Source organism: Rossellomorea sp. YZS02 (assembly GCF_033963925.1).
Classification (GTDB): Bacteria; Bacillota; Bacilli; order Bacillales; family Bacillaceae_B; genus Rossellomorea.
The window spans coordinates 57,672-115,342 of record NZ_JAXBLY010000017.1 but is presented as its reverse complement, the minus strand read 5'-3'; the positions used below and the strand labels follow the sequence as shown (position 1 = coordinate 115,342).

The 57,671-nt window shown below is 45.1% G+C and carries 54 protein-coding genes and 1 other annotated feature (2 of these 55 cut by a window edge); of the genes, 12 read left to right on the top strand and 42 right to left on the bottom strand.

Annotated features, from left to right (window positions below):
- From SLH55_RS16790 to SLH55_RS16655, 28 genes are all read right to left on the bottom strand, one after another.
- Nucleotides 1-363: the 5' portion of a flavin reductase family protein gene (locus tag SLH55_RS16790; RefSeq protein ID WP_320324063.1), read on the bottom strand. It extends 249 nt beyond the left edge of the window; only the first 363 of its 612 coding nucleotides appear in the window; it begins with the start codon at nucleotides 361-363; its stop codon lies beyond the left edge, outside the window.
- Complete coding sequence (gene hisC, locus SLH55_RS16785; protein ID WP_219167946.1) at nucleotides 364-1,473, bottom strand: histidinol-phosphate transaminase; 1,110 nt, start codon at nucleotides 1,471-1,473, stop codon at nucleotides 364-366.
- Nucleotides 1,474-1,657: 184 nt separating this feature from the next.
- Nucleotides 1,658-2,773, bottom strand: a complete 1,116-nt coding sequence (hppD, locus tag SLH55_RS16780; protein ID WP_219167947.1) for a 4-hydroxyphenylpyruvate dioxygenase — start codon at nucleotides 2,771-2,773, stop codon at nucleotides 1,658-1,660.
- A 119-nt stretch (nucleotides 2,774-2,892) separates the two neighbouring features.
- Nucleotides 2,893-4,320, bottom strand: coding sequence for a dihydrolipoyl dehydrogenase (gene lpdA, locus SLH55_RS16775; RefSeq protein WP_320324062.1), 1,428 nt, complete (start codon nucleotides 4,318-4,320; stop codon nucleotides 2,893-2,895).
- Nucleotides 4,321-5,505 carry a dihydrolipoamide acetyltransferase family protein gene (locus SLH55_RS16770; protein WP_320324061.1) on the bottom strand — a complete coding sequence of 395 codons (1,185 nt, stop codon included), beginning with the start codon at nucleotides 5,503-5,505 and terminating at the stop codon, nucleotides 4,321-4,323. It lies immediately after the preceding gene.
- 15 nt (nucleotides 5,506-5,520) lie between these two features.
- Nucleotides 5,521-6,516 (bottom strand): alpha-ketoacid dehydrogenase subunit beta, encoded by a 996-nt coding sequence (locus SLH55_RS16765; protein ID WP_320324060.1) that lies wholly within the window; start codon nucleotides 6,514-6,516, stop codon nucleotides 5,521-5,523.
- Nucleotide 6,517: 1 nt separating this feature from the next.
- Nucleotides 6,518-7,582 carry a pyruvate dehydrogenase (acetyl-transferring) E1 component subunit alpha gene (pdhA, locus tag SLH55_RS16760; RefSeq protein ID WP_320324059.1) on the bottom strand — a complete coding sequence of 355 codons (1,065 nt, stop codon included), beginning with the start codon at nucleotides 7,580-7,582 and terminating at the stop codon, nucleotides 6,518-6,520.
- 264 nt (nucleotides 7,583-7,846) lie between these two features.
- Entirely contained in the window at nucleotides 7,847-8,953 is a 1,107-nt protein-coding gene (locus SLH55_RS16755) for a Leu/Phe/Val dehydrogenase (protein ID WP_219168062.1), read from the bottom strand.
- 106 nt (nucleotides 8,954-9,059) lie between these two features.
- Nucleotides 9,060-9,455, bottom strand: coding sequence for a thioesterase family protein (locus SLH55_RS16750; protein ID WP_320324058.1), 396 nt, complete (start codon nucleotides 9,453-9,455; stop codon nucleotides 9,060-9,062).
- 499 nt (nucleotides 9,456-9,954) lie between these two features.
- Nucleotides 9,955-10,749, bottom strand: coding sequence for an ABC transporter ATP-binding protein (locus SLH55_RS16745; protein ID WP_320324057.1), 795 nt, complete (start codon nucleotides 10,747-10,749; stop codon nucleotides 9,955-9,957).
- On the bottom strand, nucleotides 10,724-11,752 hold the full coding sequence (locus SLH55_RS16740) for an ABC transporter permease (protein ID WP_219167953.1): 1,029 nt from the start codon (nucleotides 11,750-11,752) through the stop codon (nucleotides 10,724-10,726). The genes SLH55_RS16745 and SLH55_RS16740 overlap by 26 nt, the downstream gene beginning before the upstream one ends.
- Nucleotides 11,753-11,768: 16 nt before the next feature.
- Nucleotides 11,769-12,740, bottom strand: coding sequence for an ABC transporter substrate-binding protein (locus tag SLH55_RS16735; RefSeq protein WP_320324069.1), 972 nt, complete (start codon nucleotides 12,738-12,740; stop codon nucleotides 11,769-11,771).
- Between the two features lie 507 nt (nucleotides 12,741-13,247).
- On the bottom strand, nucleotides 13,248-14,204 hold the full coding sequence (locus tag SLH55_RS16730; protein ID WP_320324056.1) for a nitronate monooxygenase: 957 nt from the start codon (nucleotides 14,202-14,204) through the stop codon (nucleotides 13,248-13,250).
- A 646-nt stretch (nucleotides 14,205-14,850) separates the two neighbouring features.
- Nucleotides 14,851-15,726 (bottom strand): phenylacetic acid degradation operon negative regulatory protein PaaX, encoded by an 876-nt coding sequence (gene paaX / locus SLH55_RS16725; RefSeq protein WP_320324055.1) that lies wholly within the window; start codon nucleotides 15,724-15,726, stop codon nucleotides 14,851-14,853.
- Nucleotides 15,727-15,880: 154 nt separating this feature from the next.
- The gene (locus SLH55_RS16720) at nucleotides 15,881-16,102 is read right to left on the bottom strand and encodes a hypothetical protein (RefSeq protein WP_219167958.1); all 222 of its coding nucleotides are present in this window, start codon (nucleotides 16,100-16,102) and stop codon (nucleotides 15,881-15,883) included.
- Between the two features lie 74 nt (nucleotides 16,103-16,176).
- Nucleotides 16,177-17,382, bottom strand: a complete 1,206-nt coding sequence (locus SLH55_RS16715; protein ID WP_219167959.1) for a thiolase family protein — start codon at nucleotides 17,380-17,382, stop codon at nucleotides 16,177-16,179.
- On the bottom strand, nucleotides 17,379-18,254 hold the full coding sequence (locus SLH55_RS16710) for a 3-hydroxyacyl-CoA dehydrogenase (RefSeq protein WP_320324054.1): 876 nt from the start codon (nucleotides 18,252-18,254) through the stop codon (nucleotides 17,379-17,381). Before SLH55_RS16710 ends, SLH55_RS16715 begins: the two co-directional genes overlap by 4 nt.
- 70 nt (nucleotides 18,255-18,324) lie before the next feature.
- Nucleotides 18,325-19,842, bottom strand: a complete 1,518-nt coding sequence (locus SLH55_RS16705; RefSeq protein ID WP_320324053.1) for an aldehyde dehydrogenase family protein — start codon at nucleotides 19,840-19,842, stop codon at nucleotides 18,325-18,327.
- Nucleotides 19,843-19,866: 24 nt separating this feature from the next.
- On the bottom strand, nucleotides 19,867-20,640 hold the full coding sequence (locus tag SLH55_RS16700) for an enoyl-CoA hydratase-related protein (RefSeq protein WP_320324052.1): 774 nt from the start codon (nucleotides 20,638-20,640) through the stop codon (nucleotides 19,867-19,869).
- 12 nt (nucleotides 20,641-20,652) lie between these two features.
- The gene (locus tag SLH55_RS16695; protein ID WP_320324051.1) at nucleotides 20,653-21,432 is read right to left on the bottom strand and encodes an enoyl-CoA hydratase/isomerase family protein; all 780 of its coding nucleotides are present in this window, start codon (nucleotides 21,430-21,432) and stop codon (nucleotides 20,653-20,655) included.
- Nucleotides 21,425-21,733 (bottom strand): EthD family reductase, encoded by a 309-nt coding sequence (locus SLH55_RS16690; protein WP_034760972.1) that lies wholly within the window; start codon nucleotides 21,731-21,733, stop codon nucleotides 21,425-21,427. Before SLH55_RS16690 ends, SLH55_RS16695 begins: the two co-directional genes overlap by 8 nt.
- A gap of 40 nt (nucleotides 21,734-21,773) precedes the next feature.
- Nucleotides 21,774-22,253 (bottom strand): 1,2-phenylacetyl-CoA epoxidase subunit PaaD, encoded by a 480-nt coding sequence (paaD, locus tag SLH55_RS16685; RefSeq protein ID WP_320324050.1) that lies wholly within the window; start codon nucleotides 22,251-22,253, stop codon nucleotides 21,774-21,776.
- Between the two features lie 13 nt (nucleotides 22,254-22,266).
- Nucleotides 22,267-23,109, bottom strand: coding sequence for a 1,2-phenylacetyl-CoA epoxidase subunit PaaC (paaC, locus tag SLH55_RS16680; RefSeq protein ID WP_413787107.1), 843 nt, complete (start codon nucleotides 23,107-23,109; stop codon nucleotides 22,267-22,269).
- Nucleotides 23,082-23,438: a 1,2-phenylacetyl-CoA epoxidase subunit PaaB gene (gene paaB / locus SLH55_RS16675; protein WP_206852320.1), complete on the bottom strand. Its 357-nt coding sequence runs from the start codon at nucleotides 23,436-23,438 to the stop codon at nucleotides 23,082-23,084. The genes paaC and paaB overlap by 28 nt, the downstream gene beginning before the upstream one ends.
- A 16-nt stretch (nucleotides 23,439-23,454) precedes the next feature.
- Nucleotides 23,455-24,423 carry a 1,2-phenylacetyl-CoA epoxidase subunit PaaA gene (gene paaA, locus SLH55_RS16670; protein ID WP_219167966.1) on the bottom strand — a complete coding sequence of 323 codons (969 nt, stop codon included), beginning with the start codon at nucleotides 24,421-24,423 and terminating at the stop codon, nucleotides 23,455-23,457.
- A 73-nt stretch (nucleotides 24,424-24,496) separates the two neighbouring features.
- Nucleotides 24,497-25,822, bottom strand: coding sequence for a phenylacetate--CoA ligase family protein (locus SLH55_RS16665; protein ID WP_413787106.1), 1,326 nt, complete (start codon nucleotides 25,820-25,822; stop codon nucleotides 24,497-24,499).
- A gap of 313 nt (nucleotides 25,823-26,135) precedes the next feature.
- Nucleotides 26,136-27,734: an MDR family MFS transporter gene (locus SLH55_RS16660; protein ID WP_320324049.1), complete on the bottom strand. Its 1,599-nt coding sequence runs from the start codon at nucleotides 27,732-27,734 to the stop codon at nucleotides 26,136-26,138.
- 13 nt (nucleotides 27,735-27,747) lie between these two features.
- On the bottom strand, nucleotides 27,748-28,203 hold the full coding sequence (locus tag SLH55_RS16655; protein WP_320324048.1) for a MarR family transcriptional regulator: 456 nt from the start codon (nucleotides 28,201-28,203) through the stop codon (nucleotides 27,748-27,750).
- Nucleotides 28,204-28,452: 249 nt separating this feature from the next.
- Between SLH55_RS16655 and SLH55_RS16650 the strand changes: the two genes are divergently transcribed.
- Complete coding sequence (locus SLH55_RS16650) at nucleotides 28,453-29,295, top strand: YitT family protein (protein WP_320324047.1); 843 nt, start codon at nucleotides 28,453-28,455, stop codon at nucleotides 29,293-29,295.
- Nucleotides 29,296-29,406: 111 nt separating this feature from the next.
- On the top strand, nucleotides 29,407-30,090 hold the full coding sequence (locus SLH55_RS16645; protein WP_320324046.1) for a GntR family transcriptional regulator: 684 nt from the start codon (nucleotides 29,407-29,409) through the stop codon (nucleotides 30,088-30,090).
- A 469-nt stretch (nucleotides 30,091-30,559) separates the two neighbouring features.
- On the opposite strand, the gene SLH55_RS16640 is transcribed toward SLH55_RS16645, so the two are convergent.
- Nucleotides 30,560-32,116: an ABC-F family ATP-binding cassette domain-containing protein gene (locus SLH55_RS16640; protein WP_320324045.1), complete on the bottom strand. Its 1,557-nt coding sequence runs from the start codon at nucleotides 32,114-32,116 to the stop codon at nucleotides 30,560-30,562.
- 94 nt (nucleotides 32,117-32,210) lie between these two features.
- Entirely contained in the window at nucleotides 32,211-33,326 is a 1,116-nt protein-coding gene (locus tag SLH55_RS16635; protein ID WP_320324044.1) for an FAD-binding oxidoreductase, read from the bottom strand.
- A 294-nt stretch (nucleotides 33,327-33,620) separates the two neighbouring features.
- Nucleotides 33,621-33,830 (top strand) — a binding site (T-box leader).
- 70 nt (nucleotides 33,831-33,900) lie between these two features.
- Here SLH55_RS16635 and SLH55_RS16630 point away from each other — a divergent pair.
- On the top strand, nucleotides 33,901-35,244 hold the full coding sequence (locus SLH55_RS16630) for a sodium-dependent transporter (RefSeq protein ID WP_219167973.1): 1,344 nt from the start codon (nucleotides 33,901-33,903) through the stop codon (nucleotides 35,242-35,244).
- 53 nt (nucleotides 35,245-35,297) lie between these two features.
- Here SLH55_RS16630 and SLH55_RS16625 read toward each other — a convergent pair whose 3' ends face one another.
- A complete protein-coding gene (locus SLH55_RS16625) occupies nucleotides 35,298-35,816 on the bottom strand; it encodes a superoxide dismutase family protein (protein WP_219167974.1) in 519 nt (172 codons plus the stop codon).
- A 368-nt stretch (nucleotides 35,817-36,184) separates the two neighbouring features.
- Between SLH55_RS16625 and SLH55_RS16620 the strand changes: the two genes are divergently transcribed.
- Complete coding sequence (locus tag SLH55_RS16620; protein WP_219167975.1) at nucleotides 36,185-37,147, top strand: S8 family peptidase; 963 nt, start codon at nucleotides 36,185-36,187, stop codon at nucleotides 37,145-37,147.
- A gap of 230 nt (nucleotides 37,148-37,377) precedes the next feature.
- Here the strand turns inward: SLH55_RS16620 and SLH55_RS16615 are convergent, their stop codons facing one another.
- Complete coding sequence (locus SLH55_RS16615; RefSeq protein ID WP_206852339.1) at nucleotides 37,378-37,617, bottom strand: YkuS family protein; 240 nt, start codon at nucleotides 37,615-37,617, stop codon at nucleotides 37,378-37,380.
- Nucleotides 37,618-37,678: 61 nt separating this feature from the next.
- Nucleotides 37,679-37,834, bottom strand: a complete 156-nt coding sequence (locus tag SLH55_RS16610; protein WP_219167976.1) for a hypothetical protein — start codon at nucleotides 37,832-37,834, stop codon at nucleotides 37,679-37,681.
- Nucleotides 37,835-37,982: 148 nt separating this feature from the next.
- On the opposite strand from SLH55_RS16610, the gene SLH55_RS16605 reads away from it, so the two are divergent.
- Nucleotides 37,983-38,420 carry a ferritin-like domain-containing protein gene (locus SLH55_RS16605; RefSeq protein WP_219167977.1) on the top strand — a complete coding sequence of 146 codons (438 nt, stop codon included), beginning with the start codon at nucleotides 37,983-37,985 and terminating at the stop codon, nucleotides 38,418-38,420.
- Between the two features lie 32 nt (nucleotides 38,421-38,452).
- On the opposite strand, the gene SLH55_RS16600 is transcribed toward SLH55_RS16605, so the two are convergent.
- A complete protein-coding gene (locus SLH55_RS16600) occupies nucleotides 38,453-40,726 on the bottom strand; it encodes an ATP-dependent DNA helicase (protein ID WP_320324043.1) in 2,274 nt (757 codons plus the stop codon).
- A gap of 100 nt (nucleotides 40,727-40,826) precedes the next feature.
- Between SLH55_RS16600 and SLH55_RS16595 the strand changes: the two genes are divergently transcribed.
- The gene (locus SLH55_RS16595; RefSeq protein ID WP_320324042.1) at nucleotides 40,827-41,426 is read left to right on the top strand and encodes a hypothetical protein; all 600 of its coding nucleotides are present in this window, start codon (nucleotides 40,827-40,829) and stop codon (nucleotides 41,424-41,426) included.
- A gap of 37 nt (nucleotides 41,427-41,463) precedes the next feature.
- Here the strand turns inward: SLH55_RS16595 and SLH55_RS16590 are convergent, their stop codons facing one another.
- Together SLH55_RS16590 and SLH55_RS16585 are read right to left on the bottom strand one after the other, a co-directional pair.
- Complete coding sequence (locus tag SLH55_RS16590; protein ID WP_320324041.1) at nucleotides 41,464-42,774, bottom strand: ATP-binding protein; 1,311 nt, start codon at nucleotides 42,772-42,774, stop codon at nucleotides 41,464-41,466.
- Between the two features lie 144 nt (nucleotides 42,775-42,918).
- Entirely contained in the window at nucleotides 42,919-43,968 is a 1,050-nt protein-coding gene (locus SLH55_RS16585; protein WP_320324040.1) for a hypothetical protein, read from the bottom strand.
- Between the two features lie 225 nt (nucleotides 43,969-44,193).
- Here SLH55_RS16585 and SLH55_RS16580 point away from each other — a divergent pair, with 225 nt between their 5' ends.
- The 3 genes from SLH55_RS16580 to SLH55_RS16570 all read left to right on the top strand — a co-directional run bounded on the left by SLH55_RS16580 (nucleotide 44,194) and on the right by SLH55_RS16570 (nucleotide 46,826).
- Nucleotides 44,194-45,141, top strand: coding sequence for a glycerophosphodiester phosphodiesterase (locus SLH55_RS16580; protein ID WP_320324039.1), 948 nt, complete (start codon nucleotides 44,194-44,196; stop codon nucleotides 45,139-45,141).
- Nucleotides 45,142-45,306: 165 nt separating this feature from the next.
- A complete protein-coding gene (locus SLH55_RS16575; protein ID WP_219167983.1) occupies nucleotides 45,307-45,633 on the top strand; it encodes a cyclic-phosphate processing receiver domain-containing protein in 327 nt (108 codons plus the stop codon).
- Nucleotides 45,634-45,752: 119 nt separating this feature from the next.
- A complete protein-coding gene (locus tag SLH55_RS16570; protein WP_219167984.1) occupies nucleotides 45,753-46,826 on the top strand; it encodes an aromatic acid exporter family protein in 1,074 nt (357 codons plus the stop codon).
- Between the two features lie 370 nt (nucleotides 46,827-47,196).
- On the opposite strand, the gene SLH55_RS16565 is transcribed toward SLH55_RS16570, so the two are convergent.
- Nucleotides 47,197-48,357: an acyl-CoA dehydrogenase family protein gene (locus tag SLH55_RS16565; protein ID WP_413787105.1), complete on the bottom strand. Its 1,161-nt coding sequence runs from the start codon at nucleotides 48,355-48,357 to the stop codon at nucleotides 47,197-47,199.
- A 181-nt stretch (nucleotides 48,358-48,538) separates the two neighbouring features.
- Here SLH55_RS16565 and SLH55_RS16560 point away from each other — a divergent pair, with 181 nt between their 5' ends.
- Nucleotides 48,539-49,015 (top strand): hypothetical protein, encoded by a 477-nt coding sequence (locus tag SLH55_RS16560; RefSeq protein WP_257475042.1) that lies wholly within the window; start codon nucleotides 48,539-48,541, stop codon nucleotides 49,013-49,015.
- An 88-nt stretch (nucleotides 49,016-49,103) separates the two neighbouring features.
- Here the strand turns inward: SLH55_RS16560 and SLH55_RS16555 are convergent, their stop codons facing one another.
- Nucleotides 49,104-50,513 carry an alanine/glycine:cation symporter family protein gene (locus SLH55_RS16555; protein WP_413787110.1) on the bottom strand — a complete coding sequence of 470 codons (1,410 nt, stop codon included), beginning with the start codon at nucleotides 50,511-50,513 and terminating at the stop codon, nucleotides 49,104-49,106.
- 227 nt (nucleotides 50,514-50,740) lie between these two features.
- Between SLH55_RS16555 and SLH55_RS16550 the strand changes: the two genes are divergently transcribed.
- Nucleotides 50,741-50,989, top strand: a complete 249-nt coding sequence (locus SLH55_RS16550) for an alpha/beta-type small acid-soluble spore protein (protein ID WP_320324037.1) — start codon at nucleotides 50,741-50,743, stop codon at nucleotides 50,987-50,989.
- Nucleotides 50,990-51,016: 27 nt separating this feature from the next.
- Here the strand turns inward: SLH55_RS16550 and SLH55_RS16545 are convergent, their stop codons facing one another.
- The gene (locus SLH55_RS16545) at nucleotides 51,017-51,670 is read right to left on the bottom strand and encodes a uracil-DNA glycosylase (RefSeq protein ID WP_219167987.1); all 654 of its coding nucleotides are present in this window, start codon (nucleotides 51,668-51,670) and stop codon (nucleotides 51,017-51,019) included.
- A gap of 124 nt (nucleotides 51,671-51,794) precedes the next feature.
- Between SLH55_RS16545 and SLH55_RS16540 the strand changes: the two genes are divergently transcribed.
- Nucleotides 51,795-52,217, top strand: a complete 423-nt coding sequence (locus SLH55_RS16540; protein ID WP_320324036.1) for a pyridoxamine 5'-phosphate oxidase family protein — start codon at nucleotides 51,795-51,797, stop codon at nucleotides 52,215-52,217.
- A gap of 449 nt (nucleotides 52,218-52,666) precedes the next feature.
- Here SLH55_RS16540 and SLH55_RS16535 read toward each other — a convergent pair whose 3' ends face one another.
- The 3 genes from SLH55_RS16535 to SLH55_RS16525 all read right to left on the bottom strand — a co-directional run.
- Nucleotides 52,667-54,448 carry an ABC transporter ATP-binding protein gene (locus SLH55_RS16535; protein WP_320324035.1) on the bottom strand — a complete coding sequence of 594 codons (1,782 nt, stop codon included), beginning with the start codon at nucleotides 54,446-54,448 and terminating at the stop codon, nucleotides 52,667-52,669.
- Entirely contained in the window at nucleotides 54,441-56,198 is a 1,758-nt protein-coding gene (locus SLH55_RS16530) for an ABC transporter ATP-binding protein (RefSeq protein WP_413787104.1), read from the bottom strand. The genes SLH55_RS16535 and SLH55_RS16530 overlap by 8 nt, the downstream gene beginning before the upstream one ends.
- 126 nt (nucleotides 56,199-56,324) lie before the next feature.
- Nucleotides 56,325-57,671: the 3' portion of a beta-propeller domain-containing protein gene (locus SLH55_RS16525; RefSeq protein WP_320324034.1), read on the bottom strand. It continues 825 nt past the right edge of the window; 1,347 of the gene's 2,172 nt are visible here — the last part of the coding sequence; its start codon lies off the right edge, out of view — the gene reads right to left on this strand; the stop codon is at nucleotides 56,325-56,327.

The following is a 57,671-nucleotide window of genomic DNA, read 5'->3' as shown; positions in this document are numbered from 1 at the left end:
CGTAATGGACTCTTTCTTCGTGAGCCCGACCTGTTCGAATTCATCAATGCCTCTATCGAACTCTATGGCACAGTTGTTCATTTCCTCTACAAACTCTTCACTGACGATATTGATGACAAACTCCTTCGTGCTTTCGATATTTTCAAGCGTATCCTTTTTGCTGCCATCCTTTCCCCTCCTCATGGGAGAGAAGCAGAGAAGCATAGGATCTGCACAGATAGCAGTGAAGAAGCTGTAAGGTGCAAGATTCGCATTCCCTTCTTTATCAAGGGACGATACAAAAGCGATCGGTCTTGGCAAAATCGATCCGATCATCAATTTATAGGCTGACTGCCATTCGAGTGTCTCTGGTTTGATATCCATTCAGTTCACCCCTTCATTTCGTAAAATGGCTTCCAGCGCATGGATGAACCGTTTATTATCCTCTTCTGTTCCGATTGTGACCCGAACCGTTGTCGGATACCCGAGAAGCGTTCCGGAACGGACGACGAGTCCCTTTTTCACCAGCTCATAGGAGACTGTGTCTCCATTCAATCCTGTATCGACCATGATAAAGTTTGATTGGGACGGGAAGTAGGAAATACCCATACGGTCAAATTCAGATTCCAAATATAGACGTCCCTGTTCATTCTTATGAGTACACTCTCTAATGAACGCTTGATCTTCGAGTGCGATGATCGCAGACTTCTGGGCTACCGTATTCACATTGAAGACATCCTTCACTTTACGTAGCTGTTCGGCTACTTCTTCATTCATGACACCGAATCCGACCCTTAGTCCTGCAAGGCCATATATTTTTGAAAATGTCCTCAGGACGATCAAATTTTCGAATGAGGCCAGAAGAGGCAAGGTTTCTAGGTAGTCATCAGTTGTGACGTATTCCATATAAGCTTCATCCACCACCACTAATATATGTGAAGGTACGCTTTCGATAAATTGCAGGAGCTCTTTTTTTCCAACAATCGTGCCAGTCGGGTTATTCGGGTTACACACAAAGATCAGCTTCGTATTGGAAGTGATATGGTCATGCATACTCTGTAAATCATGTGTTCCATTCACAAGAGGGACAATGACTGGTGTGCCTCCTTCCAACAACACATTGGTCTGATATCTCGGAAACGTAACATCAGCCATAATGGCTTCATCTCCAGGGCTTACATAAGCTCTCGTCAGCAGGCGGATCACTTCGTCAGATCCATTTCCAAATACGAGCTGTTCTTTCGGAACCCCTAAAAATGTGGAAACCTTATGACTAAGATCGACAGCTGCTCCGTCCGGATATAAAAATAGGTCGCTTCCGTTCTCTTTGAACCACTGCTTCACTTTTGGGGAGCAGCCATATATATTTTCATTCTCCGACAGCTTTCTGATCGAGCTTAAGTTATGCTCCTTCTGTAAATCCCCAAGTGTCTTTCCCAGCACATATGGAGCGATATGCGTGACCGCTTCTCTTGTTTTGAACTTTAACGTCATACATGGATCCCCGCTTTCCTCATGGATGAAGGGGGTCGACTCACGTGTTAGCTCATCTTCACGTTTTATGATCGTATATGTAATCTGTACGATCGTAAGCGTAGAAGCGGCTCTCCATGAGTTAACCCCCTGACCGGTCCTTTGACCCCCGTTATCTATTCTCTATCTATCTATTTTTTATTGTTTATAGATTTCCTCTGCGTTCCTGCTCGCGCTCGATGGATTCGAAAAGTGCTTTGAAGTTTCCTTCCCCGAATCCTCTTGCCCCTTTACGTTGAATCACTTCGATGAATAATGTAGGACGATCCACGATAGGCTTCGTGAAAATTTGAAGGAGGTATCCTTCGTCATCGCGGTCTACTAAAATATTCAATTCTTTGATTTTCGAAATCTCTTCATCGATTTCCCCGACACGCTCTGAAAGCATTTCGTAATAGGAATCAGGAGTGTTGAGGAACTCCACGCCATTTTCTTTCAAGATACCGACTGTTTTCACGATATCTTCCGTTAAGATCGCGATGTGCTGAACTCCCGGTCCACCGTAGAACTCAAGATATTCCTGAATTTGCGATTTGCGTTTTCCTTCAGCCGGCTCATTGATCGGGAATTTGATGCGGCCGCCATTATGCATAACCTTGGACATAAGCGCTGAGTATTCGGTTGTAATGTCTTCGTTTGTGAAATGACGCATTTCCTTGAAGCCCATCACTTTCTCGTAATACTCTACCCACTCTTCCATGCTTTCAACGTTTCCAACGACGTGATCGACAGCGATGATACCGGCATCTTCATGTTTAAGAGCTGAATCATATTTTTCAAATCCAGGCATGAAGATCCCTTTATAGTCTTTACGTTCCACCAGGGTATGAATCGTATCCCCATATGTACCAATGATGGCTTTTTTCACTTTTCCGTTATCATCTTCAAGGGTGGAAGGGGGCATGATTTCAATCGCACCGCGGGATACCGCACCCGTGTAAGCCTTTTCAACATCATCCACTACAAGGGCGATGTCTTTGATTCCGTCTCCGTGATGCTTCACGAATTGGGACACTCGGCTTCCTTCGTGCAGGCTGCCTGTAATCACCAAACGGACTTTGTTTTGTTGCAGTACATAGGATACTGTGTCACGATTCCCCGTTTCCAGTCCTGAGTAGGCAACCGTCTTAAAGCCGAATGCTGTACAGAAGAAATGAGCGGCCTGTTTCGCATTACCTGTATAATACTCTAAATAGTCCACATCTCTTACCGGGAATACATCTTCTACTTTCACCTGTTTTTTTGCTACATTTTCTTGCATCCTAATCCCTCCACTAAACGTTAGTATATTCTGAATATTATATTAAATAGTTTCACAGAACTTCTCAAGAGCGGCTAGTAAAGCTTAAACGCTTCTCTGTGATGAAGTCCGTCCCTCAATTACCTGGCAAGCTCTTTTTTTCGGGGAGGCATGTGCACGGCATCATCCTTTAACCCCTCGACTGCTTCAAGTAGACTTTCATTCATACTCGGGTGGGGATAGAGTGGAAAACGGTAGTCTTCATCCCGCGCTGCCATCTCAAGGCCAAGGACACCGGTAGTGATCAGCTCGACTGCTCCCATTCCCATCATATGAATACCAAGGACCACATCCGTTTCAATGTCTGACACGACTTTCACGAATCCATCCTTTTCTTCTGTGAGTTGTGCGTACCCATTTCCTCTGACTGGATTTTCACTCACGGTGACGGAATAGCCTTCCTTCCGTGCTTCCTCCTCGGTAAGTCCCGCGTACGCAATCGGAGGGCTCATCTGCACCACCGTCGGCACAAACTGCAGATCCACTTCCACCTTGAGGCCAGCCATCGCCTCAGCTGCAACCTTCCCCTGCTTGATCGCCTTCACTGCGAGGGACGGACCTTCCGTCGCATCCCCGATCGCCCAAATATGCGGAATGGAGGTCCGTCCCTCTCGATCTGTCCGGATATACCCCTGCTCTGTTATTTCCAATGGGAGGCGGTCGAGTCCAAGTTCGGATAGGTTTGGCCTTACTTGGCCGCTCATGACAAAGTGAGAGCCTTCGATTGAAATCGTTTCTCCGATTTCTTTTTCCAGCTCTACCATGAGGTGTCCGTCCCTCTCAATGACCGCTCGCAGCTGGGAATCCTTGATTACATTGATTTTCTGTTTTTTCAGCTGCCGGGACAGTTCTTTGGTGATGGCGGAGTCAAATGAAAACTCCCCATCCAATACAAGGGTGACACGGCTTCCCAGTATGGAGAATACAGAAGCAGTTTCCAGTGAAATATAATCGGCCCCATATATGATCAGTTCCTCTGGGATGTCCTTCAATTGAAAGATCTCTCTTTCCTTCAGGATCCGGTCAGAATCAAACTTGATTCCTTCTGGATAATAAAAATCACCGCCCGTTGCCACGATCGCCTCTTTGAAATTGAAGAGGGAAAACTCATGACCGTTTTCAACCCCGATACGGGATTCAGACAGGAAGGAAGCCGACCCTTTGACGACCTCAACCTTATTCGCTTTGCACAATGATTCCACACCTGTTCGCAGCTGGGATATTTTTTTATTTTTATAGTGTTGAAGGGTAGAGAGATTCGCCTCCACTTCTCCAAACTCCATCCCCATTTCTTTCAGGTGCTTCATTTTCTTAAATTCCTGGGCAAAATGCGTGAATACCTTTGAAGGGATACACCCTTTATTCAAGCAGGTCCCTCCAAGATCCTCCCGTTCGATCAATGTTACCTGTCTACCGAGGCGAGCTGCCCTGATGGCTGCGTGATAGCCCCCGGGACCTCCTCCGATAACGACAACATCTTTATCTTCCGTAATTTCTCCCACTACCATTTACATCAACTCCAGAAGCATGGATTGAGGGTGTTCAATCAGATCGCTTAATCGATTTGTAAACTTCACGGCTGTCCCGCCGTCTACCACTCTATGATCAAAGGACATGGATAGATTCATCATGGATCGGATGACAATTTCATCCTTTTCATTCACCATGGGACGCTTCTTCGTCTTATGAAACGCAAGCAGGGCAACTTCCGGCTCGTTAATGATCGGAGTCGCTCCTATCGATCCGTTCAACGGGCCTACATTACTCACCGTAAAGGTTCCGCCTTTGATTTCTTTCATCGTTAACTTGCCATCTTGAGCTTTGATGGTCAGGTCCTTCATTTCAGCGTGAATGTCCTTCATCGTCTTCCTTTCGACTTGCTTGATGACAGGAACGATCAATCCCTCTTCTGTGTCGACTGCAATCCCAATATTATGATGCGCTTGAAGCTCGACACACTCTTCCTCTTCATTGAGGCGGGCATTGAAGATCGGAAACTCTTTTAAACAAACAGAAATAGCTTTGATAAAATATGCTCCCATCGAGATGGAGCCACCACTTGCCTTCATCGTATCTTTCCAGGCTAGTAGATTCGTAACATCTATTTCTTCAAAATGGGTACAGTGCGGGATCGTTATGAGCGACTGCGACATTTTGGATGCGATTTGTTTGCGTCTGCCCCTGAATGGGATGGTATGCCCAGCAGATTCTACTGAAACTGGAGAGGCAGCCGTTTGTCGCTCTTCTGCCTGCCTTGGGGTTGTCGCGCTTTCGCCTTTCATATAAAGGAGAACATCCTCATCAACGATTCTTCCCCCGGCTCCTGACCCCTTCACTTCTTCGATGTTGACACCATTTTCCCTCGCTATTTTCCTTGTATAAGGGGAAGCAAGGATTCTTTTTTTCGTTACGATTTGAGTGGTTTCAGGAACAATCCGCCGGCTGCCAGTCGACACACCTTGTTCTTTCTCCATCCGCAGGACCGTCGACCCTACTGGGATCGTCTCCCCTTCATTCACCGTAAATTCCTTGATTACACCTGAAAATGGCGCAGGGATCTCCGCCGTCATTTTATCTGTTTGAACCTCCACAAGTGGTTGATCCGCTTTCACGATATCCCCCACTTTCACAAGAAAGTGATTGATATTGGCTTCGGTCATTCCTTCCCCAATATCATGAAGCTTGACTTCCATGGACTCCCTCCTTGTCTAATAACGTGCCACTTTTTCCACTGCAGCAAGCACACGTTTACTGTCAGGTAAATAGAAATCTTCAAATCCGAAATAAGGAACAGGCGTATCGAATCCCGTTACGCGCTCAGTCGGCGCTTTCTGATATAAAAAGGATGTGTCATTGATGATCGCAAGTACATCATTCCCGACTCCGCCTGTGGCATGGGCTTCATGGACAACCACTGTTCTTCCCGTCTTCTGGACAGAATTTGAGATGAGGTCCTTATCAAGGGGATAAAGTGTTCTAAGGTCAAGGACCTCACACGAGATACCTTTGTCCGCCGCTTCCCTGGCTGCATCCTCCGCTACCTTCACCATCGCACCCCAGGCAATGATCGTGACATCCTCCCCTTCTTTGACCACCTTGCCCTTCCCGATTTCAACGGTGTACTTCTCTTCCGGCACTTCTTCTTTAGACGACCGGTAGCACCTCATCGGCTCAAGGAAAAGGACGGGATCGGGATCTTCAATGGCGGCAATCAAGAGTCCCTTAGCGTCATATGGAGTTGCAGGACAAACCACTTTGATACCCGGCATATGGGTAAACAGTGCCTCTGTACTATCTGAATGGATTTCAGGTGCCCTTACACCAGCCCCATAGGGAGCCCTGATCACAAGCGGACAGCTAAAATGCCCAAGGGTACGGGCACGGATTCTGGAAGCATGAGTCATGATCTGCTCGTAAGCAGGATAAATGAACCCCAAGAACTGGACCTCCGCTACGGGACGAAAACCATTCAACCCCATCCCGATGGCCGCGCCGATAAACCCTGCTTCACTTAAAGGTGTATCAAGAACACGATCTTCACCGAATTCCTGCTGCAGTCCGTCAGTCGCCCGGAATACTCCACCATTCGTCCCAATATCCTCACCCATCAACAGAACATCTTCGTTTTCCTGAAGCATCACTCTCATTGCATCCGTTATGGCCTGGACCATCGTCAATGTCTTCATTTTCGTTAAGGTGCTCATTCTATTCACCTCTCAATTGCTCAAGGAGCTTTTCTTTTTGTTCCTGAATCGTCCACGTAGGAGTGGCAAACACATAATCGAAGATCACACCCGGGTCAGCCGCGGGATAGGCTTCCAACTCCTCAACGGCCAGGTCCACTTCCTTCGCATATTCCCTTTGAACACTATTCATCCATTCCTCGTCCAACCATCCTCTTTCTTTCATGAAGTGTGTTAAACGTTCAAGAGGATCGTTATCCTTGCGACGGCTCTCGCTTTCCTCTTGATCACGATATTTCGTCGGATCGTCGGCCGTCGTATGGGCCCCATACCTCCATGTCACAGACTCGATCAAGGTAGGTCCGTCCCCGTTTCTCGCTCTTTCCAACGCTTTCAATGTTTCAAAATAAACAGCAAAAACATCATTGCCGTCGATGCGTACACTTGGAATGTCATAGGCTAGTGCTTTCTGGGCAATGGTTTTCGTTTTCATTTGCTTATGAATGGGAACCGAGATGGCATATTGATTATTTTGATTAAAAAAGACGACGGGAGCCTCCCAAACGCTAGCCAGATTCAATCCTTCATGAAAGTCGCCTTCCGAAGTGGCGCCGTCACCAAAATACACAATTGCTGCATTTCGGGTACCCTTTCTTTTTTCAGCGTAAGCAGCCCCTACCGCATGGGGTAGCTGGGTGGCAATCGGGATCCCAGGAGTGAAGATGTTCTTCCCTTCAGGAGGCACGCATCCTTCATTTCGACCTTTCCAGAAAAGAAGAATATGAAGGAGGGAATGACCGAACGTCATGGTGGCCCCGTGATCTCGGTAGGACGGGAACAGCCAGTCTTTCTCTTGAAGGGCTAGTGCACTCCCCACCTGGGATGCCTCCTGTCCTTCATAGGGCGCGTACGTCCCGATGCGTCCCTGCCTTTGGAGACTTACCGCTTTGCGATCAAAGATGCGGATCCTGGTGAGATGCCGGTGAAAATTTCTGGCCAATTCTTCTGAAATGTCTTTTTCATACTCGCTTTGAATGAGTTGTCCTTGTCGATCCATGACCTGGACCAGTTGAAATTCCTCGATCATTTCATCACCTCTTGTGGTGCTTTATTGGTGGTGCGTGACATTCTTATTGAAAAATAACTGGAATTTAGCTTTTCCTGTGGCAATTTAGACGTAAAGTTGTATAGGTAATGCCAACAGAGCTCTTTAAGAATGAAAAATGCATTGCATTATTATGAATTGATTATTCCGTGGAGTAACTTGTGCCACTTTTAGAGTTTGTTGTGCCACTTTAACTGTTTGTTGTCCCAAATGGTGAACGTTCCCAGCATGTTAGTTTGCAAATTGTTATGTTCTAACCGACCACTTCGGCCGCTTCGCATGAGAGAAGAAGCTGTTCCTTCGCGTACGCGCGTGGATCCGGTCCTCGCAGAACCGATTGGCGGCTTCCACCGTGGTCATATGCTCATTCTCTGATTGCAGATAAATATTCTGAAGGCTGTTATAGATGGCGCTTGTCTTTTGCAGTACACGTTCTTTGTTCGGTTCGTATAATTCATCAGCTACCTGGATCAATCCTCCGGCATTTACAATGTAATCAGGAGCGTAGAGGATCCCTTTTTCATGAAGCTTCATCCCATGGGAGAGATCCAATAGCTGGTTATTGGCTGATCCCACTACTGCTTTCACTTTCAGCTGATCTACCGTGTGATCATTGATGATTCCACCGATGGCACAAGGAACGAAGACATCAGCATCGACAGAGTAGATCTCTTCACCTGATACGACCTTGAGGGCAGCTCCCATGCTCTTCGCTTTCGCAACCAGCTGATCGATGGACCTTTGGCTGATATCCGTTACATAAAGGTCTGCTCCCTCTTCCAAAAGGCGCTCAGCTACTTTAAAACCTACTTTTCCCAACCCTTGAATGGCGTAGCTTTTCCCATGAAGATCTTTCGAACCCCATACGTTCCGGTTTGTAGCTTGCAAGCCATAGATGACTCCCATGGCAGTCGGAATGGATGAATCTCCGCTTCCACCGTACTCTTCATTGACTCCAACGATACAATTTGTTTCCTTCAGGGCGAAAACAAAATCTTCAGGGGTGGTCCCCATGTCGGTTCCTGTATAGAAACGTCCGTTAAGGGATTCGACGAATTGACCGAAGGCACGGAACAGCTCCGGATGTCTGTCTGTTTCCGGATCGCCGATGATGACCGCCTTCCCCCCGCCGAAGTCCACATCTGCTGCAGCACATTTATAGGTCATTCCTTTCGATAAGCGGAGGACATCCTCAAGAGCTTCATCGACTGATGCATAAGGTCTCATCCGACATCCGCCAAGCGCCGGTCCCAGAGTGGTGTTATGTATGGCAATGATCGCTTTAAGGCCGGTTTCTTCATCATTACAGAATACAACCTGTTCATGGTTTTGTATCTTTTGGAACATATCCATGTCATTTCCCCCTGTAAACTCTCTCTTTGTAACCGCTTTCACTTTTGTCGATACATTTGTCACTGATCTTCCTCCTTCTACTGCTTGATTAAAAAGTGGATCAATACTAGTTTTCTTCTATTCTTTCTTTGATTTTCTCTTTTGGGAGCACCACTTGTTTCACTTCACCTTTTCCAATGATTCTGCCATTCTCTTTATCTATGACAGTCACTTCGGTCAGGATGATATTGCGTTCATATTTTATGACGTTCGCTTTAATATCAAGAGAGGAACCCAACTTCGCTGGAGCCATATGCTCCACGCTCACCTTTGCCCCCATCCCTTCTTCATGATCTTCCAAATAGGGTAGAATAATCTTTCTGGATGCCCATTCCATGTGATATACCATTGAAACCGTTGAATATACAGGGTGTACCACGTTCCCTTCAAACTGGGCATACATGCCGGGGGTTACCTCTGCCGATACAACGGCGGTACGTCCTATTACTAATCCAGACTTCATCGCTTTCCCCCTTTAAACCAACGAATCATATATTTTTATATAACGTTAATTCAACGATATAATAACATTTTGTTTTATAAATAGTCAATAAATTGTTATAATATTTAAAATATTATATTAATATAAGTTATGCAGAGGGACGGACCTATACCTAAAGCGGAGGCGGCTCGTTCAGCCCTGACAAGCATAAGATGAATGAGCCATGAAGGCGCTCTTTGCCTTCGTGGCTCATTTAGCTTATGACCTCGAGGGGCTAGCCGCCGGAGCTGGATGATACCTAAAGCGGAGGCGGCTCGCCCAGAGGCGACAAGCATAAGGCGAACAGGCCGGAAAGGCGTTTTTTGCCTTTTTGGACTGTTTGACTTATGACCTCGAGCCTCTAGCCGCCGGAGCTGGACGATACCTAATGCGGAGGTCCGTCCCTCCTTTTACGCAAAAAAGCAACGGAACCAAAGTCCCGTTGCTTTTTACTGAAGGTTGTTTATTCTTTTTACCGATACTATGAAAGAAGCGCGCGGTCACTTGCCAACTTACTGCCGCGGATCCGCTGGAATTCGTGGAGAAGTCCCTCGACGGTGAGGTGCTTCTTCTCTTCTTCATTCACTTCCAATATGATCTGTCCTTTATCCATCATGATAAGCCGGTTCCCAAGATCCAGTGCCTGCTGCATATTATGGGTAACCATCAAAGTAGTAAGCTTATATTTCTCGACAATCTCCTTCGTCAGGTTCGTAATCAGGTCTGCCCTGGCTGGATCCAACGCTGCCGTATGTTCATCCAGAAGTAAGATCGACGGCTCGGTGAAGGTAGCCATCAAAAGGGAGAGGGCCTGCCGCTCACCACCTGATAACAACCCCACCTTTGCGTTCAAGCGATTCTCAAGTCCCAGGTGGAGGGATTCAAGTACTTCTTTAAAGAAGAGCTTCCGCTTTTTGGTGACCCCCATTTTGAAGGTTCGGGTCCGGTTCCGCGAATACGCCATCGCCAGATTTTCTTCGATGGTCATGGATGGCGCCGTGCCTGCCATGGGATCCTGGAAAACGCGGCCGATCAGCTTAGACCGTTTATACTCAGAAACCTTTGATACATCGTGATCATCAATCAAAACATTCCCGATATCAGGAAGCAGGACACCTGAAACGATATTCATCAGTGTAGATTTCCCCGCGCCGTTACTGCCGATGACCGTGACGAAATCCCCTGGTTTCAGAGAGAGCTGGATATCATCGAGGGCGATTTTTTCATCTGGTGTCCCTTCATTGAATACCTTATGAATTCGATTTAACTGTAACACCGCCATCACCCTTTCTCTCCGATATCGTGGCTTTAGTTACCCGTTCTGCCATTCGATCCGCCTTTCGTTTCTTATCCTTGTAACGCTCCATCACTTTAGGCATGACAAGGGCAAGGATGACGATGGTCGCCGTGATCAGTTTCATATCCCCTGTTTCGAGGAAATCCACCCTGAGCGCCATGGATACGACTAATCGATAGATAATCGCTCCCCCTATGACGGCTAAGGTCGTGCGGGCGATGGACTTGGTTCCGAATAACGCCTCACCGATGATGACAGAAGCAAGTCCGATGATGATCATCCCGATCCCCATTCCGACATCTGCAAATCGGCTGTACTGAGCGATCAAAGCACCGGATAATGCGACCATCCCATTCGAAATTCCCAATCCAAGAATGATCATCAGATTGGTATTGGCAGAGAAGCTGCGGATCATCCGCTGATTATCCCCAGTCGCCCTAAGCGCCAATCCGATTTCCGTTTTCAGGAATGCATCTGTCAAAAACTTGATCACAAGCGTGATGATCGTCATGATGAATAAAATGCTCCATGTCCCAGGAACAGGTTCCCCGAGACCCACGGCAACCCATAACTTGTTTAGGGCAGCATCGATTCCAAGAGGGGACCAAAACCCTTCTACTCCTGTAAACGCAGTGTCCTGACTAAGCAAAGGGACATTCGATCTCCCCATGATCCTGAGATTGATGGAATAGAGGGCAATCATCATTAAAATACCTGATAATAAGGCATTGATCTTACCAAACGTATGAAGTAATCCTGTTATACACCCTGCTACAAATCCGATCACTATCGCTGTAAGAGTTGCGATAACGGGGTTTACGCCACTGACGATCATGGTTGCAGCGACAGCGGCTCCGGTTACGAAGCTGCCGTCGACTGTTAAATCAGGAAAATCCAAGATCCGAAAGGACAGGTAGACTCCGAGGGCCATAATAGCGTAAATGATTCCAGATTCAAAGGATGCGAATATAGCTGTTGGCACGAATCATCATCCCTTCCTATTGTTCTTCTATAAACTTTCCAAGATCTGACCAGGTTTCCTGTACTTCCACACCTTGTTCTTCAGCTGCTGCTTTATTGAACATCAGCTCGAAGTTTTCCGGAGCCTGTACAGGGATTTCAGAAGGTTTTTTCTCACCCTTCAAAATCTTCACTGCCATTAATCCTGTTTGGTAACCAAGATCTTCATAGTTGAATCCACTTGCTGCAATCGCACCTTTTTTCAATGAATCGAGTTCCCCGACAAAAAGAGGAATATCTTTGTCGTTTGCCACCGTAATGACGGACTCAAGTGCTGAAACGACTGTATTATCTTTAGGGATGTAAATGGCATCGACTCTTCCAACAAGGGATTCCGTCGCCTGTTTGACATCAGCTGACGTTGAAACCGTAGCCTCTGCCACTTCTACACCTGCTTCTTTAGCAAGCTTATTCACTTCAGCTACTTGAACAACAGCATTTTGTTCCCCGGAATTATACACAATCCCGATTTTCTTCGCTTTCATTTCATCCGTAATAAAGTGAAGTGTTTTTGAAATGGCTTCTGGATGAGTATCCGTCGTCCCGGTAATGTTCTCACCTGGTTCATCAAAGGACTTTACCAGTTCAGCCCCAACCGGATCTGTAACAGACGTGAAAACGATCGGAATATCTTTCGTTGCATTCAGTGCAGTCTGTGCACTTGGGGTTGAGTTTGCAAAGATGAGGTCTACACTGTCCCCGACAAAGTTCTTTGCGATACTTTGTGAGTTACTTTGATCCCCTTGAGCGATTTGAACATCGTATTTAACGTTTTCACCTTCTTTGAAACCGTTTTCAGACAAAGCCTTCTTAAAACCTTCAAACGCAGCATCTAAAGACGGGTGTTCCACGATTTGGGTTACCCCGATCACGTATTGCTTCTCACCATCTCCATCGCCGGAGCTCTTATCACTACCACATCCTGATAGAATCAGCATTCCAAATAACATAGAGATAACAACAAGTAATAAACTCTTCTTCTTCACAGAAATCCCCCTTTTTCTCTTCCTGAGATATATGATCAGTAGTCTGCAAGACTAGCAAATCCAGGTATGATAAAAATACCATTCAACGTAAATACAACGTTATAGTATCACTCCTGTCACAAAATAGTCAATAATATTCGGAAAATTTAAAAATTAATACTAGTATAGACGGTCCGGAGGGGAATATCTAGAGGAAGTTGAGGAAAATTTGGCGTGGAATGGATGTTGGTGTGGCGTCATAGCTTTTGACTAGCTTTGTCTAGTGATCTTTGAGTCGCAAATTTTATCGTCTTACCTATCGCGAAGAGGCCAAAAATTTGCGATTCCGACTTATTTAATAGTTTTGTGCTATAGCTTTCTGACTTGAACGTAGGATTTGTGAAGAAAATTGTTGAACTTGTGTGGGTTTGTGAACTCAACCAAAAAAAGCACTCTCCCAACAAGGAGTAGCGCTTTGGAAACTTCCATCTATTAAAATCGCATAGCATTAGTTGAAAGCTCTCTAAAAATCCCTTTTACATCGCTCACCATTCTCTCCAGTAGCTCTGCTACCGTTGGAATATCGGATACAAGTCCGGACACCTGCCCGCCGTTTATAAAGCCCTGATCCAACTTCCCTTCAAGCGCACCGATACGATGATATTCCTCAGAAGTCATCACACTGAAGTCTTCAAGAGCCACACCCTCCTGCTCTTTTTGAAGCAATCCTGCTGCGTATGGCGTCTTCATCACCCGTCTCACCCTGCCGACGGAACGTCCCACGATGACGGTGCTATCGTCCTTTGCATCCACAAGGGTAGATTTATAGTTTTCATGAAAAGGAGCTTCCTGTGTCGCAATGAAACGTGTCCCCATCTGCACCCCACTGGCACCAAGGGCAAGCATAGAGGCCAGTCCACGGCCATCACCGATCCCCCCTGCTGCCACTACTGGAATCTTCACCGTATCGACGAGTTGAGGAATGAGCGCCAATGTTGTCGTTTCTAGATTTGAATTAATCCCGGCAGCTTCATATCCTTCCGCCACAATCACATCTGCTCCTGCATCTTCCGCTTTCTTCCCCTGCTTTTTCGAAGCAACGACGCAAATCACCTTTACGTTGTGTTCGTGGAAATAAGGAATGAATGGAGCCGGGTTCCCTGCGGATAAGGATACGACCGGTATCCCGTGTTTCACGACGAGCCTGATCATATCCTTCAGGTGAGGAGTGATGGCAACCGGTATGTTCAGTGCGAAAGGCAGGCCGGTTCTCTTTTTCGTATCTATAACGATTTCTTCTACTTCTTCCACACTCATCGTTCCAACACCGATTGTACCCAATGCCCCCGCCTCAGAGATAGCCGCAGTCAACGGAGCATTACTGATATTCCCCATGCCGCCCTGGATGATTGGATATTTTATATGTAGTATGTCCGTTAAGTTATTCATGAAAATCCCCCTTCGTTAAATTAATGTTATACTTTTTGGAATTGTTCGACAAGTGACTTATCAAATTATTGAGGTCCGCCCATCAAAAAACACCTGCCAATATTGAGGTGCTACTTTAAGAATATGTGCCGAAATGACAGTGTTAGTAGCATCAATATGGTATATAAAAAAGGAAAACTCGCCGTAGTAAATTTGGCGAGTTTCTTTAATAGGATTACAAAATCCTTATTTAAATACTTTTGATATGGATCATCGTAGTTTTTTAACTAAGATGTCTTAGAACCAGCAAAAATAAGCGGAGATTTTCCGGTAAGTCCAGTATTGAACTTGTGTTGGGGATAAATAGGCGGAGGTTTTCCGCTTATGCACAGAAAAATCACCCATTTTTGTATTTTACGGGTCAATAGGCGGAATCTTTCCGGCTATTTCATCCTTTTTTAATCGTCATGATGAATTAAGCGGAATTCTTCCGGTTATTTATCAGCTCTGGTACTTAACCTGATCTCCCAACTGATAAGTGCGCTCTCTCTTGAACCTGGATACTCTAATTGACCAGCTTATATCAACCTATAAAATCAAAACGGGATTGCAAATGCCAGTAGTTTTGCCACTCTATTTAATACTGTGTCTAAAAATGCAACGGAATTCAATCCAGCAATAACGGATGAGTCATCACATTATAGCTCCGATCTTTGTTTTTCAGTTCGTTGCCGTCTTCGAATACACTTTCGAAGAATCGGGATGCCGGTTCTGCAAGTTCTTTGTAGTAATCAGCAAATAGATTGGCTGCGTGGGCTCCCATCCATTTTTCGGGAAGAAGCTCTTCCGGCAGACCCGGATCGACGAAGAGGAATTTCCGGTATTCGTGGACGAGCTTCGTTCTTTCCACGAAGCACTCGGCATCGCTCATTTGCCCTTTCCCGATTTTACTCTTATCAATCATATATTGTTGACTGTAGTGTGAGATGAATTCCTGATAGCGCTCATTGATTTCGTTCAGATCCCAGCTCTTTTCAATCAACCGCTGATTTTCATTGGGACCTTCATACTCTGCGATGAAGAAATCGACGTATTCTTTAATATCATATTTGCCGATCAGGGACTGCACCTGCTTCTCCAGGTTGTTAGGTGAAATCCATGTACTCGTCGACAGGGTTCCGAAACCGCTCCATACGAGTTCCTTTCTCAGCTCATCCCGTATGCTCCTGATTTCTTCGGGAATCGAATACATCAGAATCCTCCATTTACCGTCCCATTGCTCGGGCTTCAACTTGAAAATCCTGTTTGCCGCTTCTTCCATTCGGATCTCACCACGTTCAGTCAGGGAGTAATAGCTTTTGTTTCCCTGTTTCTCCGCCTGGACCCATCCCTGCTTATTCATCCGTGAAATCGCGGCTCGGACGGCCTGGTCATTATGACCAAATTCATTCAGCAGGCGAATCAAACTGCCTATCCAGATTTTATTTCCGTAATGCCGAATATAGTCCCCATATAGTGTAAAGATCATTGATCTTGTATTCATGGCTGCCTCTCCTTTTGTTCTATCGCGTTCTTTTTATAACGTTATTTTTACGATTAGTTAATATAATATCATAAATATTCAAGGGGAATAAATGAATATTCTTGAATTTGAGTAGTTAAATAAAAAACCAGGCTCATCCCATAGAGCCTGATCCTCAATGATACACCCTCAACATCTCCAGCATTTTCACAAAATCATACGTATTCACGACCTTCTCCTTGGACCAGTTCGCCTCGATCCAATTCACAAGCTCCTCCTGGCTATTGAACACTTCCCCGCTTGTATCGGCTTTCCTGATCATAAATCGGCCGTTATCCTCATCTGCGACGACAAGGCAAGGGATCTCACTTTCGACTGTCATGATTTCAAATTCCATCTCTATCACCTCACGTCTATCCTTTCTAAAAAAGAATCGTCTTAATCACAAAAAGCCCTGCAATGACAGGGCAATTACGAATCTATGTTTTCCACCAGGGTCGCGATTCCCTGGCCGACACCTATACACATGGTGGACAGACCGTAGCGAACCTTCCTCTTCTTCATTTCATACAGGAGGGTGGTGAGGATACGGGCTCCACTGGCTCCGAGTGGATGACCGAATGCGATGGCACCGCCATTGACGTTGACGATTTCTTCACTCAGTCCAAGTTCACGGATGCAGGCAATGGACTGGGCAGCGAAGGCTTCGTTCAGCTCGACTAAGCCAATTTGATCAAGGGCGAGGCCTGAACGCTTCAGGACCTTCTGTGTGGCATAAATCGGACCCAGTCCCATGACAGAAGGTTCAAGGCCCGCAGTGGCAGACGTCACATAGCGGGCAAGGGGGGTGACGCCTAATTCTTCGGCCTTCTCCCTGCTCATAAGTAAAAGGGCAGATGCCCCGTCATTGACTCCGGAAGCATTCCCCGCCGTCACGGTCCCCCCTTGGAACAGAGGCTTTAGTTTTTGCAGCTTTTCACTGTTGGTTTCCGGTCTTGGGTGTTCATCCATCATAAAGGTAGAGACATTGCCTCTCTTATCCTTTAACTCTACCGGTACAATCTCTTCTTTGAAACGTTCTTCATCCATGGCACGTTTCGCCTTCATTTGGCTCCAATAAGAAAAGTGATCCTGCTCTTCACGTGAAATGCCGAACTGCTTCGCCACGTTTTCAGCCGTTTCCGGCATGGAATCGGTCCCGTATTTATCCTTCAGACGGGAATTGACGAAGCGCCAGCCGATCGTCGTATCGAACATTTCCATATTTCCTCTTGGAAAATCCTTTGAAGGTTTTGCCATGACGTACGGGGCACGGGTCATGCTCTCGGTACCGCCGGCAATAAAGACCTCCCCTTCTCCTGCTAAAATGGCCCTTGCTGCATAGTTCACAGCGTCCAGTCCAGAACCGCATAGACGGTTGATGGTGGTTGCTCCGACTTCAACAGGAAGTCCTGCCAGAAGAGTCGACATCCGGGCGACATTCCGATTGTCCTCCCCGGCACCGTTTGCGTTTCCAAGTACAACTTCTTCAATGGTATCTACATGAACGAGAGGGTTCCGTTCCACCAGGGCTTTTATGACATGAGCTCCCAAATCATCAGGGCGGACCTCTTTCAACGCACCTTTATATCTTCCGATCGGAGTACGGACAGCATCGACAATGACCACTTCTCTCATGACTGATGCTCCTTTTCCTTCGCTTCTGAATAATCATAGACCCCTTTGCCTGATTTTCTGCCCAGGCGTCCGGCCTTTACGTATTTCTCTAATAATGGAGCAGGACGATACTTCTCCCCGAGCTTTTCGTGAAGGTACTTGAGATTGTTCAAGCGTGTGTCCAATCCGACTAAATCACCCAATTCAAAGGGTCCCATCGGATAATTCAGGCCGAGCTTGATCGCTTTATCAATTTCCTCAGGAGAGCCAAGACCTTCCTGAAGCATATAAAAAGCTTCATTCCCGACAAGTGCAGAAATTCTGCTTGTGACAAAACCAGGGAACTCATTGATGACCACCGTTTCTTTCCCCATCATGCGGGCTACCTGACTGATGACCTCCGCCGTTTCATCGCTTGTTTCCAATCCCTTCACGATTTCAACGAGGGGCATCTTATGTACAGGATTGAAAAAGTGCATCGCAATCACTTTGTCGGGTCGCTTCGTAAAGGAGCCGATCTCAGTCGGACTCATGGTAGAGGTATTGGTCGCCAAATAACAATATTCAGGGGCATGGGCATCGAGCACTTCGAATACGCCACGCTTGATGTCTGTTTTTTCCGGAACGGCTTCGATGACCACATCGGCATCCCTCACGGCAATGGACAGATTCGTTGAATAACTCATACGCTCTTTTGCTTCTATATACTCCTGCTGAGTGAGCTTGTTTCGTTCGATTCCCTTTTGGAAAATGAGCCCGATTTCATTTCTGGCATGCTCCAACTGTTCTTGATTAATATCAACCAGTGTGGTGCGGAAGCCTCCTGTGGCACTTACATAAGCAATCCCTCTTCCCATCACACCGGAGCCTACGACGACGATATGCTGTGTCATGTCTGGTTTCCCCTTTCTCGCAATAAGGGGTTGACCCTGATTGGGCAACCCCTTGCTTGATTATGTCTTCTTATACACCAAACGGATTTAACGGGCGGTTACCGAAGTAAGAAATGATACTCTTTGTTTCTGTATACAGGTCCAGCGTCTCCACGCAAAGCTCACGGCCGAATCCGGATTGCTTGTAACCACCGAATGGAGTACCAGGGAACGCAGAGAACGGACAGTTCACCATGACGATTCCTGCCTGGATCGCTTTCGATACTCTTGTGGCACGACCATGGTTTTGAGTCCATACGGCAGAACCTAATCCATATTCGCTGTCGTTTGCCAGTTTGATCGCTTCTTTTTCATCCTTGAACTTCATCACGACCACGACCGGTCCGAAGATCTCTTCTTTCACAACCTTCATATCATGATTCACATCTGTGATGATGGTTGGCTCATACCAGTAGCCATTTTCGAACCCTTCCACTTTGGCAGGACTTCCTCCAGCTAAGATTGTCGCTCCTTCTTCTTTGGCAGACTGAACATATCCATCGATCGTATCTAGCTGATCCTGGTTGATGATGGCCCCGATGTGAGTGCCTTTGTCATGGGGATCGGCCAGTTTCAGCTTCTTCGTCTTTTCAACGAATTTTTCCATGAACTCATCGTAAATATCTTCGTGCACATATAATCTGGAACGGGCTTCACAGGATTGACCTGTATTATAGAAGATTCCGAACAGGGAACCGTCGACGGCTGCATCCACATCGGCGTCTTCAAAGACGATATTAGGAGATTTCCCTCCTAATTCAAGCGTGACTCTCTTTAATGTTTGAGACGCTTTTTCCATAATGTTTTTACCGATCGGAGTGGAACCAGTGAAGGCCACTTTATCCACCTTTTCATGCTCCACTAAGTAATTACCTACTGAAGAACCAGCACCCGGGATGATGTTGACAATCCCTTCAGGCACTCCCGCTTCAATGCAGATTTCCCCAAGTACGATGGCTGTCAGAGGTGTAAGCGTCGCTGGTTTCACGACAACCGAACAGCCCGCTGCAATTGCAGGTGCAATCTTCCACGCCGCCATCATCAACGGATAATTCCAAGGGATGATCTGGGCACAAACTCCGACGGGTTCTTTCTCTGCAACGTTCGTAAATTGACCCGGTACGTTATTGACGGTCCCACGGTGACCCACGATCGCTCCTGCATAAAATTCGAAGTCTTCGATTGCCTGCATCACTTGGCCTTGTGCCGCGGATAGCGATTTCCCACTGTCCATGATTTCAAGGGAAACAAGCTCATTGAAACGGGATCTCATAATGCCTGCAATTTTGTTAAGCACACGTGAACGTTTATTGATCGGGAACTTCTTCCATTTACCGTAATCAAATGCGTTTCTGGCTGCTTCAACCGCTTTTTCAGCATCTTCAACTGATGCAAGTGAAACGGTGGCGATGGCTTCACCTGTTGCCGGGTTGTACGTCGTGAACGTTTCTCCCGTCGTACTTTCCATACGTTGACCGTTGATCACCAATGAATAATGCTCTCTTTTCATTTCAAGGACTTCAAAGCTTTGCTCTTTTACTGTAGACATAACTCCATCTCCTTTTTGATTGAATTATTTTCCGTGAAAGGCTGGCTTTCTTTTTTCCAAAAAGGCTGTCACACCTTCGAGATGATCCTGTGTCTTGCCAGCGATCCGCTGGGCACAGGCTTCTTTTTCTAAGTATTCGTTGAAGGATAGATCTCCACTGCCCTTCAATAACCGCTTCATCAAACCGATTGCCTTCGTTGGCATGGAGGCGATCCTTTCGGCAAAGGCAGCTGTCTCTTCCTGCCATTCATCAACTGTGATGATTTTCGTGACAATGCCCAGCCTTTCTGCCTCATCCGCTTTGATTTTCTCTCCAAATACGGCCAACTCCAATGCCTTCGCGTATCCAACAATTTGAGATAAGTAATACAGATTCCCTGAATCAGGGACTAATCCGACATGTACAAATGCCTGCACAAAACTTGCTTTCTCTGACACGAGCCTGAAATCACAAGCCAGTGCCAGGCTGAATCCAGCTCCTGCCGCCACACCATTGACCGCGGCAATCACCGGCTTCTCGCATTGCTCAATTTCCTTCACCATCGGTCCGTAGTTATTCCGGAGTACTTCACCGTGATCCATACTTTCATCCACTTCACTCAGATCCTGCCCCGAACAAAAGGCCCTGCCTTCCCCGGTGATGACGATCGCCCTCACTTCTTCATTTCGCGAAGACTCTTTGATCGCCTTCTGAATTTCCAGATTCAGTTGACGGATAAATGCGTTCAACTTATCCGGTCGGTTCAAGGTGATCCAGGCTACGTTATTTTCCACTTCATACTTAATCGTTTCGAACATGCTGCAGCCTCCTTATTTTCCTTTGAAATCAGGTTTGCGTTTTTCCACGAAAGCCTTCATGCCTTCTTTCTGATCTTCAGAGGCAAAAAGAAGATAAAAATTCTTACGCTCATATTGCATTCCTTCATAGATTGAGGAATCAACGGCTTTATGAACGGACTCCTTGATCAGGCGAAGGGAAAGCGGTGGCTTTGCAGCTAATTTCCTAGCAAATTTCTCGGTTTCTTCCATTAATAATTCTTTCGGGATCGTCCTGTTGATGACTCCCCATTGGAGTGCTTGAGTCGCTGTGAACATGTCTCCTGACAACAGCCACTCCATGGCACGGGATTTTCCGATCAGCTTCGTCAGTCTCTGGGTTCCACCTGCTCCCGGCATGACGCCGAGATTCACTTCAGGAAACCCGAAACCCGCATCTTCAGCGGCAAAGAGAAGATCGCAGCAAAGGGCAAGCTCGAATCCTCCGCCCAAGGCAAACCCTTGAACCGCACCGACGATCGGTTTCTTGATCCAGGCAAGGCGGTCCCATTCGGTGAATTGATTCAGTAGCTCCAGATCGATGGCGCCGTCCTCTGCCATTTCATCAATATCTGCCCCTGCAGCAAACGCTCTTCCTTTACCCGATAACACCATCACTTTTACACGGTCGTTCCGGTCAAATGCCTCGAAAGCATGGACGATCTCAGATACCATGGGACGATTGATGGCGTTCAGGACTTTCGGTCTGTTCAATTCAATGAAGCCAAGTCCGTCCCTCTCGCTCACCACGATATATTCATACTCTTTACTCATTCACTTCTTCGCCGATCATTAGGGTGACGAGATCTGCGGCGAAGCCCATAAGGTCCTTCCCGGAAGCTTTTCCTTCATCGGATTTCATGGCTGCCTTCAGTGCTTCATGGCTTTCGTAGTACATTTCACACATTAAGTAATATTTGCCCTCCCCGCCCATAGGTGAACCGACGATGCGAGTAACATCCATCTTTTTCAGTCCAGGGATCTTCGCCGTGATTGGACCGTGGGTGTTAAAGTAGTGCTCATCGAATTTTTCTTTGTTTTCAGGGTGCTTGTATAATGCAATCAGTTTTACCATAATGGAATCTCTCCTTTAATTTTCAATAGTTTAATAGGTTTTACATCATCGTGGATATGGGTTTCATGGCTTCGAACGGGTTCCGACACTCTTTGCAGTAGAGGATGCTTCTGCAGGCGGTCGGTCCGAACAGGTTCTCCATGGAGGTATAAGGGGAGTCACAGTACGGGCAGTGAATCTGCCAATCTTCTTCCCCTGTGAAATGTTCAGGAGGAGGCGCGATGCCAAATTCCTTCAGCCGCTCCCGTCCATTCACCGTCAGACGATCCGATGTCCATGGCGGAGAATAGACGAACTCCACCTGTACGGATTGAATGTCCAGCTCCTCCCTGCACGCCTTCACCACATTCCCTTTAATGATGTCCAGTGCAGGACACCCTACAAATGTGGGAAGCAGTTCGATGACAAGGGTATCGTCACCAAGATGAATCCGATTGACCATACCAAGGTCCACAATGCTGATGGAATCAATTTCAGGATCTTTCACTGTTTGAAGAACATCTAATACGGTTGCCGTCATTTCTCCTCATCCTTTACCAGATTGCTGCGGGATTGGTTTGATAGACTTCGCTTAATGTCGATAACGCTGCATCTAATTCAGGAGTATGCTCACCTAAACGTCCATTCCCCTTTTTCATGCTTATATTCGGGGGAAAGGATAGTTGAGTGGATCTGAAGACCGGCTCGAGGGCCAGTTCCCACCGTTTCGTTAAGATTTCTTCTCCTTCGATCAGAGCCATAAGGGACATTTCTTTCCCCTCCGGACCTAAAGTGAGCACTCCTTGGAATTCATCCAGCACGCGTTCAATCGCCTTATTCATCCGCTCTCTTGCTTCTCCGCCTGAATTAAATAATTGGATGAACCAGGTTTTCCAGTGGATGAGGTGATAATATAATTCCGTGTTGATCTTGATGGCCATTTCGGCAAGTGGTTCATAGGAGGAATTCTTTAATGCGTCAATCCTCACCTTTTTCGCCACGCTGTAGAAATAATGTCTAACAACGGCGAAAGCCCAATCGTAACGGGGTTCCTCCATATAGTTTCCTGGTCCGTTCACTTCTTCTAGCAGGATCGCATTTCTTCTTTCACCTGCTTTACGGCCATGTGCGAGATGGTCTTGATCTCCTTCTCCCAACTCTTCAAGGAGCTGATAAAACATCGTCGCATGGCCCATCGTGTCTTGGTTGATAGACGAAAACGCAACATCCTCCTCGATATGGGGAGCGAGGCCCAGCCATTCAGAACCTCGGTAAGCGAGGATGAAATCGTCATCCGCCAGTTGATATAGGAGGCTCAAAAGGGCTTCCTTATAATCTGCATTCGGGATGTCATTCGGACTCTTCACATTCATTTCTTCTTCACCAACTCTCCCCATGACATGATTTCCTTCTCATCAAGCATTTCCTGTTCGTACTGTCTCCACTTCTTTTTCAAATAACCGTAGCCCTTGGCGTTCCGGTAGTCTTTATTATCAAGTCGCGAGACACTCTCTCTTTCTTCGGGTGTCATCATCCGCACATCCGACCGCTTCACGACCCATATATCCGAAACAGGCTCCCTTCTCATGAAATTCTCCTGGGCCATGACCATGGCAAGTTCATGATTTGGCGCAAGCAGACTGAATTGATGCTGCATCTGTGCCCCGTCCGTCCTTTTACTAAACACTTCAAACTCCTGATAAAAATTCTGCCCCTTATCTGACATCCTGTCTCATTCCCTTCTAACTTACTTGGTCACCAGGGCTTAATGCTTCCCGTACCCATGCATTGTTGTCGTAGGATAACTCCCTCAAACGAAGGCGTTCCTTCGATTTCGGTCCATTATTTCGGATGATTTCCTTGAAGCGGCTCCAGTCGGGCTGCTTATAGATCCATAAGTCTTTTTCTTCATCGAAGTACATCGTTTCATCCGGAAGGGTCAGCCCAAGCGACAGGATCCTCGGTACATATTTCGTGAAAAAGTCCTGACGCAGCTGTTCATTCGTTTTCGTCCGGATGTTGTACTTAATCGTGATGTCCTGTTTGGAAGATCCGGTTGTCTTCGCATCTCCCGGTCCAAAGAACATAAGCAGGGATTCCCACCAGCGGTCCACCGCATCCTGGACCAGCGCCTTCTGTTCAGGAGTACCTTCTGCGAGGGCCATGATGATCGCCTCACCATGTTGGGCGTGGAACACTTCCTCCGCGCAGATCCGCTTTAGCGCACGGGCATACGGACCATAGGATGCATGGAGCATATTCGTTTGGGTGATGATTGCTGCTCCGTCCACAAGCCAGCCGATTAATCCAGCGTCTCCCCAGGTAGGTGCTTCCATATGAAACACGTTATGAAACTTTAAATCTCCCGAAAACAAATCTCTCATGATATGCTCTCTTGTTTTCCCATAAGGCTTCATCAGATCTTCCGCCACTCGAAGCAGAAGCTGCCCGTGACCCATCTCGTCCTGAACCTTGGCCATGATCCCAAGCTTTCGTCTGAGGGTCGGCGCTTTCGGGACCCATTCCTTCTCGGGCAGTGCCCCCATGATTTCACTGATTCCGTGCATGGAAATCAATTTGATCAGTGCATTCCGGTATTCATCCGGCATCCAGTCATCAGCTTCGATCTTTTCGTTGTTTTCGATTTTTTTCATAAAATGAGCCATACGTTCTTCTTCCGTCAAAGGTTGATTTGATAGTACGTCACTCATCGTAGCCCTCCTTTTATCACACGGTTATCACGATGCTCGTGAATTTTGTGATAACTATTTTTCTCAAAAAAAATTATTGAAGCATGGCTTCTCCTCTAAGATCTACAATCCGGATGGCCTTTCCTTCCGATCGCGGAATTTCTCTGGGACCCCGGATCTTCACATCCATGGAAACGTAGCAGCGATCTTTCATCAGGCTCTTCACCCTGGATTCCAGATCCTTGATTCCTTCATGCATTAAATCTTGAGACACCCCTTTGAAGCATTCATCCGTGACCTCCACCTGAAGTTCAACTGTATCAAGAGCCCCTTTTTTCTTTAGATGAACCTGATAATGCGGCGCCAACTCATGTACTTGAAGCAGAAAGTGCTCCATTTCAGATGGAAACACGTTCACACCCCTGATGATGAGCATGTCATCGACTCTTCCTTTCACCCGGGACATCTTCACGGTTGTCCGTCCACAAGAACAGGTTCCATGCTGGATCGACGCAATATCCCCGGTTCTGTAGCGGATGATCGGGAAGGCTTCCTTCGTTAAGCTCGTAAACACAAGCTCACCGACCTCCCCTTCCGGCAGAGGCTCAAGCGTATCTGGATTTATGACTTCGACAAGAAAATGGTCCTCTGCAATATGAAGGCCGTTCCTTGCCTCATGACATTCCATGGCAACACCGGGTCCGATGACCTCACTTAAGCCGTAGATGTCGCATGCTTTAATACCCATCTTCTTCTCAAGGGTCTTCCTCATTGCATCCGACCATGGCTCGGCGCCGAATATTCCATATTGAATGGACAGGGAAGCGGGATCCTTTCCTTGTGCCTCCATGGATTCGGCTAAATTCAGAACGTAAGACGGTGTCCCGCATATGACTGTCGGTTGAAAATCTTCCAACAATGTAATCTGTCTTGACATATTCCCCCCTGACACCGGTACCGTGATCATCCCGAGCTTCTCACTTCCATAATGCAGGCCCAGTCCACCGGTAAAAAGTCCATATCCATATGCATTATGCAGAACATCCCCCGGTTTACCGCCAGCCATTGCGATGGCGCGGGCGACGATTCTGCCCCACATATCAATATCATTCTGGGTATAGCCTACGACTGTAGGCTTTCCGCTCGTACCGCTAGAAGCATGTACCCTTACCATTTCCTCACGCTTTACCGCAAACAGTCCGAACGGATAATGATCACGAAGGTCTTTCTTTATTGTAAGCGGTAACATTTTTAAGTCTGACAAAGACTTTATATCCTCGGGCTTGATACCCCTTCTCTCAAATTGCTCCCGGTAAAAAGGAACCCGTTCATACACGACTGAAGCAACTTGTTGAAGTCTCTCTAGTTGAAGGCGTTCCATTTGCGATCGACTTGCCGTTTCTATCTCATGCAAAATCAATGTATTTGCCTCCCTGTCATGATATAAAAATATATTTATATAACGTTATTTATTCGTTTATAAAAATATGTGTTATATTTAACTACTCAAAAGATAACGTGAATGCTGAAAATTGTCAATATATTTTCAGAAAATTTAATAATTGAAGAAGAGGGAGATTGGCTTGGGTATTTATTTGGGGGAACTGCTGATATCGAGAATTCGCTGATATATTTTAATTTTCGATGATAAAATTGAAATCCACCCCAATCGAAACCCATGAGGCAATAACAAAAAGCCTGCTTCGAAATCATCCAAAGCAGGCTTTTTCATATTATTCAGTAGCTGGTTTAAGGACCGTTTCTTCCCTTTGCGCTTCTTCCTGTAACTCTTTATCACGCTTAATTTTTCCATTTCCAACCGACAATGCCACTCCAACACCGATGGCAATGAAGATCAATCCGGTCAGGAAGACGGTTGTGAACGCATCGGACCATGCCATTTCAATCGAAGAAATAACAATGCTTCCGATTTCTTTCGGCACTTCCAACAAGCCTGGTGTCACGAGCAGTCCGAACAAGGCGTCCGTTTTTTCGCTTAGTCCGCTCAGAATTTGACCTGCAGCAGGATTTTTCGCCTGTTCTGCCACATCCTTCATATTTTCCTGAAGAGATTGATTCATGACAGCATTCAGAACGGTGATCCCGATCGTTCCCCCGATGGAACGGAAGAAGGTTGCAGATGAAGTGACCGCCCCGAGTCGGGATTTAGGGAACTCGTTCTGAACCGCGATCATAAGTGTCGGCATGACAAGACCCATTCCGAATCCCATGACAATCATATACATATACGCCGTATATTCTTTGGAAGCAGGACCCATCGTACTCATTAAGAAGAATCCGACTACTGTGATCAGCATACCGGCCGTCAGCACGGTACGGTATTTTAGCCTTAATAATAATCTACCTCCGATGATACTGGCCACAATTAGTGAGATCATCATTGGCGTCATGGTAGACCCCGCTTGAGTCGGTGTCACACCGAGAATACCCTGCATGAACATCGGCACGAACATGATCGCTCCGAACATTCCTAACCCGAGAAGGAAACCTAAGGCATTCGTTGTGGCAAATACCCGATTTTTAAACAGGCTTAAATCAAGGATCGGTTCTTTCGCTTTCTTTTCAATGAAACCAAAGACTAAAAGTAATACGATGGATCCTCCGAATAGCAGGAAGCTCGTTCCTGAAACCCACTCAAATTTATCCCCGCCGAAGTTCAGTCCAATCAATAAGAGGACAAGTGCAGGAATCAAGGTAATAATTCCGAGGTAGTCAATGCTTACCTTATCCGTCGGGCGACCGACATTCTCATATTTCAGGCCGACGAATAATAGTAGGGCTGATAATAAGCCAAATGGTACGTTAATCAAGAAAATCCAGTGCCAGCTGATCGTATCGACGATGAAGCCTCCGATGAATGGACCGATGACAGAGCTCAGTCCGAATAGAGCCCCGAATACTCCCTGCCATTTCGCACGTTGTTCAGCCGTGAAGATATCTCCGATGATCGTCTGGGATAATGGCATGATCATCCCTCCACCAATTCCTTGAAGACCACGGTATAACACAAGTTGCTCCATGGAAGTGGCCGTGGCGCATAAGCCTGACCCGATGATAAAGATGATGACCCCGATTAAATATAATAATCTTCGTCCGTATAAATCCGATAATTTTCCAACGATCGGTGTGACTGTAGTGGATGTGATTAAGTAAGCCGTGGTTACCCACGCAAAGATGGAAAAGCCGTTCAGTTCGGCGATGATCGTCGGCATCGCCGTCCCGACTACCGTTTGTTCAAGGGCACTGAAGAACATTCCGATGATCAAACCGGTCAGGACTAAACGCCTGTTGATTCCTGGTTGTACTGACATATGTGTTCTCTCCTTATTCTTCTGTATTGTTCTCGATTACTGTGGCCAGCTTTTCGTAAATCGTGACAAGCTGATCGATATCCTCTTCATCGAGATAAGCAAGGTAACGGGAGAATATCTCTCTTCTCTTCCTTTTCGCTTTCTCGAAAATCTCTCGACCGAGTGAAGTGAGCTGCAGCTTTACAATCCTGCGGTCCCTTTCATCCCTTTGTCTCAGGACCAAATCATTCTTCAGCAGTCGATCGATCATGACGGTGATTGCACTTGGCTTTACATCTAACTTCTCAGCCAGTTCCGTCGATTTCATATCTTCTGAAGTCGACAAGAGATAAAGGATGAAAAACTGAGGACCTGTTAATTTCATATCTTTCAATGCAAGTGACATTTCCTGCTGAATATGACGATTCGCTACGTGAAATGCTGTAAACAAACGATCTATATAAGATTGCTGGATTTGTTCCGGGTCCAAGTTCACCCTCCATTTCTGTTCATTCATTTAATATTTAACCTGTTTAAATATTAATCACCTTAGGTAAAAAAGTCAACCAATTTTTCTCCCCTATTTTCGGCAGCGAAAATGTCAGAAAACATGCATTATAAAAACTTTTATACGTAAATGCTTTCATAAGAATTTATCATTTACAGGGGGTTATACACTCTTTATAATCGGGTTGATTGTTTTTCAAACTACCGTTACTCAAAAGGAGCGTGCTCCATAATGAAACAAGTTCACTCTTTATTAAACATATCTCTTGGTGCGTTTTTAATCGCATTGAATATACATTTTTTCCTTTCACCCAATAAGGTGGGCACAGGCGGGACGAGCGGAGCAGGCATCGTGCTTGCTCAATTTATGGACTTACCTGTCGGCGTCATCATGTTTACACTGGATATGTTGTTATTCATTCTTGGGCTGATATTGATCGGTCCAAGTTTCGGCCTGAAATCTGTTTTCGCGAGTCTTTCCCTCAGCGGGATGGTGTGGGGATTAGAGGTGTTCCATCCTCTTCAGAATCCAATCGGACATGATGTCCTGATTCAAATTGTCATCGGGACGTTGATTGGGGCTATCGGAGTCGCCATGATATTTAATCAGGGTGCTTCCGCCGGAGGTACAGGGGTCCTGGCGAAAATCATCCACAAATTTACCGGACTTGAACTGGGACGTGCCGTTCTTGCTTCAGATGTTCTCATTGTTGTTGCATCTGCGTGGTTCTTTGGCCTTCAGGTCGGATTATATGCATTCTTCGGCTTGCTGTTGAAAGGGATGATGATTGACCGCACCCTTCAATTCTTCAACGAAAACAAAGAAGTAGTCATCATCAGCGAATACAGCGAAGAAATCAAAGAATATATTGTTGGAGACCTTGAAAGAGGAGCTACGGTGCATTCAGCCAAAGGCGCCTTTTCCGATGACCAGAAAGAAGTCATCACGACCATTGTCGGCCGCAAGGACTTCTCCAAGTTAAAATCATATATTCAATGTACTGATGAGAAAGCATTCATTACGGTACACAGCATGAACGAAATCTGGGGCAATAATTTTAAATCATTCGCTTAAAAGGCTGGTTCGTAAGTCAGGTGTCTTCTGTATAGAAGGCACCTGATTTTGGATTGGCCTCTTTTTCATATATGATAGAAAAGGAAATATTCGATTGAATGGATGATGACCGTGAAGAAAAGACAGACCACAGAACGAAAAGTATATAGCCATCTAAAGGACGCCTTATTGGCGAGGAAAATCGCACCCGGTACTCAGCTGGTCGAGCAAATCATCTCTCAGAAGATGGCTGTAAGCAGGACCCCTATCCGACATGCATTGAAACGGCTGGAAGCAGAAGGACTGGTTCAGATCATTCCGAACCGTGGCGCATTCGTCGTCCATCCTACCAGGGAAGAAATCATTTCTTTTTTTGAATTAAGGAAAGAAATCGAATTTCTAACCGTAAAGTACGGCCTGCCTAAAGTTAGAAAATCAGATATATCTAAGCTTTATATGTTTCTTGAAGAAGAACAGGAAACGTATAGACAAAAGGATCTGTTGAAATATGTCGAGCTTAATAAGCAATTTCATTTGTTCCTTGCAAAAATAAGCGGGAATAAATTCCTGATTCGCTACATGGATGAAATGCTTATCCAATCCAATGTGTATTTGTTTTTATTTGATGTTTTCTATCATGTAGAGCCAGGGGAAAATGTCCGATTCCGTGAACATGAGGAAATGGTGAAGGCCATTGAAAACAAGGATCAGCAGACACTCTTGGAACTGATCGACCTACATATGAAGCATAGCTTCGATGATCTCCGATTAGAAGAAAATGGGTATTCTTCTTTGGAATCCGTATTGGAAGAATAGCTGTAATGTAAATAATCCGAATCCCGTCAGGTGTATTTTTATTAATAGACACATGACTAGGTGGGCAAAACTTCACTTATCGGTTAGGAGATCAGGTTAAGCTCCAGGGCTGGTAAATAGACGGAAAAATTCCGCTTAAGTAGTTATGAATCTATATAAAAGCTGAAATAGACGGAAAGATTCCGTCTATTTGCTCAAAACATACAAATATGGGTGATTTTTCTGTTCATAAGCGGAAAATCTCCGCTTATTCACCCCCAAAACAAGTTCCATTCTGAACGTAGCCGGAAAATCTCCGCTTATTTTACTCTCGCTGGTAGGGCAAGAGATCTTAATGAACAGTTTTTTGTATTCCTAACAAAGAAACTCGCCAAAATTCACTTCGGCGAGTTCTACTTTTTTATATACCAATTATGAAAAGCACCTCAAAATGGAATGGTTTAGTTATTTGAGGGATTCGGCTTTTTCATTAAAACAATTTCGTTGTCCAATCTTCACAGTTCCATACTTCTGTCGCTACGTACTGATAGAATTCAGGTTCATGGCTGATTAAGAGCACCGTACCTTTGTATTCTTTCAAGGCACGCTTCAACTCTTCTTTGGCCTCGACATCCAAGTGGTTTGTCGGTTCATCAAATACAAGTACATTCGATTCTTTGTTCATAAGCTTGCATAGGCGTACCTTCGCTTTTTCCCCACCGCTCAGCACTTCCACCTTACTTTCGATATGCTTTGTCGTCAGACCGCATTTGGCAAGGGCTGCACGCACTTCTGCCTGATTCATGGAAGGAAATTCATTCCACACCTCTTCGATGCACGTGTTATTGTTCTTTGATTTGATTTCCTGTTCGAAATATCCGATATGAAGATAATCCCCAAGCTCCACTGAACCGGAGATCGGCTTGATTTCGCCAAGGATACTTCTCAGTAATGTCGTCTTCCCGATTCCATTGGCTCCTGATAGAGCAATCTTCTGACCACGTTCCATCTTGAGGTTGAGTGGCTTTGATAACGGCTCATCATACCCGATCACAAGATCCTTCGTCTCAAAGATGACCCGGCCGGCGGTTCTTGCTTGTTTAAAGTTGAATTCCGGTTTCGGCTTCTCTGCAGCAAGCTCGATCATATCCATCTTATCGAGCTTCTTCTGACGTGACATGGCCATGTTCCGGGTGGATACCCGTGCTTTATTGCGGGCCACGAAGTCCTTCAGCTCTGATATTTCCTGCTGTTGCCTCTTGAATGCAGACTCCAGCTGCTGTTTCTTCATTTCATGGACACGTTTGAATTCATGGTAATCCCCGGCATAGCGATTCAGCTCTTGGTTTTCCATATGATAGATCAGGTTGATGACACTATTTAAGAACGGGATATCATGAGAGATCAGGATAAATGCATTTTCATATTCCTGCAGATAGCGTCTCAACCAATTGATATGCTGCTCATCGAGATAGTTGGTAGGCTCATCGAGTAACAGGATGTCCGGCTTCTCGAGTAAAAGCTTGGCCAGCAATACTTTCGTCCGCTGCCCCCCGCTTAAATCGTGGACATCTTTATCCAATCCGATATCATCCAAGCCAAGGCCACGGCCGATTTCTTCCACCTTGGCATCAATGATATAGAAATCATTATTCGTCAACGCATCCTGAAGAGTACCGGTTTCCTCCAGCAATTCTTCCAGTTCTTCCGGAGAGGCTTCCCCCATCTTGGCAAAGAGCTCGTTCATTTCTGTTTCCATATCAAACAGGTATTGGAAGGCCGTTTTCAATACGTCCCGGATCGTCATCCCCTGCTTCAACTGAGCATGCTGGTCCAGGTAGCCGATACGGATCCTTTTCGCCCATTCCACTTTCCCTTCATCAGGTTCAAGCTTCCCTGTAATGATATTCATAAATGTAGACTTTCCTTCTCCGTTGGCACCGATCAAGCCGATATGTTCACCCTTCAACAATCGGAAAGATACATCGTTAAAAATCGCACGGTCACCGAAACCGTGTGTTAAGTTTTTGACTGTCAATAAACTCATATCGTAAACACCTTTTCTTCCTAAACTAAATTTCGCTCCCTCTATTATAAGGGTCATTCCCTATAGAAGATAGGGGGAGTGGTTTTTTCTTCTTTTACTCTACGGCCCCTGCTACATCATAATCAGCTGGATCAAGTTCTGTAGGTTCACCGAGAACCAGTTTCGCAAGCTCCGAACCAAGATATGGACCCACCGTTAAGCCCGATGCGCCAAGTCCATTGGCCACCCAGACATCATTCAATCCCGGCATGACACCAAAAACGGGAAGGAAACCAGGTGTGAACGGACGAAATCCCACTCTCATTTCAAGGACTGCACTGTCACCAATTCCCGGTGCAACGTCCATTGCTTTGTGAAGAATTTCGTGCAACCCCCCAGCTGTTACCCGCTGATCAAAACCGACATCATTTTCGTGAGTGGCCCCGGCCACGACTCTTCCTTCAGGAAAGGCAAGGAGGTATTGATCATTGGGTGGCATGACGACCGGCCATCCATCGGTCTCCTGCCCCCCTGCTTGCAGATGGAGAATCTGCGCTTTTTGGGAGGATACGAGAAAGTTGATTCCAAGGGGTAGAAAGAGTTCCTTCGCCCAGGCCCCGGCCGTCACGATGACTCCGTCCGCCCGAAATACTTCGTCTCCTATTTTGACACCAATGATCCGATTGTCTTCGTTTAACAACGTGGCCTCTCCTTGTCGCAGTGTTGCCCCGTGCTTTTCAGCCCCATTTAAAAGGGCATTCCTCATCGCTCTACCATCCACCCTGGCTGCCCCGCTGACATGAACAGACTGATACTCCTCAGAAAGCAGTGGAAAACGCTGCCTTGTTTCTTCTGCGGTCAGAAGGGTAAGCTCACCGATTTCCGGCGCGTCCTCCCTTCGCTTCTCCGCTCTTTCCACCATCTTATGCAATTTCTGTTCATCGGTATGTAGACTGATGGCTCCTACGCGTTTATAGCCTGTGTCTGTTTCTCCATCAGCTTCCAGCTGTTCTATGATGCTCGGATAATATTTGGCTCCGCCTTTGGCAAGACGATACCACACTTTATTCCTCCGCTGTGACAGCCACGGACAGACGATCCCTGCTGCCGCATCGGTTGCCTGTCCGGGATCCCTGCGGTCTACAACGATGACATCCGCTCCTGCCTTCGCAAGATGATACGCAGTTGAAGCTCCCAGAATGCCGGCACCAACGATAATATATGATTTCATGCAAAACACCTTTTCACCTATTTTTCTTTCATTTTACTTCAGTGGAAAGATGAACTCAATGGATGGACGCTTGCCAAGGGCATGTGTACCAGGTACAAATTGTACATTTGATGCCTGGTACGCTTCCGGTGTTTGGTGCCAGGTACCAATTCACCATTCGGTGCCTGGCAGCCACCCCCCACCCATTCGTACCAAACCAAAAACCACCATCAATTCCAGACAATTCTCACACCTTTTCCCGAAATTGATTGACAAGTCGTTTTGATTCATGATAAAAATTGTATAACCTAATATTGAAAAGCTTTGAAGGAAACAAGTAGCAGACATTTCCCTGTTAAAGAGAGCCGGTGGTTGGTGTGAACCGGTACAAAGATTAAGCGAATTTCGATTCCGGAGCTTCTTTTGACGAGATCAAAAGACGGTCAAGGCCGTTATGTGTGAAGAGTGATGAGAAGATACTTCTCATAACTAGGGTGGTACCGCGATATCCAAATCGTCCCTACGATACGTAGGGGCGATTTTTTTATTTGGTCAAAAATCCCCTCCCACACAAAAAACAGAAAGGAGAATGAGAATGAGTCAGCGTGAACAATGGTCATCGAAAATCGGCTTTATCTTAGCGGCAGCCGGGTCTGCCATCGGATTGGGGGCCATATGGAAATTCCCTTATATCGCCGGTGAAAATGGAGGCGGAGCATTCTTCCTGATCTTTATTCTATTTACTTTACTACTCGGTCTTCCATTACTATTGGCAGAATTCTCAATCGGACGAACATCCGGGAGCAATGCCGTGGATTCGTATCGTAAGATCGCTCCCGGGACTAAATGGCACTGGGTAGGGATTCTTGGGATGATCACCTCCTTCATCCTGCTTTCGTTCTACAGTGTGATCGGTGGTTGGATCGTCGTTTATTTATTCAAAGCTGTCACTGGACAATTAAACGGACTTACTTCAGATCAGTATGCCCAAGTATTCGGGACGACGATTTCAAATCCATTAACCAGTGTATTTGTCCAATTTCTTTTCATCTTGATGACCATCATTGTCGTGGCCAAAGGGATTGAAAAAGGGATTGAGTTGGCAAGTAAAATCATGATGCCGGCGTTATTCATCCTATTCATTCTGCTTGTGATCCGCGCGGTAACACTGGAAGGGGCAGGTGAAGGAATCACATTCCTGCTTCAGCCGGATTTTTCTAAAGTGACGTCTCAGACGATCTTGGAAGCAATGGGACAATCGTTCTTCACATTAAGTGTCGGGGTATCGGTCATGGTGACGTACAGTTCCTACCTCCCGAAAACGCAGAGTCTGCCCCGTTCGGCCATTTCAATTGTTGCGATGAATATCTTCATCGTGTTGTTAGCCGGTCTTGCAATTTTCCCTGCAGTCTTTGCCTTTGATTTAGAACCGGGTGCCGGTCCTGTATTGCTGTTCAATGTGCTGCCTACTGTGTTCAGTCAGCTACCTTTCGGGATGCTCTTCTTCATCGCATTCCTGGTACTGTTCTTATTCGCAGCATTGACCTCTGCCTTTTCGATGCTTGAAATCATCGTTTCCGTCATTTCGAAGGGAGACCCTGTAAAGCGGAGAAAGTGGTCGTGGATCATCGGCCTTGCCATTTTCGTTTGCGGGATCCCATCGGCATTATCTTTCGGAATCATGGGGGACATCACGCTCTTTAACAAAACCATTTTCGACTTGGCCGACTTTGCCGTCAGTAATGTATTGCTTCCAATCGGGTCATTGCTCATCGCAATCTTCGTCCCTATGAAAATGAAGAAAACGGCACTCTATGAAGAATTAAAGCAAGGTAGCGGGTTGAAGCGCGGATTGTTCGAAACGTGGTTCTTCTTGATCCGTTTTGTGGCACCTGTGTTGATCCTGTTTGTCATGCTTGATGTCTTGGGGGTATTTTAATACCTCTTCCCATAAAAGGGTTGACCCGATTCAAGGGTCAACCCTTTTTCTTGTTAAGTTCCATATCCCATGATCACTCCGCACGCAAGCCTCTTTCCTGCATCCCCTGAAGGCTGTGATCTGAAGTCATCCGGGTTTTGATGGATGATGACTCCTTTACCGATCACGTCACCCACTTTGAATTTATTCGTAAAGAAGGACATTTTGGCATAGCCATCGTTCGAAAACAAAACAGGAAAATCCCCTGCATGATTGCCATGTGGCTGATTGGTCGGATTCCAATGCCCTCCTGCAGAAGTGAAAGGTTCTTTCGGATCCCCTATTTCACAGACTCCCTTCTCATGGAGGTGAAAACCGTGGGGGCCAATCGGTTTTTGATCCCCTTTTCCTTCTTTATAAGACGGTAGACCTGTCACCTCGGCAAATACTTCCACTCCATTTTGAACTTCCCGAAAAAAAACATACCCTTGCAGCCCAGGAGCGAGTGGTCCTCCCTGGATTTGAGCATACGCCATATTGGGAGTATTTCGATAATAGGAATAAGCCGGATAGCCGTATTGATAATAATTCATCCCGTAATCCCCCTTCCTTCATTCTATTTTATGAAGGAACCGGGGATACATGATGAAAAAACCGTAGTGTCCTTTTTAATCAAACGTTTGTTTAACTTCAAAAACCCTTCCTTCATCAAGGGTTCGAGGCACTAATCAAACGTTTGTTTAAATTTCCAGCCTTTACTTTGAAACCGTTTGACATCTTTCCGTGGACTATCTCTTTTGTTGGTTATTCCCAAATCCCTATATGCTCTGAAGTGCGAAATTATGATTGGTTTTATTTTCCTATTACTATTATCCCTTTTCATTTTGTCCCAGAAATGTTATATTTTCAGAAACTTCTGATTTCTATTCTGCAATGCAACACTATTTTAGGAGGGATTGATATGCAAGGTGAAATTAGGTTAATTCCATATTTCATGGACGAAATGATTGTTGATGCAAATGAAATTCCTAAAGGCGTTGATTTAATCCAAGCTCCTAGCATGTGGAAGAATGGGTATAAAGGAAAAGGTGTGACCATTGCAATCCTCGATACAGGATGTGATATGAACCATCCGGATCTTGCGGGGAAGGTCAAGAGCTTCCGGAATTTCACCGATGATGATGACGGCGCGGAAGATAACGTGACTGATTACAGTGGACACGGTACTCATGTGGCGGGAACGATTGCCGCAAGTGAAAATGGCGATGGTGTCATCGGAGTGGCCCCACAGGCTGATCTGATGGTCATTAAAGTTCTTGCCGGCAGCCGTGGAAGTGGAAAGTATGAATGGATCGTAAATGGTATTTTGTATGCGATTGAACAAAAGGTCGACATCATTTCCATGTCCCTGGGAGGCCCTACAGACTATGAGCCGCTTCATGAAGCGATTCAAAAAGCGGTGGATTCCAACATCCTGGTGGTCTGCGCTGCCGGTAACGAGGGTGACTCAAATAGCAGTACGGATGAATTCTCCTACCCTGCCTGCTACAATGAAGTCATTTCGGTCGGAGCCATTGACCTCCAGAGAAAGTCTTCCTACTTCACCAATTCCAACAATGAGGTTGACTTAGTGGCACCCGGTGAACAAATCTTATCGACCATCCCTGGTGAGAAATACGCTAAGCTCAGCGGCACCTCCATGTCTGCTCCCCACGTCTCCGGAGCCCTGGCCCTGATCAAAGAGTTCGAACAGGTCTCCTTTGACCGCAAGCTATCTGAATGTGAAGTATATGCTCAACTCATTAAACGCACGGTCCCACTCGGTTTCCCGAAAACACTGGAAGGAAATGGACTCGTCTTTTTAACTGCTCCTGACCTTCTGCGGGAGCACCTAAGAAATCAGCCACTTGCGCAGATTGGGTGATCGTGTCCCTTATCTAGTTGATTTTTGGCTCATTTCCGTCTAAATGAAAAGAATCCCCGGACCTAATTCATTAGGTCCGGGGATTCTTTTCATTTAGACGACCTTTCAGCTTTGCTGAAAGGCGGTTGAAACGTACGTTTCAACCGAATGAGCCAAAAATCGTGCACGATCCACTTCTTTTAATATGCAACAAAAAAACAGCCATCCCTGACTGTTTTTTGTGCTGTAAACTATTGCAGTCTGCTTTGTACTTCCTGACAGATTTGATCTGCACTCAGTCCGCTTGCTTCGATGACCGGGCCTTGAGTCGCTACATTCTGAATACCCATTACATCTGTATCCATTCCTGTTACGACACAGCAGTCACATCCGTTTGCATCTGACTCCTGCTTCAGCTCCACTACTTCATGCCCCTGAGCACGTAAGGCTTCTACAACGTTTGTTAAGGATTGTTCAACACCAATTCTCATGCCTTTACACCTCCTGTTTCTACATATAGGATTTTCTATCGATGAAAAAGATATTCGTCATTTATTTTTTATTTACTTGTGTGCCGCTTTTTTTCTGGCTTTGACCTTTAGCATTTCCTGTCTGGGTATCAGATGCAAACTCCACATCATTTTTCGCTTTTTGTTTCGCCAATTGTTCCGATGTTTGGTCCATACTTTTCTTTCCCTGTTTAGACATTTTCATCCCTCCTCTGACTTTTATAGAATTAGAATCCCCATTTCAAGACAAAATATTTGAAGGGCATTCAAATCCGACGGGTATGTTTATTTTTCAAGAACCCGGGTAAATGGTTTATATAACAACAAATAAAAAGGGTGGTATTCACATGGATGAAGCAAAATTAAACGAGTTAATTGATGGATTAAATGAAGACTTGGCAAATGAATATGCCGCAGTCATTCTTTACACAAACTACGCTGCTGTAGTGAGCGGCTTATATCGTCAAATATTAAAGCCTTTCTTCGAAGAGGAAATTCCAGACGAGCAGGGCCACGCTTTATATCTGGCTGAAAAGATTAAAACATTGGGTGGAGATCCGACAACGACGCCTGCAGCCGTGAAGCAAACGGATAATGTGAAGGAAATGCTTGAAGAAGGACGAAAAGCCGAAGCAGATACAATTGAACGCTACAAGAAACGTAAAGAACAGGCTGACGAATTAGGTCTTGTCGAGCTTAGCATCAAGCTCGATGATATGATCGCTGATGAAACCCATCACCTTGAAGAGTTCGATCGCCTGTTAAAGGACCCTTCTTTCAATTAATACACAAAAGACCGCTATTCAGCGGTCTTTTCTTACGTTATGACCCGGTAATTACTCCATTCATCAAGTAATAAGGATCGGTACTTAGGAGTCAAGTAGCGGTCATCGATCAGTTTCAGGACACCAATGTCCTCTTCCGAACGAATGAGTCTTCCCCCTGCTTGAAACACTTTGTTCAGTCCTGGGTATACATAGGCATAATCGTACCCGTTCATTCCCAAGGTATTGAAATGGTCTTTGATGATTTCCTGCTCCTCTGACGGCTGTGGAAGGCCGACACCGACCACGATCACTCCTTTTAACCGGTCTCCTTTCAGGTCGATTCCTTCTGAGAATATTCCTCCAAGGACGGCAAAACCGATAACAGGCTGCTCTCTTTCACTTTGAAACTGCTGGAGAAACGCTTCTCTTTCACCCTCATTCATATTTGGTTCCTGAATGAGGGTATCCGCCTTCAACATTGATTCCTTGTTCAACCTTTCATACGCTTCTTCCATATACGCATAGGACGAAAAGAAGATCAGATAATTTCCTGTATACTGATTGAACGTCTCTGCAATTGAATGCGTAATGGACGGAAGGGTTCGTTCCCTGTCACTGAACCTGGTCGAAATCGGATGAATTCCAACTTGCCATTGCCCATGTTGAAATGGGGAAGGCATCAAGAAACGATAATCCTCTTCCCCTCCACCCAATTGTTGAAAATAATAAGAAAACGGGTGAAGTGTTGCAGAGAAAAAGATGGAAGAATGATAAGGCTTTGCAACCTGCTTGATGAGTTTAGATGGATCGATGCAATAGAGCTTCACCTCTAAGTCATTCGAGCTCCGACCAATCACAAAACGATGCTCCTTCGAGAAAAGGTTGGAAATTCGAACAAAACTTAACGAATCAAAGTACAATTGCATGAAATCTTCTGACCACTCTTTGCCTGCTTCCCCCAGGCTCTTTTCAGCTATCTCAATGAACCCCATAACGGACTCTATAAATTCAGCATCCAATTCAGATCGAATATCAGATCCGTCTTCTTTTTTAATCCGGAGGAATTGCTTATTTACAGCCGTTAAACTTCGCCTCAACGCTTCGTGAGCGGAATACAGCTTTTTGATCTGTGAAAAATCCGATTTTTTCAGTGAGGCTGTATACATTTCCCTTCCCCTGCCGACAAGATTATGAGCTTCATCTACTAACAGAGTCGTCTTTTTCTTGCCTTCATCGCTCATTCTTTTAAAGGATACCTTCGGATCGAAGATGTAGTTATAGTCGCATATGACTCCGTCCACCAAATAGGAAAGGTCGATTGAGAACTCAAAGGGACAGACTTTATGATCTCTTGCGTATGTTTCAATGATAGGACGGGTAAGGATGGTTTCGTTTGTCAAGATATCGATCAGAGCCCCGTTTATGCGGTCATAATACCCATTGGCGAACTCACAATACTCTTTTTGACATATGGTTTCTTCCTTAAAGCAGATTTTATCCCTCGCCGTAATCGTAACAGTACTATGGGACAACCCCTCTCCTTCAAGGAGATGCAATGCCTCTTCCGCCACAGTCCGGGTGATGGTTTTAGCCGTTACATAAATCCATTTGGAATTTTCTTTCCCCATCGCTTTTATAGTGGGAAACAAAGTGGAAATGGTTTTACCCGTTCCTGTCGGTGCATTCGCATACAAGGATTTTGATTCGGAAACGGTTTTGTATACGGCACCCGCTAGTTTCTTTTGCCCTTTCCTGTACGTTGGAAAAGGGAATGTAAGATCTTCAATACTTTCCATTTTATTTACTTCATTGTTCAATAACAAAATGGCAAATGGGGTATAGGACACCAGGATAGCGGTTACGATCTGTTCAAGCTCTTCGAAGGAATAGGTCTGATGGAAGGACTTCGTTTGTTCTGATTCGACTTCGATGTAAGTTAGTTGAACATCGATTTGGGAAAGCTGTTTCTCCTTTGCCAATAAGTAGGCATAACATTCTCCCTGAGCCCAGTGGACTCGGGATCCCTCTTCAATCAAATCCAACCGTTTCGCAGTTGACTTGATTTCTTCAATGATGACTTTTCCTTCTTCATAGTGAATCCCATCACAGCGGCCCTCCAATTGGTAAAGTATATCCTCATATGTTAGTTCTCCCTTCAGGAAGACTTCCTTCTCATCACCTTCTTTATATTCTTTCTGCAGCTTTTGATGAAGCCTTGTACCGGTCGTCATGGAGGAGCGTGCCTGGAACCTGAGATCGATGCTACCTTCTTTATAGACAAACTCCACCAATTCCCTGATGGATATCTTAATCGTTTTCTTCACAGACGTTTCACCTCAAGCTTTCAGTCGAAAATGTTGATTCTAACCGTTTCTCAATGAACATATATATTAGACAAGCATTTTGGAACGGAGGATTCGGGGAATGAAGGCAAGATTCGGCTTTTACTGTATTGGTTTACTCGCTCTTTCATTAGGTGTTTCTCTCATTATCAAAGGGGAACTTGGTGCGGCTCCCTGGGATGCGCTGGCCGTGGGGGAATCCAACCTCTTTCATCTCTCAATCGGGACATGCATCTTCATGAATGGATGCATCCTCATTTGTATAAATGCCCTATTACTGAAAGAAAGCATACAATGGTTGGCTGCCTTATCGATATTCATCATCGGGATGATGGTTGATTACTGGATTTCAATGGGCCTTACCTTCCTGGAACCTGCGGGATTTCCTCAGCAGTTGATCCTGGTCATTACAGGCATCCTGCTCCTCGGGATTGGCATTTCGATATACCTTCAAGCCAAACTCCCTTCAAGTCCGATGGATACGTTCATGGTGGCCATTCACAGGCGTATCGGATTGAACTTACGCAATTCACGTTTATTAAATGAAGCCATTGCCATTACGCTTGCCATGATGTTTCATGGGGCAGTGGGGATCGGAACCGTCATAGTTGCCTGCACATTAGGCTTCATCATTCATATCTTCTATCCTATCATGGAACGTATGTACGGGAAATGGAGTTAAAGAATTTACCAGAATAAAAAAACACTTAGTCCATGTCCTAAGCGTTTAAATTGTTACTATATGTATTGGATGGTTTTGATTCGTATTTCCCTTGCCTTTCACTGTCCAACGGAAGGCTTATCGTGGCGACTGTCCCCTTATTCACTATGCTCGTATAATGGACATGCCCTCCCATGGCCCCAATGATGCGCATGGAAACCGATGTCCCCAGGCCCGTCCCACGGTCTTTTGTAGTGAAGAATAACGTCCCGATTCTTGAAACCTGTTCTTTCGTCATACCCTTACCTGTATCGGCGACCGTAATGACCGCCTGAGTATGGGTGACTTCAAGATTCACGGTGACGTTGCCTTGGGGAGGAGTCGCTTCTATGGCATTTTTTATGATATTCACGAAGGCTTGCTTCAATTTATTCCGGTCCGTTAATAGATGGGCATCTTCATGTAAATGAGCTTCAAGGTAAACCCCTTCTTTCAGAGCATAGGCGTTGAGGAGTACAGTGACATCAGAGAGAACCTCCCTGAGGTTGATCTTCTCGACCTTTTCAAATTCAGGCTTGGCAAAATTAAGATAATCATTGATGATGTCCTCAGCCCTTCCCAATTCACTCAACACAATCTTCAAGTATTCATCGTGATCACCGGTCACCTGCTTCTTCATCAACTGAAGGAATCCTTTCACAACAGTGAGGGGATTTCGTACCTCATGAGCGATAGAAGCTGCCAATTCACCAAGTGTATTCAGCTTCTCCGATTTCATGATTTCTTCACGCAGTAACTTCTTTTCGATCATCCATTCATTTAGTTGAGCTGCCAGTCCCACCCCCAGCACTTGGATACCACCGAATATAAGGACATAGAGCCCCATTTCCCGGTTGCCAGATACGGGGACACCCGTTATGAAGGCAAAGGCAAGAAGGATACCGAGCATCACCAATGCCGGCCAAAAGCCCAGAAGCACAGCAAACGTCACCCGCTTCCTGGGAGAAAAAGACCAGAAACGATTGGAAATCAAGAAGGGCAGCAACCCTGCTAACAAGGCACTAACGAATCCGAAGACAATCGCATCACCTCCATTGATGATACGTGCTGATATTATGAATACGAAGACGATGACCCCTGCCTTCCTCCCACCATATAACATGGAAAGAACCAACGGAATATACCTGAAATCCCAGTACAACCCAAAGCTCTCATAAGCAAAAATCAAACACATAAACGCTGCAATCCCATGTAAAACCCCTATGAAAACAGGCGATTTTCCCAGCCTGTGATTTTCAAGAAGCGAGGTTTGAATGAGAACAGGAGCCAAAATAATCAGTACATGTAATAATAATTTCTCGATCAGCATCGAAATGTCTCCCAGTTTAAAAATGTAATACTTTACACATACGACAAAATTCTGATAATTCCTCTTTCATCAGTCATAAAATCACGAAAAAAGTCATAGAAGAGGGACGGACCTCAGCATTTCTGCCGAGGTCCGTCCCTCAAATCAGTTCAGTTGCCCTTTATAGGTAAGGTCTTTCGGGTCGAGGTGGTTGAAGTCGCCTTGAAGTATTTTTTGGATATCTGTGATGGTTTGCTGAACCTGTACGCTTTGGCCTTTGACCTTGGTGAATTCTTCTGCAACGAAGAAGGGCTGGCTCAAGTAAGCTTCTAGTCTCTCTCCAATTTGAAAAATTTCAAGATCTGCTTCAGGGATTTTCTCCTTCCCGATCGTGTTCATGAGAACGCGGATTTCTTTATACCGTCTTAATAATTTTTTTGCCTTCTTGTGTGTCGACGAGTGGCTGGAATCGACCGTTTCGTCTTCTAAGAGAACAGACGTGGACTGGACCGGATGAATTGCCGGATACATCCCACGGGTTGCCAAATCAATATCGAAATAACAGAGGCTATCAAGCGGACCGAACGGATCATCTTCGTCGACTGCTTCCCCACTCGGATCAAACAATAGTGTCGTGAGCTCAGTATAATCTTCCGCTTCAAAACGCTCCCTTAATTCATACAATTCTCCCGATACGATATACGAACGGTCCACATACAGAAGAATACTTTCTTTGTCTTCAACCATGGAAACTTCTGCAAAGGCATCCTCTATACTATGGCATTTAGCATGTACAAACCCTTCTAGATCACTTAATCCGGGGTATGGTTTATCCGGTGTCAATAATATGGCGTGGTACCCTTTCTTCTTCAATGCTTGCGTCAATTCAGCCAGTACGACAAATTGGCCGACCTGAGCTCTTGCGACGAATCCGTTGGTACCTCCCTGAACAATTGGTGCAAATACATCAAGTGGTTTGATTCCCGTTTCAATCATCCTTCGTTTCCCTCCCTGAATAATCAGTTCATCCAACGTGCAATTAGCCAGATTTGCAAGCGTGACGATTGTTTTTACTTCTGCACGACCGACCGCTATCTTTCCTGTACATAAATTTGAAACCGTGGCCGGCCTCAATCCCACCGATTTAGCAGCCGTTGTCAGATTCGGCACACGCTTACGCAATAATGAAACATTCAGCTTTAAATGGTCTTTCATGGAAAATATCCCCTCCTTACTTTATAAGGTAATCTAAATTACGTTAAAAAGCAATAGTTTTTATTTTAAAACGTAATTTTTTTACTTCGAATAGTAAATAAGACGAATATCTTCACCTCTCCTCTTCTTAGACACATCTAAAATCACCCTATTTTATTGTCCTAAATTCAAAAGGTCGTACCTATAATAAAAGATAAGAATCTTTTATTAAAAGGATGAAAGTGGATGAAAAATACGAATCTCAAAATACCTGAAACTTCTAAAAAGCAGCGTCTAATCGTCTCGGCAGCGATGATCGTTTTCTTTGTCTCGCTTTCCATCATCGTCTACTGGATGCCTGTAAAAACAGCCACCCCACCCCCATTTTTACAAAAAGAAAATGAGCGCCCTCTCGTCATCGCTCATCAGGGAGGGAAGCAACTTGCGCCTGGAAACACCATTGAAGCTTTCCAACATGCCGCCAATTTGGGAGCCGATGTAATTGAAACGGATATACATATCACCAAAGACGGTCATTTGGTCACCATTCATGATCCTACAGTTGATGCGACAACAAATGGGCACGGATTTGTAAAGGACTTCACATTAAAAGAGCTCCAACGACTTGATGCAGCCTATTATTTTCAAGACCTAAATGGAGACTACTCCTTTCGCGGAAAACATGTATATATCCCCACCCTCGAGGAAATGTTTCAGCGGTTTCCAGACATGAGGATCAACATTGAAGTAAAAGACGATAATCCTGAAGAACGGACACAGGAAATCGTGCAGAAATTAATGGAACTCATTGAAGAATACGATATGGAAAATAAAGTCCTTATCGCTTCATTCGATCAGCATATTATCGATTTATTTGAATCTTACTCAAACGGGCGGGTCGCCACCCAAGGAGGGAAGCAGGAAGCAAAGAAATTCGTCATCCTTCACAAATTATTCCTAAGAAACCTTTATAAAACAAATGTCGACGCCTTTCAGCTTCCAATCCAGGAAGGTAAGCTCGATCTGACACAACCGATGTTGATTTCCGGAGCACACCGCATTGGTCTGCATGTTCACTATTGGACCGTCAATGATCCTGCAACGATGGAAAGACTCATAAACCTGGGTGCAGACGGAATCATCACAGACAGACCCGATTTATTATTGGATTTACTAAGGAAAAAAGAAGATTGAATCAAGCATTACTTTTTTACCAAGTGACATTTCATAAAGATTCCTCACCAAAAACCTACAAAAAAATTACAAATATATTTGTATTAATCATACTATTTACCTATATAACTATTTGTCAATGTCTGTTAGGCTTAAATTAAGTCAAATGACGAAAGAAGAATAAATATGACAGTAAATGTGTTTTTAGACGATTATCGACACTGTCCTCAAGGGTACATTCTCGCGAAAGATATCGATGAATGTATTGACCTGCTTCTTAATTTTTCTATCGCTCATCTTTCACTGGATCACGACTTAGAGAGTAAGACTCGTAATGGCTTAATGCTCGTCCACTACATGGTGGAAAAACAGTTATTTGCAGAGAGAATCACAATTCACTCCGCAAACTCTGTAGCCGGAAAGAGAATGTACAAGTATTTAAAAGCAGCTCAGGATGATCAAAAGATGCCTCGGTCCATTCAAATTCTTTTGCGGCCCTTACCTCTAAGATGAGTTATCATATATATAAAGAACTGTTCCCTGAACAGTTCTTTTTTTGTCAATTTATTTAATTTGGTTTTTTCTTACTTTATAATGGAGAATAGAGAATTTGATTAAAGAGGGTTTAAACTATGGACTTTTTGAAGAAATTCCAATTTGTCGGCGGAAGGATTGCGAAAACGGGAATTGCCGTTTTTCTTACTGCTCTTGTATGTGAATTGATGGACTGGCCGGCGACCTTTGCTGTCATTACAGCCATCGTCACGATTGAACCGACTGCTGCAAATTCAATCAAGAAAGCATTCATCCGTTTTCCAGCTTCTGCTATAGGAGCTTTATTTGCCGTGATCATCACCCATACACTAGGAGATCACGCCATTACGTATGCACTGGTCGCACTTCTGACGATCATCACATGCCATAAACTTCATCTTGGAGCAGGGATCTTGGTTGCAACATTGACCGGAATCGCCATGATTCCAACCATACACGATCATTATGTAGCGACATTCTTCATCCGACTTGGTACGACTACCATCGGCTTGATTGTATCGACATTGGTGAATCTATGGATTCTTCCACCTAAATACGCCAACACGATTTCAACCAATATCCATAATCTCTATTTCAAAACGGGGAACCTATTGGAGAAACGCGGATCTGAAGTCCTTCAGAATCACTCACTCCACAGGGAGACAAAATTGATATTCAACGATATTTTAAGAGAAATCGAAACAACGGATACCCTTTGTGAGTATCAAAAAGAAGAATGGAAGCTTCATCGCTCCAACCGTCAGGAATTGCGTTGTTTTAATTATGAATACAAAAAGCTGAACCTATTGAGGCAGATCCTTTTCCATATTGGAAATCTAATCTACTTACCGGTTCAATCTGCATTCAGTGAAGATGAAAAGGAACGGATCATGGATGCCACCCTGAGTTTAAAAGGAATCATGCATCATCCTTCATTTGAAATTCCTGAACATCATTTCACACTGATGAAGAACCTGCTTGAAGAGTTCTGGGAAGATCACGAGGGACTTCATATGAAGCCTTTTCAATCCATGAAGCATCACTTTTCTTGTGAAACCGTCATGCTTTATGAATTGTTATCCATCCATGATCTTATAGAAGAATTGAATGAAATTCACATACTGGAAACGCAACACCAAAAAGTATTAGAAAAGACATTACATTCACAATGAAGATACCAAAAACAACGAGAAGGGGTTGGGATATAACGAAATAATATCAACCTAGACGAAACATCTGTACTTTTGACTTTTTAGGATCGCTTGTTACACCGCTGTTGATTTCCGTGCAAGACTCCGCTTTCCTCGGGCGGAAGGCGAGCCTCCTCGTCGCTCCTGCGGGGTCTCACCTATTCCGCTTTTCCCGCAGGAGACTCCGCCTTGCACTCCAATCAACAGCTAGAATCTGCTAAATACACTAGGTATTCTTTAGCCATAACAATAAAAAATCCGAACATTTAGAATTCCCCAAAAGAATTTAAAATGTTCGGATTTCACTTTACTAAAACATGTTTGTACCAGCCTGTTCCCATTCTTTTCGCGATCATTCCAATGCGTTTTTCGCTAACATCCCGATGACCATATCATCCATTGGTGGATTATGAAGCCCCGCTCGCACATCACGATAATATCTCTGCATGGGATTATCCCGGAAAAGTCCTCTGGCACCCACAATCCTCATTGCGGTATCGACAATTTGAAAGGCGCTGTTCGTCACCACATGCTTGACAGAAGCAAGTTCTGAAGCCATGTCTCTCCTTTTGGATGGTTCCCTCACCCACTTATCCGCCACTGAATATAATATCTGTCTGGCGTTAAACAGCTCTAATTCCATTTCACCGATTTTCCGTTGAACTTCTGGAACATCCTTGATCGGTCCAGGCAGACTGTTTGGGGAGTAGTCCTTCGCAAACTGGATGGCATAATTGCGTGCTGCAATTGCCACTCCGATATAGCAGGCAGGAATATGAAGCAGCCACGCTTTAGGAATGTCTTTCCCCACGGCAGCGCTGTCTCTTTCAACAAGTGAAGACGCAGGTAAATGGACATCCGTCAGGACGAGATCGTCGCTTCCAGTCCCCTTCATTGAAATCGTATCCCACGTCTCCTCGATGCTTACTCCCTTAAGGTTATGATCCACAAGAAAGAAACCTTTCTCGTCTGTATCATCGATCGTGGCCGATATTAAGGAATAGTCGAGCACTCTGGCCATGGACGTAAAGGATTTCCTGCCCGTTAAGGTCCAGCCCCCATCTGTCTTGACGGCCTTGGTCTGAGGCAGCCCTCCACGCGTCGGACTCCCGGTGGCGGGCTCTGTTGCTGCACGATTTATAAGGGCTTTATTATCCACGATTTTCCTGCAAAGATCTTTGAAGATGTGTTCATTCCACGCTCTCGTCTCCGTGATCTCCATTAAGCCCCCCAGATGCCAGCCGATGGATAAAGCCGTTGCCGCATCACCGGTTGCAAGCCTCTCCTGAATCATCACCAGTTCATACAGGTTTATCTCTTCTCCCCCATACTCTTTCGGAAGAGAAAGATTCCCATATCCACCTTGTTTAAGATCGTCGAAATTCTGATACGGGAATTGATCTTCCCTGTCATACTTCTCCCCCCGCTCAGAAAACATATCAGCGAGTTCTCCGGCAGCATCGACCAATTTCTTTTGCCGATCATTCTGAACATATGGTTTATATAAATCCACTAAAAGAGCACCTCCCGTGATTGAATGACAGTCTTCTCCGTTTATCATAATCAATTCTGTGTTCCAACTCAAAGATATTGTTTACTATTCTGATCGGATTACAAGATTACCTTTACCTGCATAATTATTTTCTCCTTGAACCATCCTATAAATAAGATCATCCTTTAAGGGGGAAGTCAGCTTGAGCAAAAAAAGAAGTAAGTGGATCATTTTTACATTGATGCTCGTTTCCTGGGTATTTCTCTTATTGGCAGGAAAAGAGACGTTAAAAAAATATCTACCAGCTGCCATGTTCATGTCCTTCCTTGTTTATTGTGAGAATGTGCTGGCAGAAAGGATCAAATGGTGGACTATATCGACAAAGATCTTCCCTAATGTAAATGGCATCATGCCCTTTGTCCTCGGAGTTTTTCTGACAGGTTCAGTATGGATCCTTAAATTCACATATAAAAATATATTCCTTTATATATTCGTCAATCTTCTCGTTGATACATTCTTTACATACCCCTTTTATTCATTGTTCAAAAAGTTCGGTGTGTGGAGACTGATTCATTTAAAGCAATACCAGTTATCGGCTATGTTTTTCGTTAAATCTTTGCTTATGTATGCTTTTCAGAAATATATTGGAGACCGGATCTACTCCAGGATGTTTTCGTAAACACGATTGCTACGTAAACAGCAATTCACTTCTCCATAGACAATAAGAAACCTGCTGCCTCTCCGGCAGCAGGTTTCTTCGTTATAGATTATGATGCATTTTCTTTATCTTCCACTTTGTATTCCTGCTCCCAGAACTCTGCATTTTTGATGCCGAGCTTTTTGGAGTTAAAGACTGGATCCAGCCCCTGCTTCTTCTGTTCCTCATAGTCCTTCAATGCTTTAAGGGCAGGCTTAGCGAGGATCAGGATCGCAATCAGGTTCAGCCAAACCATCAGCCCAAGACCGATATCACCAAGAGCCCAGGCAAGTGCCGCTTCTCTCACTGCACCGTAGAATGTGGCACCAAGAAGGACCACCTTCAGGACCACCATGGCTGCCTTTGAGTTCTTCCCTCTCAATAAATAAGCTACATTCGTTTCTGCCATATAATAGTAAGCCATAATGGTGGTGAAGGCAAAGAAGAATAAGGCAATCGCAACGAATGACGCTCCGAACCCAGGTATGACAGACTCAATGGCCGCCTGCGTATAACCAGGTCCCGCCTCGATCCCATCTAAATTGTTCGCAAGCATCGTCCCATCTGGAGCTTCCGTATTGAAAGATCCCGTAAATAAGATCATGAATGCCGTTGCCGTACAAACAAGAAGGGTATCAATATAAACCGAGAATGCCTGTACCAGTCCTTGCTTTGCAGGATGAGAAACTTCAGCCGCTGCCGCTGCATGGGGTCCAGTCCCTTGACCGGCTTCGTTGGAATAGATCCCGCGTTTCACTCCCCATGAAACAGCCATACCGATGATTCCACCGAAAATGGAATCGGCACCGAATGCACTTTTAAAAATAAGGGCAAAAACAGCCGGGATTTCGGCGATATTCATTCCGACAATGATCAGGGAAAGAAGAATGTACGCCACAGCCATGAAAGGTACTACGTACGAAGCCACTCCGGCAATACGTTTAACCCCGCCAAAGATGATGACCCCGATTAACACGACAAGCCCGATACCCGTAACGGTCGTGCTGAGCCCGAATGCATTTTCAAGTCCCAGTGCAATGGAGTTCGACTGAATCCCCGGCATTAAGATACTCATCGCCAACAATGTCGCGAATGAGAATAATACCGCATACCATTTCCAGCCGATCCCTTTTTCAATATAATACGCAGGACCTCCACGGTATTCCCCGTCCTGCTTCACTTTATAAATCTGGGCAAGCGTCGATTCAATAAAGGCACTGCTCGCACCGATGAAGGCAATCGTCCACATCCAGAAAACGGCTCCCGGACCACCGAAGGCAATCGCCGTCGCCGTACCGGCGATATTACCTGTTCCGACACGTCCCGATAATGAAAGAGCCAAAGCCTGGAATGAAGATACCCCCGCACTGGAGCTTCCACCTTTGAACATTTGAACCACCATATCTTTAATCAACCGTACCTGTAAAAACTTCGTTAAAATAGAAAATAGTAAGCCTACGCCTAAACAAAAGTAAATCATGACAGGAGACCAAAGGATCCCCACCAACTTGCCAACGAATTCTTCCACGGCATTTCCCCCTTTTTCTGCATAAAAATTTTCTAACTATTAAGAATTATATTTTATTTGACACAATATAGACAATCTTTTTTTGTGACGAATTTTCTCTAAACGTTTAAAAAGCCTTATATGACAAGTCTTCATACTTACAAAAAAATTTTTGGGAAAGCTAGTAAAGGGGTGAAAATATGTCGAAAAGGAAACTTCTTGTCCCAGAATCAAGAGCTGCGATGGATATGCTGAAAGCGAAAGTATCAGGCACAAATGATCCAAAGGAAGCCAAGTATGAGATGGCAAAGGAACAAGGTATCCCTTTGCAAAGGGGATATAACGGAAAATTGACGTCTGAACAGGCAGGCAAAGTCGGAGGAGCGATCGGCGGGAATATGGTGAAGGAGCTTGTGAAGATGGCCCGGGAAAATATGTCTAAGAAATAGTAAAAAAGCTGACACCTGCATGTAGTGTCAGCTCTTTTTCATTGGTTCAAGGAGATTTTTTAATTTATCCAGATCCTTATAGATCTCTTTTTCCAGAGAACGGTTATAAAAAATCGATGCCGGGTGAAAGGTTGGAAAGATTGAATACGTTTCATCACTCACTATCCATTCAGTCGAATCCATATCCTTCAACTTCCTGACCTTTGAGTGAATTACCTTCCCATGTACATCGGAAATGGAATAATCCTTCCCCACCAATCTTTGCAATCCTATATTCCCTAGTGTGACAAGCTGTTTCGGTTTAATATGCTGTAATTCATAATCGAGAATCGGAGCATGGGCCAGCTGCTCTTTCATAGTCGGAGCCCTGTTGTATTTTTTTATGATGGTATCATTATTATTGGATTTCTTGTGTACGATTTTGTAAGGTCTGCTTCTTACGGTAGAAGTGAAATAAATTTCTTCCCGGGAGACACCTATATAATTTAAGAACTCATCCAGCACTTTTCCCGCTCTTCCACTAAAAGGCATTCCATTATGAATTTCCGTTTCACCCGGAGCTTCCCCCACGATCATGATTTCAGGAGTAGACGGTCCCTTTCCATAAACGAATCCTTCACAATTATAGGGTTCCATCCTCTTTTTGCAAAGATCGACCAGTGTTTCCGGTATCACATACATCACCCTTCATCAGTTCATTCTTTCGTTATTCCCCCTAATCAACCGCTCTACACATTCCCATGTTTATTTCGTCATCAGAAAAGGAATAGTATGGTTAAAAGATTTAATAAAGGAGATGGATTTCTTGTCACAAGCTGAACTAAAACAACAAATTTTAAAGGTTCTTGATGAGAGTAAGGTGGGGACACTGGCCACCGTGAAAAATAACAAGCCCCATTCCCGCTATATGACGTTCTCCCATGATGACCTGACTTTATACACACCAACAAGCAGTGAAACGCATAAAACCGATGAGATCGAAAACAATCCAAATGTCCACATTCTTCTCGGTTACGAAGGTGAAGGATACGGTGATACCTTCGTCGAAATTGAAGGGCGCGCTTCCATCGAGGACTCTGCCCACTATAAAGAAAAATTGTGGAACGATCATATGAAGAGATGGTTTGAAGGTCCTGACGACCCCGACTATATCGTCCTGAAGGTCCAGCCAACATCCATCCGCCTTATGAATGATGAAGAAGATTCGCCGCAGTCGCTTGAATTATAATTAAATGTTTCCTTGACATGATACAAGGTTAGTGTTATGATTGTTTATTGTAATCTTGTAACATACATTGAAACGATAGAGAAGATAATTCGTAATTCTATTCCGTTTTGATTTAACAACTTATTCACACTGGATCGGCTTCGGAGCCGTTAGGATGTAAGAGAGGTAGGGCTTACGTCGTTTAGGTATATCAAACGACACAAAGGAATTGCCCGCGGCTGTTTATTATCTGCAAACAACGTTCAAGATATAAATATATTACTTGTGATGTTGCAAGTTACAGAGTTGCCTTTATCCGATTAAGGCAACATCCAAGGGATCGCTAACGGGATGATTAGCCCCTTTTAATAGGAAAAACACCTCAAAAGGAATGACTTTTGAGGTGTTTTTTTATGTTCTGGATGATTAACTACTCCGGGCAGGTTCATTTTGATCAACAATCGCTTACATCAAATACTCTCCCTCAACTGACTATGATACAACCCATGATAAAACCCTTTTTCTTTAAGAAGTTCATCGTGAGAGCCACGTTCAATGATCCTGCCCTGATCAAGGACCAGGATCTGATTCGCCTGTCGGATGGTGTTAAGGCGGTGAGCCACCACTACGCTCGTCCGCCCCTCCATCAACCGTTTGAGGGCTTCTTGAATCCTCAGCTCCGTAATCGTATCGATGCTACTCGTCGCTTCATCAAGTATCAGGATCGAAGGGTTGGAAAGGATTGCCCTTGCAATGGATAATAACTGCTTCTGCCCCTGGCTGATCCCGCTTCCATCAGCTCTTAGCATGGTATCATAGCCCCCAGGCATCTTTTCGATGAAAGTATGGGCATTCGCAAGTTTGGCTGCTTCCTTTACCTCTTCATCCCCAGCATCGAGTCTTCCGTAGCGGATGTTATCTGCAATCGTTCCCTGGAACAAAAAGCTATCCTGCAGGACAAAGCCCATTTGCTGCCGTAAACTCTGCCGCTTAATGGTGCGGATATCCCGGCCGTCGATCTCAATACTACCTTCGTTCAGCTCATAAAAACGGGATAGGAGGTTGGTGATTGTCGTTTTCCCCGCTCCAGTTGGTCCAACCAGAGCAACTGTCTCACCCGGCTGGATGGAGAAGGATACATTTTCAAGCGTCTGCTCTCCTTTTTCATATGAAAACGAAACCTGCTGAAACTCGACCTTCCCCTTTACCGAATCGATCTCCACAGCATCTCCCTCGTCCTTCTCTTCTTTCTCTTCATCCAGGATTTGAAATACACGCTCGGCACCCGCAATCGCTGACAGAAGCGTATTATATTGATTGGCAAGCTCGTTCAACGGACGTGTAAACTGCCTTGCATACTCAGCGAAAATGACGATGACACCAATCGTAATCATTCCATTGAGGGCAAAAATTCCTCCGACTCCGGCAATGACTGCAAAACTGAGATTATTTAATACATTCATCAGCTTCGGGATGAATCCCGAGTAAGTATCCGCCCAATACGCAGACGTTCTCAGCCTTTGATTTTTTTCACCGAAATCATTGATTGCCGTTTCTTCACGGGAAAAGGTCTTAATGATGCTGTGGCCAGAGATCGTCTCCTCTATATATCCGTTTAATTCACCGATATTCTGCTGATATTCTTTAAACAATCGACCTGTCCGTTTGGTGATCCACTTCATGCCGAAGACCATGAGGGGAACAATGATCAGGGTGATGAGAGTAAGGAGCGGGCTCAGCCAAAGCATGATCGAGACAGTCCCCACAAGGGTAAGGACACTTGAGATGATTTGAATGAATGAACTATTTAACGTTGAACTCACATTATCAATATCATTGGTCACCCTGCTCATCAGCTCCCCGTGCTTCCGTTTGTCAAAGAAAGGGATGGAGAGCTGGTGCAATTGATGGAAGAGGGCTTTCCGCAGCCGATAGACGGTATCCTGGGCAACGCCGATCATCCAATAATTCTGGAACCATACGGACATAGAATGCAGGATATAGATCCCAATCAGGACCATGACCAAGACACCCAATCCTGACGCTTCCTTCGTGACGATATACTCATCGATCGCCTTGCCGACAAGGAACGGTCCAAGAAGGGCTGCCGCGGAACTGATGAATACCATTAAAATGACAAGGTACAATATCACCTTCATTTCAGAAAGATAGCTCCAGAGTCGGCTCAACGTTCCTTTTGCATCTTTCGCCTTATCGCTCTTTCCCAATTTCTTTCGTACATGCCTAGACATGGTGGATTTCCCCCTCTCCGAATTGAGAATGGTAGATGTGTTGATAAAGGCTGGAATCTTCTAATAAGGATTGATGGGTGCCCTCGCCGATCAGCACCCCATCTTCTAATAGCAAGATACGATCGGATTCCATCGCCGTACTGACTTTTTGAGTGATGATCATGGTAGTGCACTCATATCGCTTCAAGGCTTGAAGCAGTCTTGATTCTGTTTTCAAATCGAGGGCGCTTGTACTGTCATCCAGAAGCAGGATCTTCGGTTTTCGAATAAGTGCCCTGGCAATGGAAAGGCGTTGCTTCTGGCCGCCTGAAAGGTTGACCCCTTTCTGACCAAGGACCGTATCATATCCATTTGAAAGCTTCAGGATGGTCTCATGGATTTGGGCATCTTTGGCCGCCTGGATCATTTCTTCCCTCGTGGCATCTTCTTTCCCCCAGAGGAGATTTTCAGCAACCGACCCGGAAAACAGAATGACCTCCTGAGGCACGTATCCGATATTTTGTCTGATTTCATCGAGAGGAATCAACCTGATGGGGTGTCCGTCCAGTTCCACTGTCCCTTCCGTTGCATCGTAAAGACGGGGGATGAGCTGAAACAGAGAGGTTTTACCCGATCCAGTAGCTCCCAGTAAGGAAACGGTTTGGCCCATCCCCACATGAAAGGATAGCTGTTGAAGGACCTTTTCACGGGTGGATGGATATTGGAATGATACATCTTTAAACGTGATCTCTCCACCGGTCACTTTGTTATTCTGATCTACTTCCTCTTCATCCTTCAAATCGATTTCCGTTGCAAGCACCTCCTCTACCCGCTCAGCCGAAGCCCTCGCTCTTGAGAAACTGGTTATGATGAATGAGAAAATAGAAAAAACTGAAGATATTCTTGTCACATACGTGACGATTGCCACGACTTCCCCGACCTTCGCCCCGCCTGAGGCAACATCAATGCTTCCAAACCATAGAACGGAGAGAAGGGCGAGGTTCATCACAAGCATCAAGAGAGGCATGATGATTTCCATGAAACGAAGGGCAGCAGCCGTTCGATCCTTCAAATCTTCATTCGCTCCATGAAAACGGCTTTCTTCATATTTACTTCTCGTATACGCTTTAATCAATCTCATTCCCGAAAGGTTTTCCTTCATGACCTCATTCACTTTATCGAGTCTTGACTGGACTCGTTCAAACAGGTTCCATCCCCGTTTCAGAACCCATAACAGAAATAGCCACAACACTGGAATGACGATGACTAATACAAGAGCAAGCCGGACATCGACGATCAGTGCCATGATGGTTGATCCCACTACAAGCAGCGGAGCCCTGAGCATAATCCGGAGACTCATGAAAATCGTGTTTTGCAGCTGCCTTACATCATTCGTCATCCTCGTGATGAGAGAAGAGGCTGGAAGCTTACTAAAACTTGCAAATGAAAACGACTGAACCTTCTTATACAAGCTTTCACGTACGTCAAAGCCGAACCCCTGACTCGTATATGCAGCAAAAAAGGAATTCGTCACTCCTGAAATAAAGGCAATGAGGGACATGCCTACCATAATGAAGCCCCATTTCAACACGACGTCCAAATCTTTATTCAGTATCCCTTCATCAATAATCCGTGCCATAAACAACGGATTCAATAATTCTACGGCAAGCTCTACCAGCATTAAACTCCAGGCAACGGCCATGGCAGCCCGGTAAGGCTTTAAGAAACGTATGACCTTCAAACGAACACCCCTCTTAACTTTATCTGCCATTATTTATATGTATCATCATATCGTTTTTTTATTCTGGGTGGTAGTTGGAAGTGCCGTCCGTGCCTTACGGAAACCATGGATCAAAAAAAGAGACCACGATATTCTGCGGCCTCTTCTGTCAATGTTTTAGTTAAGATCTACTGTGTCGATATTATTGAAACCGTCCATAGAGTAAGAAGTAATAGAGCGATTCGAAACAGTATAGAGCAGATCATCAATATAGATCAGTCTTTGAATCTGGTCTTCCCACTGTTCATAGTACTCTTTGTCTCTGTTTCCTTCTTCTGCGAGTTTCGATTTCAACACAATCCCTTTTTCAGGAGTGATTTCATAAAGAAGGGCACCTTGATAGTCGAAGTCCAGTTCATGCTGGCTTCCCTCCTTTTCATTGTAAACAGAGATTGGAAAACCGTATAGATTTCTTGATGGCTCATGAAGCAAGGCTTTGTGGTCCTCCAGTAAGGTAGAATGGGTCCCGGCCCCTCCGATGATTTCGGTGTCCGTTACTTTCGGATGATGAAAATCAGTAATATCAAATAACGATATCTTCATCCCCTTCCTTGTGATCCTCGGTTCGATATTTGCTTCCTTACCATCGTTAACCACTTTCGTATCATACCCGAATCCGATCAGGTGCCGATCGTCAATCGGATGAAGGTACGTACTGAAACCCGGGATCTTCAATTCCCCCAACACCTTTGGATCGGTTGGATCTTCCGTATCGATGACGAATAATGGGTCGACTTGCTTAAAGGTCACTATATACGCTTTGTCTCCCATGAACCTGACAGAATAGATTTTCTCCCCACGGGCTAAATCCGTTACTTCTCCTACGTTTTTCATGTTTTCATCCAGTATATATAGTGCATTGGAAGAAGGTGAGTCATTGTTCCAAGCCTCTCCATCGGTCGTGGCAATCCGAAAATACCCTCTGTGCTCATCCATGGAAAATTGGTTCAATACTCTTCCTTCTACCCTTCCTGATGAGGTGAATGTGATCTCCCCATCCTCTACTCTAAATTTATAAATATCTGTATCAGGAGAAGCCCATCCGTCCTCCTCGTATTGTTCTGCGGCGATATACAAGTTCTCTTTTGTCATATACACTGCATCTCCTCCACCAAGATAGGAATCGACGGTAAGGGGCGCTTTCGGATTTTCCATATCCAAAGCCGTCATTAAGGTATAGTTGGGAGAAGTGGATTTTGGGAAGTATCGGATGTTCTCATATGGAATCGGCTCTGACTCACCGTCCTTCAAACTATCCCTCACCCTTGGTCTTACATCAAGCTCATCATCCTGTTCAAGCATCCAGTAGTTTGGATACATACTGGAAATCAAGTAGACAGTAGAATCCATTTTCCTGGACGAATGATACTGTCCTTCAAGCTCCACCTTTCTTTGCAAGGACGGCTTATCTTTGTTCGAAACATCATACAAGAACGCCACCGTCATGCCCTCAACCGGCATAAT

Coding starts and splice junctions, on each gene's coding strand:
- hisC (WP_219167946.1), bottom strand. CDS start 1,473: ATGACGTTAAAGTTCAAAACAAGAGAAGCGGTCACGCATATCGCTCCA.
- hppD (WP_219167947.1), bottom strand. CDS start 2,773: ATGCAAGAAAATGTAGCAAAAAAACAGGTGAAAGTAGAAGATGTATTC.
- lpdA (WP_320324062.1), bottom strand. CDS start 4,320: ATGGTAGTGGGAGAAATTACGGAAGATAAAGATGTTGTCGTTATCGGA.
- SLH55_RS16770 (WP_320324061.1), bottom strand. CDS start 5,505: ATGGAAGTCAAGCTTCATGATATTGGGGAAGGAATGACCGAAGCCAAT.
- SLH55_RS16765 (WP_320324060.1), bottom strand. CDS start 6,516: ATGAGCACCTTAACGAAAATGAAGACATTGACGATGGTCCAGGCCATA.
- pdhA (WP_320324059.1), bottom strand. CDS start 7,582: ATGATCGAGGAATTTCAACTGGTCCAGGTCATGGATCGACAAGGACAA.
- SLH55_RS16755 (WP_219168062.1), bottom strand. CDS start 8,953: ATGGATATGTTCCAAAAGATACAAAACCATGAACAGGTTGTATTCTGT.
- SLH55_RS16750 (WP_320324058.1), bottom strand. CDS start 9,455: ATGAAGTCTGGATTAGTAATAGGACGTACCGCCGTTGTATCGGCAGAG.
- SLH55_RS16735 (WP_320324069.1), bottom strand. CDS start 12,740: ATGTTATTTGGAATGCTGATTCTATCAGGATGTGGTAGTGATAAGAGC.
- SLH55_RS16730 (WP_320324056.1), bottom strand. CDS start 14,204: ATGAATAACTTAACGGACATACTACATATAAAATATCCAATCATCCAG.
- paaX (WP_320324055.1), bottom strand. CDS start 15,726: ATGAATACAAGATCAATGATCTTTACACTATATGGGGACTATATTCGG.
- SLH55_RS16720 (WP_219167958.1), bottom strand. CDS start 16,102: ATGGAATTTGAAATCATGACAGTCGAAAGTGAGATCCCTTGCCTTGTC.
- SLH55_RS16715 (WP_219167959.1), bottom strand. CDS start 17,382: ATGAGAGAAGTGGTCATTGTCGATGCTGTCCGTACTCCGATCGGAAGA.
- SLH55_RS16710 (WP_320324054.1), bottom strand. CDS start 18,254: ATGACACAGCATATCGTCGTCGTAGGCTCCGGTGTGATGGGAAGAGGG.
- SLH55_RS16705 (WP_320324053.1), bottom strand. CDS start 19,842: ATGTCTACAGTAAAAGAGCAAAGCTTTGAAGTCCTTGAAATGAAAAGA.
- SLH55_RS16700 (WP_320324052.1), bottom strand. CDS start 20,640: ATGTTCGAAACGATTAAGTATGAAGTGGAAAATAACGTAGCCTGGATC.
- SLH55_RS16695 (WP_320324051.1), bottom strand. CDS start 21,432: ATGAGTAAAGAGTATGAATATATCGTGGTGAGCGAGAGGGACGGACTT.
- SLH55_RS16690 (WP_034760972.1), bottom strand. CDS start 21,733: ATGGTAAAACTGATTGCATTATACAAGCACCCTGAAAACAAAGAAAAA.
- paaD (WP_320324050.1), bottom strand. CDS start 22,253: ATGACGGCAACCGTATTAGATGTTCTTCAAACAGTGAAAGATCCTGAA.
- paaC (WP_413787107.1), bottom strand. CDS start 23,109: ATGGGGAGAGTTGGTGAAGAAGAAATGAATGTGAAGAGTCCGAATGAC.
- paaB (WP_206852320.1), bottom strand. CDS start 23,438: ATGTCAGATAAGGGGCAGAATTTTTATCAGGAGTTTGAAGTGTTTAGT.
- paaA (WP_219167966.1), bottom strand. CDS start 24,423: ATGAGTGACGTACTATCAAATCAACCTTTGACGGAAGAAGAACGTATG.
- SLH55_RS16660 (WP_320324049.1), bottom strand. CDS start 27,734: ATGTCAGTACAACCAGGAATCAACAGGCGTTTAGTCCTGACCGGTTTG.
- SLH55_RS16650 (WP_320324047.1), top strand. CDS start 28,453: ATGAAACAAGTTCACTCTTTATTAAACATATCTCTTGGTGCGTTTTTA.
- SLH55_RS16640 (WP_320324045.1), bottom strand. CDS start 32,116: ATGAGTTTATTGACAGTCAAAAACTTAACACACGGTTTCGGTGACCGT.
- SLH55_RS16635 (WP_320324044.1), bottom strand. CDS start 33,326: ATGAAATCATATATTATCGTTGGTGCCGGCATTCTGGGAGCTTCAACT.
- SLH55_RS16630 (WP_219167973.1), top strand. CDS start 33,901: ATGAGTCAGCGTGAACAATGGTCATCGAAAATCGGCTTTATCTTAGCG.
- SLH55_RS16625 (WP_219167974.1), bottom strand. CDS start 35,816: ATGAATTATTATCAATACGGCTATCCGGCTTATTCCTATTATCGAAAT.
- SLH55_RS16620 (WP_219167975.1), top strand. CDS start 36,185: ATGCAAGGTGAAATTAGGTTAATTCCATATTTCATGGACGAAATGATT.
- SLH55_RS16615 (WP_206852339.1), bottom strand. CDS start 37,617: ATGAGAATTGGTGTTGAACAATCCTTAACAAACGTTGTAGAAGCCTTA.
- SLH55_RS16610 (WP_219167976.1), bottom strand. CDS start 37,834: ATGTCTAAACAGGGAAAGAAAAGTATGGACCAAACATCGGAACAATTG.
- SLH55_RS16605 (WP_219167977.1), top strand. CDS start 37,983: ATGGATGAAGCAAAATTAAACGAGTTAATTGATGGATTAAATGAAGAC.
- SLH55_RS16595 (WP_320324042.1), top strand. CDS start 40,827: ATGAAGGCAAGATTCGGCTTTTACTGTATTGGTTTACTCGCTCTTTCA.
- SLH55_RS16590 (WP_320324041.1), bottom strand. CDS start 42,774: ATGCTGATCGAGAAATTATTATTACATGTACTGATTATTTTGGCTCCT.
- SLH55_RS16585 (WP_320324040.1), bottom strand. CDS start 43,968: ATGAAAGACCATTTAAAGCTGAATGTTTCATTATTGCGTAAGCGTGTG.
- SLH55_RS16580 (WP_320324039.1), top strand. CDS start 44,194: ATGAAAAATACGAATCTCAAAATACCTGAAACTTCTAAAAAGCAGCGT.
- SLH55_RS16575 (WP_219167983.1), top strand. CDS start 45,307: ATGACAGTAAATGTGTTTTTAGACGATTATCGACACTGTCCTCAAGGG.
- SLH55_RS16570 (WP_219167984.1), top strand. CDS start 45,753: ATGGACTTTTTGAAGAAATTCCAATTTGTCGGCGGAAGGATTGCGAAA.
- SLH55_RS16555 (WP_413787110.1), bottom strand. CDS start 50,513: ATGATTTACTTTTGTTTAGGCGTAGGCTTACTATTTTCTATTTTAACG.
- SLH55_RS16550 (WP_320324037.1), top strand. CDS start 50,741: ATGTCGAAAAGGAAACTTCTTGTCCCAGAATCAAGAGCTGCGATGGAT.
- SLH55_RS16545 (WP_219167987.1), bottom strand. CDS start 51,670: ATGTATGTGATACCGGAAACACTGGTCGATCTTTGCAAAAAGAGGATG.
- SLH55_RS16535 (WP_320324035.1), bottom strand. CDS start 54,448: ATGTCTAGGCATGTACGAAAGAAATTGGGAAAGAGCGATAAGGCGAAA.
- SLH55_RS16530 (WP_413787104.1), bottom strand. CDS start 56,198: ATGGCAGATAAAGTTAAGAGGGGTGTTCGTTTGAAGGTCATACGTTTC.